General features: G+C 40.3%; 52 protein-coding genes, 1 other RNA gene and 1 riboswitch. Of the genes, 26 read left to right on the top strand and 27 right to left on the bottom strand.

The genetic code is table 11. From position 1 onward, the window contains the following. Window positions 1-128 precede the first annotated feature (128 nt). The 7 genes from FD44_RS02525 to FD44_RS02555 all read left to right on the top strand — a co-directional run bounded on the left by FD44_RS02525 (window position 129) and on the right by FD44_RS02555 (window position 7,599). A complete protein-coding gene (locus tag FD44_RS02525; protein ID WP_225423041.1) occupies window positions 129-1,772 on the top strand; it encodes a GW dipeptide domain-containing protein in 1,644 nt (547 codons plus the stop codon). A gap of 155 nt (window positions 1,773-1,927) precedes the next feature. Next, entirely contained in the window at window positions 1,928-2,836 is a 909-nt protein-coding gene (xerC, locus tag FD44_RS02530; protein ID WP_010619800.1) for a tyrosine recombinase XerC, read from the top strand. A gap of 18 nt (window positions 2,837-2,854) precedes the next feature. Next, window positions 2,855-3,415 carry an ATP-dependent protease subunit HslV gene (gene hslV, locus FD44_RS02535; protein WP_010619801.1) on the top strand — a complete coding sequence of 187 codons (561 nt, stop codon included), beginning with the start codon at window positions 2,855-2,857 and terminating at the stop codon, window positions 3,413-3,415. Continuing rightward, window positions 3,415-4,827, top strand: a complete 1,413-nt coding sequence (hslU, locus tag FD44_RS02540) for an ATP-dependent protease ATPase subunit HslU (RefSeq protein WP_010619802.1) — start codon at window positions 3,415-3,417, stop codon at window positions 4,825-4,827. The genes hslV and hslU overlap by 1 nt, the downstream gene beginning before the upstream one ends. Before the next feature lie 139 nt (window positions 4,828-4,966). Beyond that, window positions 4,967-5,419 carry an IS200/IS605 family transposase gene (gene tnpA, locus FD44_RS02545; protein ID WP_010619803.1) on the top strand — a complete coding sequence of 151 codons (453 nt, stop codon included), beginning with the start codon at window positions 4,967-4,969 and terminating at the stop codon, window positions 5,417-5,419. Next, window positions 5,400-6,539: an RNA-guided endonuclease TnpB family protein gene (locus tag FD44_RS02550; RefSeq protein ID WP_010619804.1), complete on the top strand. Its 1,140-nt coding sequence runs from the start codon at window positions 5,400-5,402 to the stop codon at window positions 6,537-6,539. Before tnpA ends, FD44_RS02550 begins: the two co-directional genes overlap by 20 nt. Window positions 6,540-6,720: 181 nt before the next feature. Then, window positions 6,721-7,599, top strand: a complete 879-nt coding sequence (locus FD44_RS02555) for an aldose 1-epimerase family protein (RefSeq protein ID WP_010619805.1) — start codon at window positions 6,721-6,723, stop codon at window positions 7,597-7,599. 20 nt (window positions 7,600-7,619) lie between these two features. Here FD44_RS02555 and FD44_RS02560 read toward each other — a convergent pair whose 3' ends face one another. Beyond that, on the bottom strand, window positions 7,620-8,015 hold the full coding sequence (locus FD44_RS02560; protein ID WP_010619806.1) for a winged helix-turn-helix transcriptional regulator: 396 nt from the start codon (window positions 8,013-8,015) through the stop codon (window positions 7,620-7,622). Between the two features lie 117 nt (window positions 8,016-8,132). On the opposite strand from FD44_RS02560, the gene FD44_RS02565 reads away from it, so the two are divergent. After that, on the top strand, window positions 8,133-8,891 hold the full coding sequence (locus FD44_RS02565) for an SDR family NAD(P)-dependent oxidoreductase (RefSeq protein ID WP_010619807.1): 759 nt from the start codon (window positions 8,133-8,135) through the stop codon (window positions 8,889-8,891). 82 nt (window positions 8,892-8,973) lie between these two features. Here FD44_RS02565 and plsY read toward each other — a convergent pair whose 3' ends face one another. After that, window positions 8,974-9,588 carry a glycerol-3-phosphate 1-O-acyltransferase PlsY gene (gene plsY / locus FD44_RS02570; protein WP_010619808.1) on the bottom strand — a complete coding sequence of 205 codons (615 nt, stop codon included), beginning with the start codon at window positions 9,586-9,588 and terminating at the stop codon, window positions 8,974-8,976. A 183-nt stretch (window positions 9,589-9,771) separates the two neighbouring features. On the opposite strand from plsY, the gene parE reads away from it, so the two are divergent. The 9 genes from parE (at window position 9,772) to FD44_RS02615 (ending at window position 19,290) form a co-directional block, all read left to right on the top strand. Beyond that, window positions 9,772-11,733, top strand: coding sequence for a DNA topoisomerase IV subunit B (parE, locus tag FD44_RS02575; protein WP_010619809.1), 1,962 nt, complete (start codon window positions 9,772-9,774; stop codon window positions 11,731-11,733). A gap of 75 nt (window positions 11,734-11,808) precedes the next feature. Continuing rightward, the gene (gene parC, locus FD44_RS02580) at window positions 11,809-14,226 is read left to right on the top strand and encodes a DNA topoisomerase IV subunit A (protein ID WP_413052691.1); all 2,418 of its coding nucleotides are present in this window, start codon (window positions 11,809-11,811) and stop codon (window positions 14,224-14,226) included. 121 nt (window positions 14,227-14,347) lie between these two features. Then, a complete protein-coding gene (locus FD44_RS02585) occupies window positions 14,348-15,304 on the top strand; it encodes a LysR family transcriptional regulator (protein ID WP_010619811.1) in 957 nt (318 codons plus the stop codon). A gap of 21 nt (window positions 15,305-15,325) precedes the next feature. Continuing rightward, a complete protein-coding gene (locus FD44_RS02590) occupies window positions 15,326-16,255 on the top strand; it encodes a manganese-dependent inorganic pyrophosphatase (protein ID WP_010619812.1) in 930 nt (309 codons plus the stop codon). Window positions 16,256-16,324: 69 nt separating this feature from the next. Next, on the top strand, window positions 16,325-16,822 hold the full coding sequence (locus tag FD44_RS02595; RefSeq protein ID WP_010619813.1) for a phosphatidylglycerophosphatase A family protein: 498 nt from the start codon (window positions 16,325-16,327) through the stop codon (window positions 16,820-16,822). 70 nt (window positions 16,823-16,892) lie between these two features. Next, window positions 16,893-17,327 carry a peptide-methionine (R)-S-oxide reductase MsrB gene (msrB, locus tag FD44_RS02600; protein ID WP_010619814.1) on the top strand — a complete coding sequence of 145 codons (435 nt, stop codon included), beginning with the start codon at window positions 16,893-16,895 and terminating at the stop codon, window positions 17,325-17,327. An 18-nt stretch (window positions 17,328-17,345) separates the two neighbouring features. Further along, on the top strand, window positions 17,346-17,864 hold the full coding sequence (msrA, locus tag FD44_RS02605; protein ID WP_010619815.1) for a peptide-methionine (S)-S-oxide reductase MsrA: 519 nt from the start codon (window positions 17,346-17,348) through the stop codon (window positions 17,862-17,864). 65 nt (window positions 17,865-17,929) lie between these two features. Continuing rightward, complete coding sequence (scrK, locus tag FD44_RS02610; RefSeq protein ID WP_010619816.1) at window positions 17,930-18,799, top strand: fructokinase ScrK; 870 nt, start codon at window positions 17,930-17,932, stop codon at window positions 18,797-18,799. An 80-nt stretch (window positions 18,800-18,879) separates the two neighbouring features. Then, window positions 18,880-19,290 (top strand): hypothetical protein, encoded by a 411-nt coding sequence (locus FD44_RS02615; RefSeq protein WP_010619817.1) that lies wholly within the window; start codon window positions 18,880-18,882, stop codon window positions 19,288-19,290. Window positions 19,291-19,568: 278 nt separating this feature from the next. On the opposite strand, the gene FD44_RS02620 is transcribed toward FD44_RS02615, so the two are convergent. From FD44_RS02620 to FD44_RS02640, 5 genes are all read right to left on the bottom strand, one after another. Further along, window positions 19,569-20,540 carry an ABC transporter ATP-binding protein gene (locus tag FD44_RS02620; RefSeq protein ID WP_010619818.1) on the bottom strand — a complete coding sequence of 324 codons (972 nt, stop codon included), beginning with the start codon at window positions 20,538-20,540 and terminating at the stop codon, window positions 19,569-19,571. Between the two features lies 1 nt (window position 20,541). Further along, window positions 20,542-22,071 carry an ABC transporter permease/substrate-binding protein gene (locus tag FD44_RS02625; RefSeq protein ID WP_010619819.1) on the bottom strand — a complete coding sequence of 510 codons (1,530 nt, stop codon included), beginning with the start codon at window positions 22,069-22,071 and terminating at the stop codon, window positions 20,542-20,544. Window positions 22,072-22,201: 130 nt separating this feature from the next. Next, window positions 22,202-22,723, bottom strand: a complete 522-nt coding sequence (locus FD44_RS02630) for a folate family ECF transporter S component (protein WP_010619820.1) — start codon at window positions 22,721-22,723, stop codon at window positions 22,202-22,204. A 32-nt stretch (window positions 22,724-22,755) separates the two neighbouring features. Further along, window positions 22,756-22,851: riboswitch (THF riboswitch) on the bottom strand. 50 nt (window positions 22,852-22,901) lie between these two features. Then, window positions 22,902-23,768 (bottom strand): DegV family protein, encoded by an 867-nt coding sequence (locus FD44_RS02635; protein ID WP_010619821.1) that lies wholly within the window; start codon window positions 23,766-23,768, stop codon window positions 22,902-22,904. 102 nt (window positions 23,769-23,870) lie between these two features. Further along, complete coding sequence (locus FD44_RS02640; RefSeq protein ID WP_010619822.1) at window positions 23,871-24,320, bottom strand: MarR family winged helix-turn-helix transcriptional regulator; 450 nt, start codon at window positions 24,318-24,320, stop codon at window positions 23,871-23,873. 166 nt (window positions 24,321-24,486) lie between these two features. On the opposite strand from FD44_RS02640, the gene FD44_RS02645 reads away from it, so the two are divergent. Beyond that, window positions 24,487-26,193 (top strand): NFACT RNA binding domain-containing protein, encoded by a 1,707-nt coding sequence (locus FD44_RS02645; RefSeq protein ID WP_010619823.1) that lies wholly within the window; start codon window positions 24,487-24,489, stop codon window positions 26,191-26,193. An 83-nt stretch (window positions 26,194-26,276) separates the two neighbouring features. Here the strand turns inward: FD44_RS02645 and FD44_RS02650 are convergent, their stop codons facing one another. The 7 genes from FD44_RS02650 to FD44_RS02680 form a co-directional block, all read right to left on the bottom strand. Next, a complete protein-coding gene (locus tag FD44_RS02650) occupies window positions 26,277-28,814 on the bottom strand; it encodes an ATP-binding protein (protein WP_010619824.1) in 2,538 nt (845 codons plus the stop codon). 3 nt (window positions 28,815-28,817) lie between these two features. Continuing rightward, the gene (locus FD44_RS02655) at window positions 28,818-29,891 is read right to left on the bottom strand and encodes a carbamoyl phosphate synthase small subunit (protein ID WP_010619825.1); all 1,074 of its coding nucleotides are present in this window, start codon (window positions 29,889-29,891) and stop codon (window positions 28,818-28,820) included. Window positions 29,892-29,919: 28 nt separating this feature from the next. Beyond that, entirely contained in the window at window positions 29,920-30,456 is a 537-nt protein-coding gene (pyrR, locus tag FD44_RS02660) for a bifunctional pyr operon transcriptional regulator/uracil phosphoribosyltransferase PyrR (RefSeq protein ID WP_010619826.1), read from the bottom strand. A 110-nt stretch (window positions 30,457-30,566) separates the two neighbouring features. Next, a complete protein-coding gene (locus FD44_RS02665; RefSeq protein ID WP_010619827.1) occupies window positions 30,567-31,487 on the bottom strand; it encodes an RluA family pseudouridine synthase in 921 nt (306 codons plus the stop codon). Then, a complete protein-coding gene (gene lspA, locus FD44_RS02670; RefSeq protein ID WP_029327539.1) occupies window positions 31,484-31,939 on the bottom strand; it encodes a signal peptidase II in 456 nt (151 codons plus the stop codon). Before lspA ends, FD44_RS02665 begins: the two co-directional genes overlap by 4 nt. 21 nt (window positions 31,940-31,960) lie before the next feature. Next, entirely contained in the window at window positions 31,961-33,622 is a 1,662-nt protein-coding gene (locus FD44_RS02675; RefSeq protein WP_010619829.1) for a formate--tetrahydrofolate ligase, read from the bottom strand. Then, the gene (locus tag FD44_RS02680; protein WP_010619830.1) at window positions 33,623-34,030 is read right to left on the bottom strand and encodes an EbsA family protein; all 408 of its coding nucleotides are present in this window, start codon (window positions 34,028-34,030) and stop codon (window positions 33,623-33,625) included. 30 nt (window positions 34,031-34,060) lie between these two features. On the opposite strand from FD44_RS02680, the gene FD44_RS02685 reads away from it, so the two are divergent. Next, entirely contained in the window at window positions 34,061-34,474 is a 414-nt protein-coding gene (locus FD44_RS02685) for a ribonuclease HI family protein (protein WP_010619831.1), read from the top strand. Here FD44_RS02685 and FD44_RS02690 read toward each other — a convergent pair. From FD44_RS02690 to FD44_RS02715, 7 genes are all read right to left on the bottom strand, one after another. After that, complete coding sequence (locus FD44_RS02690; RefSeq protein WP_010619832.1) at window positions 34,471-35,589, bottom strand: NAD(P)/FAD-dependent oxidoreductase; 1,119 nt, start codon at window positions 35,587-35,589, stop codon at window positions 34,471-34,473. The two genes, FD44_RS02685 and FD44_RS02690, sit on opposite strands and share 4 nt — an antisense overlap. Before the next feature lie 252 nt (window positions 35,590-35,841). Then, window positions 35,842-36,441 carry a nitroreductase family protein gene (locus tag FD44_RS02695; RefSeq protein ID WP_010619833.1) on the bottom strand — a complete coding sequence of 200 codons (600 nt, stop codon included), beginning with the start codon at window positions 36,439-36,441 and terminating at the stop codon, window positions 35,842-35,844. A 103-nt stretch (window positions 36,442-36,544) separates the two neighbouring features. Next, complete coding sequence (locus FD44_RS02700; protein ID WP_010619834.1) at window positions 36,545-37,015, bottom strand: 8-oxo-dGTP diphosphatase; 471 nt, start codon at window positions 37,013-37,015, stop codon at window positions 36,545-36,547. Window positions 37,016-37,084: 69 nt separating this feature from the next. Continuing rightward, entirely contained in the window at window positions 37,085-38,218 is a 1,134-nt protein-coding gene (locus FD44_RS02705; protein ID WP_010619835.1) for a THUMP domain-containing class I SAM-dependent RNA methyltransferase, read from the bottom strand. Between the two features lie 91 nt (window positions 38,219-38,309). Beyond that, window positions 38,310-38,684, bottom strand: an RNA gene (gene rnpB, locus FD44_RS10300) — RNase P RNA component class B. A 16-nt stretch (window positions 38,685-38,700) separates the two neighbouring features. Then, the gene (gpsB, locus tag FD44_RS02710) at window positions 38,701-39,048 is read right to left on the bottom strand and encodes a cell division regulator GpsB (protein ID WP_010619836.1); all 348 of its coding nucleotides are present in this window, start codon (window positions 39,046-39,048) and stop codon (window positions 38,701-38,703) included. 53 nt (window positions 39,049-39,101) lie between these two features. Continuing rightward, window positions 39,102-39,671 carry an SLOG family protein gene (locus FD44_RS02715; protein WP_010619837.1) on the bottom strand — a complete coding sequence of 190 codons (570 nt, stop codon included), beginning with the start codon at window positions 39,669-39,671 and terminating at the stop codon, window positions 39,102-39,104. 157 nt (window positions 39,672-39,828) lie between these two features. Here FD44_RS02715 and recU point away from each other — a divergent pair, with 157 nt between their 5' ends. Further along, the gene (gene recU / locus FD44_RS02720; RefSeq protein ID WP_010619838.1) at window positions 39,829-40,449 is read left to right on the top strand and encodes a Holliday junction resolvase RecU; all 621 of its coding nucleotides are present in this window, start codon (window positions 39,829-39,831) and stop codon (window positions 40,447-40,449) included. Window positions 40,450-40,467: 18 nt separating this feature from the next. Further along, window positions 40,468-42,765: a PBP1A family penicillin-binding protein gene (locus tag FD44_RS02725; RefSeq protein WP_010619839.1), complete on the top strand. Its 2,298-nt coding sequence runs from the start codon at window positions 40,468-40,470 to the stop codon at window positions 42,763-42,765. A 42-nt stretch (window positions 42,766-42,807) separates the two neighbouring features. On the opposite strand, the gene FD44_RS02730 is transcribed toward FD44_RS02725, so the two are convergent. Genes FD44_RS02730 through FD44_RS02750 form a run of 5 tightly spaced genes read right to left on the bottom strand, consistent with a single transcriptional unit; the run spans window position 42,808 to window position 49,421 of the window. Continuing rightward, window positions 42,808-43,512: a DnaD domain protein gene (locus FD44_RS02730; RefSeq protein WP_010619840.1), complete on the bottom strand. Its 705-nt coding sequence runs from the start codon at window positions 43,510-43,512 to the stop codon at window positions 42,808-42,810. A 29-nt stretch (window positions 43,513-43,541) separates the two neighbouring features. Continuing rightward, window positions 43,542-44,837, bottom strand: a complete 1,296-nt coding sequence (gene asnS, locus FD44_RS02735) for an asparagine--tRNA ligase (protein ID WP_010619841.1) — start codon at window positions 44,835-44,837, stop codon at window positions 43,542-43,544. Next, window positions 44,824-46,044: a pyridoxal phosphate-dependent aminotransferase gene (locus tag FD44_RS02740; RefSeq protein WP_010619842.1), complete on the bottom strand. Its 1,221-nt coding sequence runs from the start codon at window positions 46,042-46,044 to the stop codon at window positions 44,824-44,826. The genes asnS and FD44_RS02740 overlap by 14 nt, the downstream gene beginning before the upstream one ends. Window positions 46,045-46,055: 11 nt before the next feature. Next, window positions 46,056-46,550 (bottom strand): cell wall elongation regulator TseB-like domain-containing protein, encoded by a 495-nt coding sequence (locus FD44_RS02745; protein ID WP_029327540.1) that lies wholly within the window; start codon window positions 46,548-46,550, stop codon window positions 46,056-46,058. Between the two features lie 18 nt (window positions 46,551-46,568). Further along, window positions 46,569-49,421: a helicase C-terminal domain-containing protein gene (locus tag FD44_RS02750; RefSeq protein WP_010619844.1), complete on the bottom strand. Its 2,853-nt coding sequence runs from the start codon at window positions 49,419-49,421 to the stop codon at window positions 46,569-46,571. A gap of 237 nt (window positions 49,422-49,658) precedes the next feature. On the opposite strand from FD44_RS02750, the gene mvk reads away from it, so the two are divergent. From mvk to fni, 4 genes are read left to right on the top strand one after another with little or no spacing between them, the layout of a single operon-like run. Continuing rightward, window positions 49,659-50,609: a mevalonate kinase gene (mvk, locus tag FD44_RS02755; RefSeq protein WP_029327541.1), complete on the top strand. Its 951-nt coding sequence runs from the start codon at window positions 49,659-49,661 to the stop codon at window positions 50,607-50,609. After that, window positions 50,606-51,574, top strand: a complete 969-nt coding sequence (gene mvaD / locus FD44_RS02760) for a diphosphomevalonate decarboxylase (protein ID WP_010619846.1) — start codon at window positions 50,606-50,608, stop codon at window positions 51,572-51,574. Before mvk ends, mvaD begins: the two co-directional genes overlap by 4 nt. Window positions 51,575-51,593: 19 nt before the next feature. After that, window positions 51,594-52,664 (top strand): phosphomevalonate kinase, encoded by a 1,071-nt coding sequence (locus FD44_RS02765; RefSeq protein WP_010619847.1) that lies wholly within the window; start codon window positions 51,594-51,596, stop codon window positions 52,662-52,664. A 10-nt stretch (window positions 52,665-52,674) separates the two neighbouring features. Next, window positions 52,675-53,715, top strand: a complete 1,041-nt coding sequence (fni, locus tag FD44_RS02770) for a type 2 isopentenyl-diphosphate Delta-isomerase (protein WP_010619848.1) — start codon at window positions 52,675-52,677, stop codon at window positions 53,713-53,715. A 43-nt stretch (window positions 53,716-53,758) separates the two neighbouring features. On the opposite strand, the gene FD44_RS02775 is transcribed toward fni, so the two are convergent. Further along, a complete protein-coding gene (locus FD44_RS02775; RefSeq protein WP_010619849.1) occupies window positions 53,759-55,108 on the bottom strand; it encodes an RsmB/NOP family class I SAM-dependent RNA methyltransferase in 1,350 nt (449 codons plus the stop codon). A 103-nt stretch (window positions 55,109-55,211) separates the two neighbouring features. Here FD44_RS02775 and FD44_RS02780 point away from each other — a divergent pair, with 103 nt between their 5' ends. Next, window positions 55,212-56,033, top strand: coding sequence for a Cof-type HAD-IIB family hydrolase (locus FD44_RS02780; RefSeq protein ID WP_029327542.1), 822 nt, complete (start codon window positions 55,212-55,214; stop codon window positions 56,031-56,033). Window positions 56,034-56,108: the final 75 nt, after the last annotated feature.

Genomic DNA, 56,108 nt, shown 5'->3' on the forward strand with positions numbered 1-56,108 from the left:
TCAAATATTGACTTCAATCCATTAATTTATGAAGAACACTTTCGAACATCCATTCGAAAGTGTTCTTTTTATGGAAAATTACTTAATTTATATGAAAATTATGTTTTTTTTGAGAATTTATCTAATGTATGAGCATATACAGCAATATATACTTGTACTTTCATATATACTTAACTTGGGGATTAGATACGGCAACAATAGGGGCAAATATTCTGAAGGAGAATTCAGCTATGTCAAAATTCAATAGTTATTTATTGACAGTTTTATTAAGTTTGGCAACTGCTTTTATATGTATTCAAAGCTTTGGACCAGTTCAAATTAAAAAAATTGAAGCAGCTAGTTCAGCAACTGTTAATGCGGTTCAGCAAGGTATGATTGGAAATGATAAAACTGATAATACACCTATTTTGCAAAAAATTGTCAAAAATTCTGGATCTAAGGTGCCATTAACAATTAACATTCCAAAGGGAACTTACCTGTTCACAAATGCTCAAATGGAAGCGGTTAAATTAAGGTCAGATTTAACATTCAATTTTGAAAATGGCGCAACTTTTAAAGTGAGTGGGGGTAATCATATTATATTTGTGTATCCTAGCACTAAAAAAGGATACTCTGGTGGTATTAAAAATATAAAGTGGAATAACGCAACATTCAAAGGGGGAGATGTTTCAGCAAGAGAACAAAGTTATTTTGTGCAAAGTGTGCATCATGCTACGGCAGTAAATTTCAATAATGCTACTTTTTACAATTGTCAACCACGTGAAGGGCATTTGCTTGATTTAACGGGTAGTCATGATATTTACATTACTAATTCTACATTCGAGGGATTCAATCCAAGTTCTGGAGCTGAATACAAAGAAGCTATACAAGTTGATTACTCAAATGAACAAGCTATGGCATATAATATTTCTGGAGATCAATATGATAATCTTCCTTCATATGATGTTCATGTTACGAATAGTAAGTTTCTACCAATCACCAATTCAAATGGGGGAATAAAATTTTATGCACCCAATCCCATTGGTGAACATGCTATTTATACCAATCCGTATGCTGGCATGATTCATGATGTTTACTTTAAGGGAAATTATGTTCAAGACACCGTTCCACTAAAGGAAAATCAAGGATCCAATTTGCAATTTTTATCAGTTTCCAATTTATACATCGAGAACAATACTTTTGAGAACAATTCTGCTAAAAGTTCCGATAATTATTTCAGGCTGTATAATACTCAGTCTAATGCCGTTATGAATAATTTGAATATTAAAAATAATAAATTTATTAATGTGAATCCGAAAAAGCGTTACATTTATGTTCCAAAAATTGGTAATACTGGGGCCATCAAAAAAGTATCCATTACTGGTAATACAATTAGATCTTCTAAAACCAGCATCCCATTTGTACAGTCAAATTTTGGTACGACTGGAATGACCATCAAAAATAATCTCTTTAGTACTTCGTCAGCCGCGCAGGTAAAAACTTCAAAAAAGAAAAAGCAGACGAATAAGTACGAAAAATACTATTCCGTTAAATCTTCAACCACCGCTCGCTTCAAAAAGAATGCAAAGAAACACTATACTTTATATACGCATATTAAAGGCCATAAGAACTGGAAATATGCATCAAAAAAGTTGAAGAATTCTAAGACGAAGAAGGTTTATGTTGATAAGCGTGCAAAAGCAAGTAGCGGCAAGTGGTACAGAATACGATTTGATTCAAAATCATCAAGTCAACGCTATTGGATTAGGACGGGTGCACTAACCCTTAAATGAGCTATTAGTTTAGCTACTAATTTTAAAAACGGTTATTATTAGCGTAATGACCGTTTTAATTTGGCTTAAATTATTGAAAAAATTTTGATACATCGTTTGAATTTTAGCACTTACTTTGATAGAGTGACAGTGTTGCATAAAGAGGGTGAACCTGTTTGGAAAAAGAAGTTGACTTATTTAAGGCTTATTTGGTGGATGAACGCCAATATTCAGATGAAACGGTGAAGGCTTATTTATCCGACATCAAGGAGTTTTGTGAATTTCTATCTGAGACCGGTGATTTCACTTCATTTGATAAGGTGGAAACGCTGGATGTTCAGGTGTTCTTGAGCCACCTGTATGATTTACACGACGCAAGAACCTCCATCATTCGGAAAGTTTCCAGTCTACGTTCCTTTTACAACTTCATGACCCGTGAGGAATTGGTTCACGATAATCCGTTTGAGTACGTGTCGATTAAAAAGCATTCGAAGCCATTACCGCGATTTTTCTATGAAAAAGAAATGACAGAGCTGTTTGTGGCTGCCAAAAATGGCGATAATGGAGTCCTGGGACTACGAGATTCTGCGGTTCTAGAAACGCTTTACGGCACGGGGATTCGGGTGAGTGAGTGTGCTAATTTAACGTTAGCGGATGTTGATTTTAACGTTAAAATGATGTTGATTCATGGGAAGGGTAAGAAGGAACGGTATATTCCGTTTGGTCAGTACGACAAGAATGCGTTGGAGACTTACCTGTCCGGCTGTCGGGACGTGTTGATGCAGAAGTACCATAAAGAGCACGACTTTGTGTTCGTGAATCACTATGGCGATCCCATCACGACGACCGGGATTGAGTACATTTTGAACCAAATCATCAAACGAAGCAGTTTGACGGCGGATATTCATCCCCATATGCTGCGACACACGTTTGCCACCCATTTGCTCAACCGGGGCGCTGACCTGCGGACCGTCCAAGAGCTGCTGGGTCACAGTAGTCTGTCAACGACGCAGATTTACACGCACGTCACTCGTGAACATTTACAACAGGATTACCGGAAATACTTTCCAAGAGCTAATAAATAACAAAATGGAGATGCTATCATGCCAGTAAAATTTGAAGCAACAACCATCGTTGCCGTTCGTCACCATGGTCAAAACGCCATGGCTGGCGATGGCCAAGTTACAATGGGTGAAAAAGTCATTATGAAGGGAACCGCGAAAAAGGTCCGTCGAATCTATGATGGTAAGGTCATCGTTGGGTTCGCCGGTAGCGTTGCTGACGCCTTTAATTTGGAAGAAAAATTTGAAAATCGACTATCCGAATACAGTGGTAACCTGGAACGGGCAGCGGTTGAATTGGCCCAGGACTGGCGCAAAGACGCCAGTTTACAAAAACTAGAGGCACTATTAATTGTCATGGACAAGAAGGATATGCTTTTGGTATCCGGATCCGGAGAGGTCATTGCCCCCGATGACGATATTTTAGCAATCGGTTCTGGTGGTAACTTTGCATTGGCAGCGGCAACCGCTATGCATCACCACTCACCAGAAATGTCAGCTAAGGAAATCGCCGAAAATGCCATTGATATTGCCGGTAGTATTGATATCTTTACGAACCACAATATCATTTCTGAAGACTTTGAAGACCAGGAGGAAAAGTAATGGAAAACGTTGATAAAACCCCAAAGCAGATTGTGGAATTATTGAACCAATTTGTGATTGGCCAAAATGAAGCCAAAAAGGCGATTGCGGTCGCATTGTGCAACCGTTACCGTCGCATGCAACTTCCTGAAGCGATGCAAGAGGAAATCACGCCTAAAAACATGCTAATGATTGGACCGACTGGTGTTGGTAAGACAGAGTTGGCTCGTCGCTTAGCAAAGATCGTTTCTGCACCATTTGTTAAAGTTGAAGCGACTAAATTTACGGAAGTCGGCTACGTCGGTGGCGATGTGGAGTCGATGGTCCGGAACCTGGTTGACGTTTCCGTCACCATGGAAAAGGACGTGCAGTATGCAAATGTGCGGGCAGATGCCGTGCGCGAAGCCGATAAGCGGTTGGTTAAGCTGATCGCCCCTGGTAAGAAGAAGGAAAAAAAGAATAATGACATGCAAAACATGATGAGCATGTTGACGAGTTTGCAAAACGGCAAGACACCTGAGATGCCTGAGGAAGAAACCGAAACGGTGACGGACGAGATCCGCAACGAGCGGTTATCGATTGCCGACCAATTGGCAAAGGGCATATTGGAAGAACGTGAAGTCACGGTTGAGATGGATGACCCTAACCAGGGTGCGGCCGGTAACAACGGCATGATGAATCAGATGGGAATTGATTTGAACCAAACCCTATCCCAAATGATGCCCAAGAAGCGGGTTAAGCGAACAATGCCGGTTCGTGAGGCACGTGAGGTCTTGGTCAAGGAAGAATCCGAAAAGCTGATTAATGAGGCTGATATCTATGCTGCCGCTATTAAACGAGCTCAAAATACCGGAATTATCTTCATTGATGAAATCGACAAAATTACCTCAAAATCACAACAAAACAGTGGCGAAGTCTCTCGTGAAGGGGTTCAACGTGATATTTTGCCAATCGTTGAAGGAACTAATGTGGAGACTAAGTACGGTTCTGTTAGCACGGATCATATCCTATTTATCGCATCAGGGGCATTTGCCGAGAGCAAGCCTAGCGATTTAATTGCCGAGTTGCAGGGACGTTTTCCAATCCGAGTGGAACTTGATAGTTTGACTAAGGACGACTTTGTCAAAATTTTGACGGAACCTAGCAACGCATTGGTAAAACAGTACATTGCACTAATCGGGACTGACAACATTAAGGTTACATTTACGATTGAGGCAATCGATCGAATTGCTGAATTGGCAACGGAATTGAACCGTGAGAACCAAAATATTGGTGCGCGTCGTTTGCACACCGTTTTGGAGAAGCTGTTGGAGGACATTCTGTACGAAGGTCCAGACATGCAAATGGGTGAGATTACGATTACCGAGAGCTACGTGAACGATAAAATTGGCAACATTGTGCAAAATAAGGATTTATCCCGTTACATTCTTTAAAAATAAAGAGGATTGGTATATGCCAATCCTCTTTTTGTTATGGAATGAGGAAACACGTTCTTTCAAGGACGTGATGAATCACTCTGGTTTTGAATCTAGCGTTTCTGATGGTTAGAAAAAAGTATGGTATAATGTATGTATGGAAGACAATAAAAGACTTACATATGGTAGAACTTCTGTATACAATTTGAATTACCATATTATCTGGGGAACAAAGTATAGAAATAAAATACTAAAGGGAAGTGTTGAAGAATCACTTAAAAGTATTCTCTATGAAATAGCTAAAGACTATGATTTCCACATAGACCACATGGAAGTAGGTAAAGATGACCATATACACTTGTTAGTTAGTGCGCCTCCTAAGATTTCAGTAACGAACATAGTCCGTTTGCTGAAAGGGATTAGTGCCAGAAAACTGTTTCAAGAACACCCAGAACTTAGTAATAGTTACTGGAAAAAGATTGGAAAGCATCTATGGTCTAGTAGTTACTTTGTAGAAAGCATAGGAGTTACTAATCAATATGCTGTCACCAAGTATATTGATGACCAAAGGAGAAAGGAGAAAAGCCTAAATGACTCTAAAAGCGATTAAAACCAGAATATACCCCAATGAAGTTCAAAAGCAGTTCATCATTGATAACTTTGGTTATTGTCGTAAGGTGTGGAATTTGTTACTTGATATGCAGAGCCAACGCCATGATAATGGCGGTTCTTATGTTAATGAGTTTGGCATGAACTACTTAATTAAACAGCTAAAAGCTGAAAATCCATACCTTAAGAAAGCGGAGTCTACTAGTCTGTTACATGTTAGTAGAGATTTAAATCATGGATTTCAAAAGTTGTTTAAAGAGCATAAGGGATATCCTAAATTTAAATCACGTAAGTATCCCAAACAGAGTTACCAATCAAATTCAGTTAATGGGAATATCCAAGTTATGGGTACTAATAAGATAAAACTACCAAAACTAGGTATCATGCGCTTTAGGTGCGGTAGAGAAATTACAGGAAAGATTAAGAATGTTACTATCCGCCTTTCAGCTACTGGAAAATATTACGCTATTTTGCTAGTAGATACTGAAATCGAGGAATTACCAAAGACCACCAATGCCGTAGGCATTGATATGGGTGTAGCGGATTTAATGATTACCAGTAATGGGGTTAAGTACCCCACTATTCGCTTTGATAAGATTCTAGGTAAAAAGAAACATTACTGGGAAAAGCGTTTAGCCCGTAGACGGGCTCTTGCGAAGCAAGAGATTGCCTGGGATAGACACAATAAAGTTCTAGAGCCTAGAGAGCTCTCAGATTTTAAGAACTATCAAAAGGCTAAAATCATGGTAGCTAAGTACTCTGAAAAGATAGCCAATCAACGCTCTAATTATCTCCATAACCTTAGTAAGTCTCTGGTAGAACAATATGATGTGATTAAAATAGAAGATTTGAAATCCAAAAATCTAATGAAAAATCACAAGTTATCTAGAGCTATTGCTAATCAGTCTTGGGGAGCTTTAAGAACTCAATTAGAGTACAAATGTGCTTGGTATGGGAAACAGTTAGTCACTGTTTCACCATATAAAACCTCTCAAATCTGCTCTAGTTGTGGTTATGATGATGGTAAACATACCCTGGATATTAGAGCGTGGACTTGTCCGAACTGCCATGCGGAGCATGACAGGGACGTTAACGCTGCTAAGAATATCCTAGTAGCTTAGCGCTTGAATAAACAAAAGACTAAGTGGGGCTGGAACAGCCCTTGGTTAATAGCTGTAACCTCTGCACGAAGTGCATTAGCTCTTAGTGTAAGTCAGCGGTGTTCCCAGAAGCTCGGTACTTTAGTGCCGAGTAGTTCACGTATTGTATAATGGGGAAAACGATGTTGAAGGGGGATTTAATTTGATTACGCTAAAAAATGACTTTTTAACCGTTCAGATTAATGAAAAGGGCGCTGAATTGACCAGCGTCATTGATAACGATGAACACTTCGAATATATGTGGCAAGGAAATAAGGAAACTTGGAATCGACATGCGCCAGTGTTATTTCCAATTGTTGGCCGTCTTCAGGATGATTCGTATGAAGATGAGAATCAACACTATCACATGACTCAGCATGGATTTGCGAGAGATTATGATTTTGTGGTTGAATCACAGACCGATTCAAAGGTCGTTCTAAGTCTGGCTGATTCCGCAGAAACGCGTAAAATTTACCCATTTGAGTTCAAATTAACGATGATGTTTGAACTCGATGATCACGCCTTGATGGTCTCAAATACGGTGGCAAATCAGTCAGCACGGGAACTTTTATTCTCAATTGGTAATCATCCCGGCTTTAACGTTCCAATGGCGAATTCAACGACCGATTTTGCTGACTATAACTTGATGTTCTCCCCCAAAAAAGTTTATAAAACCATTCCATTGGTGGGGCCGTTTAGCGATTTAACCAATCCAGGTGAACTTGAGCTAAAACGGCCACTACCTTTGACACACAACCTGTTTGAACATGACGCGCAAATTTTAAAATTGGATGGCGAGGAGACAACGGTAATGTTGAGTACCACGGCCAATGACCATGGGGTGGCGCTCACGGTGCAGAATGCACCCTATTTGGGCATTTGGTCCACCTATCCTACCGAGGGCGCCTTTGTTTGCATCGAGCCGTGGTGGGGCATTGCAGACACGGTAAACGCGAATGGCCAATTAGCACACAAAGCTGACATTAGGAAATTGGCGATTGGGCAGGAAGAGACCTTTACGTATCAGATTAGTTATTTTTAAAGACATCGTAATCGCGTCACCTAAATTATTGAACTTGGAAACTTAACGAAGCCTGAGTGATCGTAAGTTTGAAGCGTTACGGACTTGCCTTGTTTTTGCCATTCATTAACTTGATTTTCGCCCCAAAGTGACATTTCAATCAGTAATTTTCGTAATGATTTCCCGCTTTTTGTGAGTCGGTAATCGACTTTAGGCGGGTTCTGTTCATAATCGGTTCTCAAGATTAAACCATCATTCTCTAGTTCGCGTAATTGTTGAGTTAATACCTTGGGAGAAATTTCGGTAATATATCGTAACATCTGGCCGAATCGTTGTGGGCCTTGTCCCAAGAAACAAAGAATACTGGATTTCCATTTTCCATCAATAACGTCAAGTGTGACATCAACGCCAATTCGATAATTTTTCTTATTTGTCATTTTAAACCTCCAATAAAAGCTTACTTACCTAAAAGTGCGTACTTATAATATCGCTTTCATTATTATACGCTTTAGGTGGTTGTCTAGTAGCAATTATATTTTAGGAGGTCAAAGATAATGAGTAAAGTTGTGATAGTAACTGGCGGTACAAGCGGTATTGGTTATCAAACTGTTGCAAAATTTCTAAGGGAAGGCGCAACCGTTGTGATAGCTGGAATTGATAAACAAGAGAAAATTGATAACGCTGTTAAGAAACTTGCCGCCCTTGGAATAGTTGAATTTATTAAGTGCGACGTTTCTAATCGACAGGATTGTCAACATGTTATTGACGCAACTATCCAAAAGTATTGTCATTTAGATGTCTTGGCAAATGTTGCTGGAATAGTTGGCGCACGGAAGTCATTCACTGATATTTCGTTGGATGAAATCGAAAAAGTGATTAACGTCAATTTAATGGGGACAATCAACATGGGCCATTATGCTGCTAAAGAAATGACCAAGCAAAAATCTGGTGTGATCATTAATGTTGGTTCCATCGATGGCTTTTTAGCTAATCCTGAGAATGTTGCGTACCATGCTAGTAAGGGTGGCGTGAAAATGCTAACGGCAGCTGAAGGCCGGGAGCTTGGCGCTTACGGTATTCGCGTTGTTTCGGTTGCACCAGGTTGGGTTAGAACAGAGATGTTAGGCGATTTTGCGGCCGCGGCTGGAGGAAAGTTACACATGAAGGGTAGAATTTTGGAACCAGAAGAAATCGCTAATACGATTTATCTTGTTTCATTGCCAGAAGCCAGTGCTATTAATGGCACAACCGTTTTTGCAGATGATGGCTATACCGCATTTAAAGGGATAGACATAGAATCTAAAATAAAATAGAGATAGCATTTAAAATCTGTCTAAAAAATAAGGATTCAAAAGGGAATGTAAGACCCTTTTAAATCCTTATTTTGTTGTTAAATTATTTATTTGTCCTTCGTTTGTATCCTAAACCAAAATGAACCATATTTTCGGTGCCATTTTTGATGCGTTTGATATTAGGCGTATGGCGGTAATAGATGAAGATGGTTAAGACGAGCGCCAACACCGTCAAGTATGGATCATGCAACCAAAGACTGGCAACGGTCACGATACTGAAGGCAACCATGGATGCTAGACTGACCATACTTGTTAAGTAGATGAGGATAACCCAAAGGCCTGCTGCAAAGACGAAGAACCACGGGTTGTAGGCCAAAAGCATCCCCGCACTAGTTGCAACTGCTTTACCACCCTTGAATCGATCAAAGATGGAGAAGGTGTGACCGAGAATGGCGAAGATTCCAAAGAGGAGTGGATTGATTCCCTGTACGTGAAAGAACGTGGGTAAGAGGGTGGCAACCGTTCCCTTTGCGATATCCATGATCATGACGATGGATCCGGCAACGGGGCCTAAAACACGAAATGTATTGGTAGTACCGATGTTGCCAGACCCAGCCTTTCGAATATCAGTCTTGAAGAACAGCTTGCCAATCCAGACGCCGCTGGGGATTGCACCTAATAAATAAGCACAAATAAATAGTCCGATTATTTTTATCATGATTCCTCCGAAATTCGTAAACGAGATTATGCTTCATTTTAGCATTTTTGCCCGTGAGGTCCAATAGAAAATGGCCTAAACTAATTCAAGAACAAATGTTCGATAATCTTTTGAAAGCTCTTTCCAAAGCGTTTGAAATAAGTTATGATAATAAAGATTGAATAAGAAGGGGGTTTTTACGCGGTGGCAAAGAACAACGCAAAATACGATGATTCTTCTATTCAGATTCTAGAAGGATTAGAAGCCGTTCGTAAAAGGCCAGGAATGTACATTGGGTCGACTGATGGTCGGGGCCTGCACCATTTGGTTTACGAAATCGTTGATAACGCTGTCGATGAGGCGTTGGCAGGGTTTGGTGATGAGATTAACGTCACTATCCACAAGGATAACAGCATCACCGTCGTCGATCATGGTCGAGGTATGCCGGTTGGAATGCATTCTTCTGGTAAGCCGACACCAGAGGTTATTTTAACTGTGCTCCATGCTGGTGGTAAGTTTGGCCAAGGTGGTTATAAGACATCTGGTGGACTGCATGGTGTGGGATCAAGTGTTGTGAACGCACTGTCGAGCAGTTTGACGGTGACGATTGTGAGAGATGGCGTGAAGTATCGTCAAGAATTTGAAAATGGCGGTCATCCTAAGACAACCCTGGTTAAGCTTGGGAAAACGAAGGATCACACCGGTACAACTATTGATTTCAAGCCGGATTCCACAGTGTTTACGACAACGGTGTTTAATTTTGGCACACTTGAAGAACGGTTGAGAGAATCAGCCTTCTTACTCAAGGGCGTCAAGATTACGTTGACCGACGAGCGGGAAAATCAAGAACAAAGTGAAACCTATCATTTTGAAGATGGGATTAAAGAATTCGTTAGCTATTTGAACGAGGATAAGGATACACTTGGCGACGTCATGTACTTTGATGGTAGCCGCGAAGGTGTCGAAGTTGAAGTGGCTGCTCAGTACAATGATGGCTATTCGGAAACGTTATTGTCATTTGTTAATAACGTTCGAACGAAGGATGGCGGAACTCATGAGGCCGGAATGCGGTCAGCTTGGACGAAGGCGTTCAATGAATATGCCAGAAAAGTTGAATTGCTGAAGCCAAAGGACAAAAATTTGGAAGGTTCAGATGTTCGTGAAGGCTTATCTGCCGTCATTTCACTGAGAGTTCCAGAAGAAATCCTGCAGTTTGAGGGTCAGACGAAAGAAAAGCTGGGTACGCCGGAAGCTCGGGCCATTGTCGATAGCGTCATTAGTGAGCAATTGGGCTACTATTTGATGGAAAACGGTGAATTTGCGCAAATGCTAATTCACAAGTCTTTGCGTGCACGAACTGCGCGTGAAGCTGCTCGTAAGGCGCGAGATGAAAGCCGAACTGGCAAACGTCATAAGAAGCAAGAACGCCTCCTTTCTGGAAAGCTAACACCTGCTCAATCAAAGGATTCAACGAAGAACGAACTGTTCTTGGTCGAAGGAGATTCTGCCGGTGGTTCCGCTAAACAAGGGCGTAACCGGAAGTATCAAGCTATTTTGCCGTTACGTGGTAAGGTGCTGAATACTGAACGTGCTAAATTACCCGAAATCATGAAGAATGAAGAAATCAACACCATGATTTATACGATTGGTGCTGGCGTCGGTGCAGAATTTAACATTGATGATGCGAATTACAATAAAGTCATCATTATGACCGATGCGGATGACGATGGCGCTCATATCCAAATTTTGTTGTTAACGTTCTTCTACAAGTACATGCGACCAATGATTGATGCGGGTCGAATTTACATTGCCTTACCCCCACTTTATAAAATACAAAAGGGTGTTGGTAAGAAAGAAATTGAACGTTACGCTTGGACCGATGGTGAACTAGAAAAAGCGACCAAAGAAGTTGGAAAGGGCTACAAGCTGCAACGATTCAAGGGTCTTGGTGAAATGGATGCTGAACAATTATGGGAAACCACAATGGATCCAGATGACCGAACCCTTGTGAGAGTGAGAATTGACGATGCTGCTTTGGCAGAACGACGCGTCACCACTTTGATGGGTGATAAAGTTGAACCTCGACGAAAGTGGATTGAAGATAACGTTCAATTTACGCTTGAAGAAGAGGGTAGTCTTTTAGATACGACCGAAGATGATGGGTAACGGGAGAATTGGAAGGAGCGATTAACAGACTTGGCTGATGGACAGAAAATACAAGAATTAACCTTAGAGGATGTTATGGGCGACCGATTTGGCCGTTACTCTAAGTCAATTATTCAAGAACGGGCGCTACCGGATATTCGTGATGGCTTAAAACCCGTTCAGCGGCGAATTTTATTTGCCATGAATAAGGATGGTAACACCCATGACAAAGCCTTTCGTAAGTCTGCAAAGGCTGTCGGAAACATCATGGGTAACTTTCACCCTCATGGGGACAGTTCCATTTATGAGGCATTGACCCGAATGAGCCAGGACTGGAAAGTTCGGGAACCACTCGTGGAAATGCACGGAAACAACGGGTCAATGGATGGTGATCCAGCGGCCGCAATGCGGTATACCGAAGCGCGGTTGAGCAAGATTGCAAATGAATTACTAAAGGACATCGATAAAGAGACCGTTGATATGGTCTTGAATTTTGATGATACCGAATATGAACCAACCGTTCTCCCTGCAAAATTTCCGAACCTCCTTGTTAACGGAGCAACGGGAATTTCAGCTGGTTATGCCACAGATATTCCACCGCATAATTTGGGCGAAGTTGTTGATGCATTGATTTATTTATTGGCGCATCCGAACGCGGATTTGGATTCTTTGATGCAGTTTGTTAAGGGACCTGATTTTCCAACCGGTGCCATTATTCAGGGTGTCGACGAAATCAAAAAGGCTTATGAAACTGGAAAGGGTCGAATTGTGGTTCGATCACGGACGAGTATTGAATCCCTTCGTGGCAATAAGTCCGAGATTAAAGTCACTGAAATTCCGTATGAGGTTAACAAGGCCGTTCTTGTTAAGCGAATTGATGAAATTCGGTTGAACAAGAAAATTGAAGGAATTGCTGAAGTTCGTGACGAGTCTGATCGTGACGGCTTAACCATTGCGATTGAGCTAAAACGTGATGCAGACGCGCAAGGAATCCTTAATTACCTCTTTAAGAATACCGAGCTGCAGGTGACTTACCATTTCAACATGGTGGCGATTCATAATCAGCGACCAGAGCGCGTGTCTCTTAAAGTAGCGCTTTCCGCCTATTTAGATCATGAACGTGATGTCATCAAACGCCGAACCCAGTTTAACCTCAACAAGGCACTTGAACGGGTTCATATCGTTGAGGGATTAATTAAGGCGTTATCCATTTTAGATGACGTGATTAAAACCATTCGAGCAAGTCAAAATCGGAAAGATGCGCGGGATAATTTGGTTAAATCTTATGATTTTTCCGAAGCGCAAGCTGACGCAATTGTGGCGTTACAACTTTACCGTTTGACGAATACCGATGTGACTCAGTTGGAAGATGAAGCCGATTCATTGCATACTGCAATTATTGAATATCGTCAAATTTTGGGTGATTCAGCTCAATTAAATAAAGTTTTAAGAAAAGAACTAAAGGACGTTGCGAAGGAATACCGGAATCCGCGTAGAACCGAAATTCAAGATCAGATTGAAGAAATTAAGGTTGATACGAAGGTCATGGTGGCTGATGAAGAGGTTATTGTTCAAGTCAGTCATGATGGTTACTTGAAACGGACTGGCATTCGGTCCTACAAGGCGTCAGATGAAAGCGAAAATGGCTTGAAGGAGAACGATTTCCCAATCTTCCTGCAAAAGCTCAATACGCTAAATCACCTGTTCATGTTTACCAATAAGGGAAACCTGATTTATCGTCCGGTTTACGAAATTGCTGATGCCAAGTGGAAAGACACGGGTGAGCATATTTCGCAAACAATTGGGTTGGACAGCGATGAGGAAATTATTTCTACATTTGCGTTCAAGACGTTGAAGGAAACGGGTCACTTCTTGATTGCGACGAGTGATGGCTATATTAAGCAAACTGAATTTGCTGCGTTGACACCAGGAAGAACGTATAAGAAACGTGCAACCACATTTGAAAAAGCGAAATCAGAGGCAACTCGGATTGTGAATGTTATTTATATTCCAGTGGCATCTGATTCACAGGCACAAGATAATACAGTGTTGCTGATGTCTCGTTTAGGTCAAGGGTTGCAGTATCAGCTCGATGAGGTTCCTGTAAATGGAGCTCGAACGACTGGTGTTAAATCAATGGATCTACGTGGTGACGATGAAGTGGTTGACTTGCAGTTGGTTAATGAAGCTGACACGATTGCCATGGTTACGCAACGTGGCTCCTTTAAGAAGTTACCCGTCAAGGAAATTCCAGTGACGAGTCGCGCACGTAAGGGTGTCATGGTTCTTAGAGAATTGAAAACCAACTCTCACGAGATTGTCGACTTCATTAAATTGCCTATGAAGACGACACCGCTTGAAATTATTACAGCACGAAATCTCATTCATGACGTGTTGCCTGAGGATCATCCAAATGGTGGCCGTTACTCGAATGGGTCGTTTGTGATTGACGTTGATACTGAAGGTGTTCCAACGAGCATTCGGGCAAAGATTCTACCGCTAACTTTAAGTTAATTTAATATTTGTCTTGGTAATTCTTAAAAAACGCCATATTTGTTGCATTTTTATTTGTAAAAGTTATCATAAGATTGTACTAATGATTAAGAATGCAATGATGACTTTCAGGAGGATTGCCATGAAGACAAAGCAAGATAGTATCTTTTCGTCAAAGACGTTGACTTACTTCCTGCAGCTTGCAGAAACCATGAATTATACTCAGGCAGCACAAATTCTTGGAATCACGCAACCTGCGTTGACGCAACAAATTAAAAAGCTTGAAAAAACGGTTGGAGCAGAATTATTTTATTCTGTTGGGAAGAAGCTCAGATTAACCGATGCTGGTTATACCATGCTTGATGCAACCAAAAATATCTATGAAGTACTAAACAAGGCAACCGATGAGATTCAACAATCAACTAGTGCGACGCAAGGAAGCATTAGCATCGGAATTCTTGCCTCGACAGAGGATAGTGTTCTGGAAAACTTCGCGATTCAATCGTACCGAGAAAATCCCGATATCCGAATCAGTTTCCATATGTTGACTCGAAAAGAAATTTGGGACCGCCTTGAGAACAACAACATCGATTTGGCAGTCATGTATTTGCCTGACGATTCAATTAAGAATTGGAAACCTTATGAATCCAAAAAAATTGTAAGCGACGACTTACTGTTTGTCCATCACGATGAAGCACTTTCCAAACGTAAACGGATTAAGTATGCCGACACGCTGGATCGTCCATGGGTCATGTATCCAGTTAATTACTATTTGAATCAAACAATCAGAGAATCCTACAAGAACCAACTTGTGAACATTCCTGATTCAGTGGCAAACTTCACGACACCACGCCAGATATTGAAGTTCTCAGTGGAAACGAATACGTACACGACTTTACCTTCTTCATTCATGATTGGGCAAAAGAATTTGAAGAATACTTGGACCGCAAAATTCGATCCAAATATCCATTTCGACTTAGCCTTTGTCTTCAGAAAAGGGAAGGATAAAATTCCTCGCATTGGCCGTTTCTTAGCGCAATTCGATGAATACTTAAAGTCAGAGGACTACTTTAGTCGTCTAAAAAATCTAAATAATTAACAAATAAAGGGGAAAATTAACATGTCAAAGGAATTAGTTTTTGGTCACCAAAATCCAGATACAGACGCAATTGTTGCTGCAAAGGCTTTTGCATACTTGGAAACAAAATTAGGAAAGGATGTTGAAGCCGTTGCTTTAGGCGAACCTAATGCCGAAACGAGTTTTGTATTGAACTACTTTGACGAACCAACTCCTCGAATCGTAAAGGCTGCAAAGCCCGAGGTCGACAGTGTCATGTTAGTTGACCACAACGAACCTCAACAAAGTATAGCCGATCTGAAGGATGTTGCGGTGACTCACGTTGTTGACCATCACCGAATTGCAGACTTCAACACATCTGCACCTTTGTTCTATCGCGCAGAACCAGTTGGTTGTACCAGCACGATCTTGACAAAGATGTTTGATGAAAATAAGGTTGAAATCCCAGCCCAATTGGCAGGCTTGATGTTATCAGCTATCATTTCTGATACGTTGCTACTTCAATCACCTACAACCACTGAGGATGACAAGATTGCTGTTAAGGCTTTAGCCGAAATTGCAGACATTGATTACCAAACTTACGGCATCCAAATGCTTAAGGCTGGTACCGACCTTGATTCAAAATCTGATAAAGAGTTGATTGATGGTGACGCTAAGTCATTCACAATGGCTGGTAAATCAGTTAGAATTGGTCAGGTTAACACAGTTGACCTACAAGATGTCATTAGCCGTCAATCAGGAATTGAAGCCGCTATGACTGCTGAACGTGAGTCTGAGGGCTATGATTTGTTCATTACCTTAGCAACCAACATTTTGGACAGCAATTCTGAACTCTTCGTTTCAGGTGCACCAGTTGATGTTGTTGAGAAGGCATTTAACACTAAATTAGAGAATAATCGCGCTAGTTTACCTGGTGTCGTTTCTCGTAAGAAGCAAGTTGTTCCACCACTTCAAAACGCTTTTGAAAACTAATAACTAAATTCAAATCAAGGCCACCTGATATGGGTGGCTTTGTTGTATGTAGATTGGAGGATCACTTAAATGTACAACCTGAACTATAAATATCCTGATACGAAGGCCTATAACTTCGTGGTTAATCGCCTAGAAGAGCGCGGGATCTCCATTACAGATATCGCTGAAATTGCGCGTGAAACGCAAAAGAAATTCCACCCATCCATTCAATTAGATCAATACGTTAAAAAGACAATCGACGTTTTGCACAAACGTGAAATTTTGAATAACGCGATGGTCGGCCTTGAATTGGACCGGTTAGCAACCGAGAAGGAGCTAGCACAGCCACTACAAGACATCATTGCCAATGACACTTCTGTTTTTGGTGTTGATGAAGGTCTGGCGCTAAACATGGCCAACATTTACGGCACCATTGGCGTCACAAACTTTGGCTTTATTGATAAAGAAAAAACCGGTAAGATTGCGGAGCTCGATCATGATAAAGATCATATCAATACCTTTATTGATGACATCGTTGGGGCAATTGCAACGGCGGTGGCTGCAAAAATTGCGCATGAATACGCCTAATTGTTGCATTTAAAATTAATAATCGTAAAATGAATGACAACGATACTATTCTGGTCTAGGAGATGATTTTGTGACAGAGTCTAAAGATGATTTAAAGAACCGTTTGACGGAAAAACAGTTCGATGTCACGCAAAATGCTGCAACTGAACACCCATTTACGGGTAAGTACGATGACTTTTACGAAGATGGTATTTACGTCGACGTTGTCAGCGGTGAACCGTTGTTCAGTTCACAGGATAAGTATGATGCCGGTTGTGGCTGGCCTTCATTTACGAAAACCATCGATAAAGAAGCGACAAAATCCAACACGGATTCATCGCACGGTATGGTTCGCGAAGAGATCAGAAGCAAGAATGCTAACTCACATTTGGGCCATGTTTTCAATGATGGTCCAGTTGAAGAAGGCGGACACCGTTTCTGCATTAACTCTGCTGCATTAAAGTTTGTTCCAAAGGATAAGCTTTCAGCACAGGGATATGGCACCTACGAGAAGTTATTTAACTAAGTGATGGGAGCGATTTAAGTGGAAGAAACAGCAATTTTTGCGGGTGGATGTTTTTGGTGTATGGTTCAACCCTTTGAGGATCAACCTGGAATCGACAAAGTTTTGTCTGGCTATACGGGTGGCCATGTTGAAAATCCCACTTACGAACAAGTGAGTTCACATACGACTGGTCATACTGAAGCCGTTGAAATTAAATACGACCCAGAAGTTGTCTCATACAAGCAGTTAGTTGATTTATATTGGCAGCAGACCGATCCAACTGACGCAATGGGCCAGTTCCAAGATCGTGGTGATAATTACCGCCCCGTTATTTACGTTAAGGATGATGAGCAACGAAAAATCGCCGAAGCCTCTAAAAAAGAATTGGCTGCTAGTGAGCGGTTTACGGATCCAATTGTGACGCAGATTGAGGACGTTAAACCATTTTACGTTGCAGAAGAGGAACACCAACAATTTTATAAGAAGAACCCAGCACGATTAGCCCTTGAAGAAAAGGGTGGCAGGGAACAATTTATTCAAGAAAACTGGCAAAAATAATTTGCGTAAGACTACATTATTTTTAGATGTAGTCTTTTTATTTGTCGGAAATGAGGAGTGATCAAATGCAATTAGGTAGTATTGAAGCAGGAGGGACCAAGTTTGTTTGTGCGGTGGGGGACGGGGACCTAAAAGTTGAGCAACAGGTACAGTTCCCAACAACGACTCCCGAGGAAACTTTTGCCAAAACAATTGAATTTTTTAAGCAGTTTCCAGAAATAACGGCAATAAGTATTTCATCGTTCGGACCAATTGAAATCAGAAAAAGCGCTCCAAAGTACGGATACATAACGGATACGCCCAAAAAGAACTGGTCAAATGTTGATTTTCTGGGCGTCATGAAAGCTGCCTTAAACGTGCCAATTTACTGGACAACGGATGTTAATGGTTCCGCATTTGGTGAGTACCAACATGCCAAAAATAACGGAGAATCACTTGACTCATTGGTCTACTACACAATCGGCACGGGTGTTGGCGCCGGAGTTGTCCTAAATGGTGAGTTTCTAGGTGATTTAGGCCATCCAGAAATGGGACACGTCAGGTTAAAACGGCATCCAAATGACCTTGAATTTGCTGGTATCTGCCCATTTCATGGCGATTGTTTAGAGGGATTAGTTTCTGGTCCAACTTTTGAAGCTCGACTAGGTCGCAAGGGTGAAACGGTCGCAGAAAACGATCCAGTTTGGGATATTTTGGCTTATTACATTGCCCAGGCAGCCTTACAAGTGACGTTAATGATTCGTCCTGGTAAGATTGTGTTTGGTGGTGGCGTAACGTCAGAAACACTATTACAGCGGGTTCGCGAGCAATTCTCAAGCTTGATGAATGATTACTTGGCTGTTGGTGATCTTGACCAATACATCGTGATGCCGGAAATTGCCAATAACGGCTCAGCAACGGTTGGTAATTTTGCACTAGCAAAAAACCTAGCCTAAGTTGTGTTTGATGCCCGAATTGGATAGAATGAAAGTATATTATATAACATACTTAAACAACCGATTGGAGCAATCATCTAATGAATAGCAAAATTCGAATTTCCTCGATTATTACCATGCTGACGCTGTGCTTTGGCTCAATTTTGGAGGCGCTGCAACCACTTGGCAATAGCTCAATGACCATTGGTAACTACAGACTCTGGGTCACCGTTATCAGTTATATTGGCGTTTATGCAATTGTTTTATGGCTGGTTTCAAATAACGCCGTTGTCAAAATTATTCTGACGCTGATTAATATATTCGCTGCACTGATTGCCTTGACATTTGTAGCTAGCGGCGTGATGAATTATCATGGATTAGTTGCTGTATTACTGGTCATTGTAGGAATTGTTGGTGTGATTGCGGGCATTTACGCAGTGATCGTTAACAATCGATTTGCGAAGCCAGAGACAGATCAACCAGATGAATCATCAGATTCAAATCAATCATAAATATAAAAACAGATGACGTGCTCAAAAATAAAATGAGTGTCATCTGTTTTTTCTTAATTGTGTTAAATTAATGCTTAAAATAAATTTGAGGAAAAGACTGTCAAAATGGGATAAATTTAACTTCTCTTTGAGGCAATTATTCTAACACTACTTTGAATAATATATATTATGTAAACTAGAGAAAAGAGCAATCGTTACATCCATTTTCCCCGCCCCTTACTTTAAATTTAGTCCAAAAAAGCGCGAATATCGTAAAATATTCGCGCTTTTTCTGTATTTTATGACTGATGATCATTTAAAAACTTAATAATACTACTTTGGTTTAAATATCCCATTGTTTTATCGTTCAAAACGATTTCAATCTCATGACCTTTTGCTAATTCGGTTAAACCATTCCGTAAAGTATCATTTTCATTATATTTTACCGTTTCTTTATTGCCAGCATGCTGAACATAATATCCTAGCGTCCCAATTCGACCCAGATACGTTTCATAAACGTCTTTTGAGCCACTATTCGCAAATAACTCGGACACTAGTTCGTTTGCTGGATTCTGAGCGATATCTGTTGGTGAACCGACTTGCTGCAAAATACCATTGTCCATGACACCAATTCGATCTCCAAGTTTCATTGCCTCGTTCATATCATGTGTGACAAATACAATGGTTGTTTTAGTTTCTGTATGCATTTTCAATACGAGGTTTTGAAGTTGCGTTCTTGAAATTGGATCCAGCGCACTAAAGGCTTCATCCATCAAGACAACCTGTGGCTCACAAGCAAATGCTCGAAGAATTCCGATTCGTTGCTGTTCACCACCAGAAAGTTCACTTGGCATGCGATTAGCATATGTTTTTGGATCCAGGTCAACACTCGTTAACAGATTATTAACGAGATTAATACGGTCACTTTTAGATTTGAATTGATGTTGTAATTCTGGAATCAAGGCAATATTTTGAGCAACGGACATATTTGGAAATAAGGCAATTTGTTGAAGCACATAACCAATTTTCCAACGTAGCTTCAATATGTTGTATGACGCAAGTTCTTTATTATCAAATAGAATAGTGCCACCTGTTGGTTTTTCTAGCGAGTTTATCATTTTTAAAGTCGTTGTTTTACCGCTCCCAGATGGGCCAACGAGGACAAAAAGCTCTCCATTTTGAATGGTTAAATTTAAGTTGTTAACTGCAGTGTTTCCTGCAAACTCTTTTGAAACATGCTGAAATTCAACTAAGGTTTTATTGTTTTCCAAACTAATTGTCCCCCTTTACCAACTTGTTTTTGACTAGGTAGTTGTGTGCTACAACTGCTGCAGAACGGTGCTTAACACTCACTTCATAGTTCATATCTTGCATTTGAGTTTCCGTAATTTTGCCAGCCAATTTATTTAAGCTCTTTGCAAGCTTTGGATATGCCTTCATTGTTTTGGCGTTAATTAATGGTGCGCCTTGATAGGTTGGGAAAAGATTACGGTCATCATGTAAGGCAACCAAGTTAAACTGACGTAGTTGTGCGTCTGTCGTATAGCCATCGGTGACGTTAATCTTCCCCTGGTCAATTGCTTGATATCGTAAATCAGCATCCATTGAAATTTTCTTAAAATCGAGTCCGTAAACCTTTTTTAGGCCTTTATAGCCATCATTACGATCAATGAATTCCAAATCGAATCCACCGTGGAGTTTGTTTTCAATTTTAAGTAAGTCGGAAATGTTTTTTAAATGATATTGATTAGCAAACGACTGTTTAACAACGACAGCATAGGTATTATTATAGGCCATTGGTTTTAGATAGGTCATCTTGTACTGCTTCTTTAATTTCTGCTTAGCTAACTGATAGGTTTTAGCTGCTGAGGTTCCCTGCCCCTTTACACTTGTATGAACCAGGCTCTCTAAGACTGTCCCAGTGAATTCAGGATAAAGACTAATTTGATTACTTTTTAGAGCCGAAAACAGGAAACTTGTTTGACCAAAATTTTGTTTTAATTGAATTTTTGTATTGGGTGCATCTTGTTTGATTAGGTCTTTGTACATTTGAATTAAGATATCTGGTTCTGAGCCTAATTTACCTGCAATAGTAATTGTGGGCTTTGACGCTTCATATTTACTGTATCCGGTAGTGCCGCCAATGAGTGCAATGAAACAGACTATCAGAATCCCAATCGTCTTAGGCTTTAATTTCTGCATCAATTGGATTGCGAGGCTAAAGATAATGGCTAAGAATGCCGAGGCGAGCGCACCAATAAACGTTAACATCGGTTCATTTCGGTTTATCCCTAGAAGAATGTACGTTCCAAGGCCGCCAGCACCAATTAAGGCTGCTAAAGTAGCGGTACCGATGATTAGGACGGTCGCCGTTCTAATTCCGGAAATGATCACGGGCATTGCAATCGGTAGCTCGACTCGAACTAATTTTTGCCATCTCGACATACCAAAAGCATCCGCTGCTTCCTCTAATGAAGGGTCAATTCCATTCAAGCCGACGTAGGTGTTTTGAAAGATTGGCAACAACGCATAAACAACTAAAGCAATGATTGCTGGCACATTCCCAATTCCGACGACGGGAATTAAAAGCCCTAATAAAGCTAAGGAAGGAATCGTTTGTAGGATTCCTGCTATTTGAAGCAGAACGTTAGCCATTTTTCGGTGACGAATTGCGTAGATTGCGAGTGGAATCGCGATCAACATTGCAATAATTAATGAGATTGCTGAAATTTCAATATGCTGAATTAAGGCTGACAGCAAACCAGACCTGTTTTTTAAAAACGTTTGAAGCAGTGCATTCATGGACTCCTATCTCCCTCATCTCATAAATTCGTTGGGTCTATCATACCATTTATCATATTTAGCTAAGAAGTATTAGCTTAGCCATTTAAAAAAACTCACGTTAGAAATCTACACGTGAGTTTAACCAATATTATAATCTTCGTCCTAAAGTCCGAATGGTTGTATTTTTAAGAATAATATAGATAATGAAAATTTGAATTGGCGCTGAAACTAACTCTTTTAACCCTCTTGCGGGAAGTAATGCCCAAAATGGCGTTTTATACATCAGCGTTAGCCATAAGGTATTTAACACTAAATTGACAATGACCGAAATTAACACTTGAGCAATGATTACTTTAACAAGTGATACCCTTTGGTCATACAAGAATACGCCATAAATGAAGGCGCCTAGTATAGCCGAAATCGTGAAGCCCACAAAGTACGGCGATCCCATTATTAGGGTACCAACAATGTCGGTTAATGCTGACGCCACGCTTGCCCAAATGGGTCCAACCCAAACTGCCATTAAAACGGTTGCGATGAACGTAAAACTAAATCTAAAGAACGTCGTTGGACTAAAGCTAAAACGACCTAAAATAAGTTGTAACGCCATCAAAACACCCAGAATTGCTGTCCTAAGCGTACTGAGTCTATAGAATCCTAATGTTTTCATATCGACATCTCCAGTGGGAGTTGCCACGGTGAGGCGGCGAATGCGGAACTAATATCGCAAGCTAGGCTTTTCGTCCGACGTTCACATTCCGTTCCATCGGCACTTTACGCATTAGTTCCTACTCCAATTATTTTGACACAAATAAAATGATAGCATAAACAAAATAAAAGCAACATGATTACGCCTTGGTAAAATCCTTTAGCCAGGCCAATGCCAAGGCTTTTTCCCCTAAATGAGTTCCAATTACGGGGCCAAAGTAACTAAAATCAACCGTCATATCCGGATACTTTGCTTGAATTGTATCACGCCAAGTTTTTCCGGCTGCTTCATCATTGGCATGAATGACTAATGCACGAAGCGGATAGTCAACTTTTTGTTGTGCTTCCTCAAATAGGGTTTCAACGCGAGCTAGTGCTTTTTTCCGAGACCTAACCTTTTCAAACGCCACGATTTCATGGGTTTGATCATCAAAAGTTAAGAGCGGTTTGATCTTTAAAACACTCCCAATAAAAGCTGACGCGTTTGAGAGGCGTCCACCTCGGACTAAGTTTTGAAGATCATCAACAATAAATAATTCGTCCATTGAATCACGGATATCATCCAGGTGAGTTAAAATTTCATCAACATCTTTTCCTTGTTCAGCCATCTTTGACGCTTCAATAGCAAGATAGCCCATCAATTTAACGGTGATTTGAGAATCATAAGGAATAACCTTAATATTTTCAATCGTTGGTGCAATATTTTTTAATTGATTCACAAATCCAGAGATGGTACTTGCTAAATGAATACTGATGACGGCATCATAGCCCTCATCTGCAAGCTTATTATATAAGGTAATCATTTCACCAAGCGGCGGTTGAGAGGTGCTTGGAAATGATTGAGTCGTTCTCAGTCTTTCATAAAAATCAGAGGTTGAAATATCAACGCCTTCATCAATTGATCGACCGTCCATGATGACTGGGATAGGAACCACATGAATGTGATACCTATCAACCTCATCCTTTGAGAGATAACTTGTACTGTCAGTTACCACTGCAATTTTCATCTAAACACCTGCTTTATTATTATCATCGGTTGTAAAATTAAAAAAACTTTGCAATAGCAATATACTATCGCAAAGTAGTGACTCTTACAAATAAAAGCCGAATTAATTTTTTAATTTAAATGATTTTTCTAATGAATCATCTATTCTGTCAACACTCTTAACCAATCGATTGAGTAGAATTTGCAGTAACTGCTGTTCCTCATCGGACCAATGCTCAAAGATAAGTGTATTTAAATCTTTAACGTTTGCTTCAATTTGCGCTTTTGCATCTTCACCCTTTTTTGTGATGGTGTAAATAAGCTGACGGTGGTCTTTACCAGTCGCCTCTTTTACCAACATTTCCTTGGTTACTAAGTTTTTTAATTGACGACTTAGAGTAGAAGTATCGAGATCCATGATGCCAGATAAAATTTCTTGGGTGTTCTGATCAACCGTTACGTTATTCAATAATTCCCACTCTGAAATTGTTAAATTTTCACCCTTTGTAAGCTGCATTAATTGCTGTTTATGTATTCTTGCAGTCTTTCGTAATAGATTTAAGCTATTTTCCATCATACCATCTCCAATCATCATTTGTATTATACATCAATTGAATTGTATTGAACATCTATTTAACTTTATTTGCGATTTAAGTAGCTATTCTTTATGTGGCCGGCTATTTTCTGTATACTTAAGGTTGTATGTCTCCATAAATTTGTATTTGAAAGATGTGATATTTTTGAGTTTTGATGGATCCTTTACCCACTCAATGGCTATTGAGTTAAATACGCAACTGCAATCAGCTCGAGTTTCAAAAATTAGCCAACCCTATCCAAACGAAGTGGTCTTAACTTTTCGGAATAATAGAAAAAATCTGCCATTACTTTTATCAGCTAATCCAACCTATGCGCGAGCTCAGATTTCTGAGATTCCATATGCGAATCCAGAGAAGCCAACCAACTTTACGATGATGCTTCGTAAGTACCTTGGCGGTGCAGTTCTCCAGTCAGTGTCTCAACTAGAGAACGACCGAGTTCTAAACTTTGCCTTTTCAAGCCGTAATGAACTAGGTGATACGATTCAGCTATCCTTGATCATTGAAATAATGGCCCGTCATAGTAACGTCATTTTAATTGATCAATCGACAATGACCGTGCTTGATGCAATTAAACATGTTGGTTCCGATCAAAATCGTTATCGAACACTTTTACCAGGAAGTACTTACATTAACCCACCGGCTCAGAATTTGAGAAATCCGTTTGAATTTGATACTCACGATTTAATTGAGTTACTAAAAGCGTTCCCTAATGAAGATGTCTTGGGGGCGGAATTGCAAAAACGTTATCAAGGACTAGGCAAAGATACTGCCTCTGCACTAGCAAAACAGTTACACCAACCGGGAGATTCAACTGATCTTTTTAAAGAATTCTTTGACCAGTTTAATAACCCAATCCCTACCCTTTCGCTTCTTGCCAATAACAAGACAATGTTTTCCGCTTTTCCCTATGTTGAATCTGAATCAAATAATAGCTTCGACTCATTGAGTAAACTTTTGGATTTTTACTTCCAAGATCGAGTTGAACGAGATCGGGTTCAGCAACAGGGAAGCACCTTAATCCATGTGGTTCGTAATGAACTAAAGAAGAATAAAAACAAGGTTAAAAAACTTAAGCGAACCCTAGTTGAAACTGAATCAGCAGATGAGTTCCGCGTTAAGGGGGAAATCTTAACAACCTACCTGAATAAGGTAACACGAGGTATGAAAGAAATCACACTCCCTAATTTTTACGAGGAAGAAAAGCCACTGAAGATTTCGCTATCTAACCAGATTTCTCCTTCTCAAAATGCCCAGAAATACTTCAAAAAATATAATAAGCTACAAAATGCTGTTACATTTGTGAATGAGCAACTGAAGGAAACTAATGAAGAAATTGATTATTTAGAGAGCGTCATGTCTCAGATTGAATTAGCTAAGCCAAGCGACCTCGTTGAAATTCGACTAGAACTTCAAGAAGGCGGTTATCTGAGGAACCATGAGCACGATAACAAGAAAAAACAGAAGAAGCACAAAATTGCAAAACCTGACCAGTTTACCGCTTCAGATGGCACTTCAATCGAGGTCGGAAAAAACAATTTACAAAATGATCAGTTAACGCTTAAAACAGCCAAAAAAACCGATATATGGCTTCACGTTAAGAATATTCCAGGATCTCATGTTATTATTCATGATCCAGCGCCAAGCGAGGAAACGTTAATGGAAGCTGCAAATTTAGCAGCTTATTTCTCAAAGGGACGCCAATCAAGTACCGTTCCAGTTGACTATATCCAAGTTAAAAAGATTCGGAAACCTAATGGTGCTAAACCGGGCTTCGTCGTTTATGAGGGTCAAAAAACAGTCTTTGTCACTCCGGATGAGGCACTTGTCTCAAAACTTGAAACTAACTAATCTATAAATTAAGAAGCGCAAGAGATAAACTATTTCATTTATCTCTTGCGCTTCTTTTAATTTTCTAAATTTAACGAATCAACTTACTTATTTTTCTGTTCTGTATTGCTTAATTCTTGACGCGCAATTTCATCCGTTGATCCAAATGCAATTTCTGCACCCACTTGTTGTTGGGAACTACCCGCTTGGTTCTTAACCCTTAGTTGATTAAATGGGTAATTAAATTGCATTAAGACAACTCGATCTGGATGCAAATTTAGTTTAAATGTCGCCAGTGAGTCCGGAGATAATAAGCCAAGTTTTTGTTGTACCAGAATTCTAATCCAATTAACGCCAGTTACCTTGTTCAGGAAGGCAATTTCTGTCAATCTAGCAGGCCGAATTCCGGTAAACTTAACTTGGTCCTGACTCTGTAGAAAGAGTACCTGTACAAGTCCCCTTAAGTTGCGCTTTTTCGCTTCCGCAACGGCTTGAGTAATAATCAAGTTCTGCTCATCTTCGCTTAAGGTTGGTGGCGTTTTAAAACCTGATACTTGGTCTAACTGATTTGAGTGATCGCCACTCAATAATCTGACTAGTTCAATTGGTGTAACTTCATCATCCGTGACAAACAGACTTAATTCTAAATTAGCTTGTTCAGATAGTTCAACGCCTGCTTCTTGATCCGGTGGTAAGACCACAACAGGTAACCGCCGTTTTTTGAGTTCTCTTGTTAGATAATGGCGATTTCCTGGAATAAAAATGACCTCTGGATGTTCCAGCTCAATAATGTTTAAAAGATCTCCTAATTGAATGGGATCGACGTACTGTTTGTCGCTAAGCTGTGGAATTAGTGACAGCGCATTGGGATTTGTATTAATAATGATGGTTTTATAGTCTGCTTTGCGAAGCTGATTTAAGAGACTGACGGTGAAGTAGTCTGCCGAAGTATTGGGTCCGAGTTGGTTACCACCCCGACCAACAACGAGCGCCGATTTAGCCTCAAGCTTTTTTGACTCATTTTCGGTCTCAAACGTACTGTAATAAATGGTCGATACCTTATCAAATTCACCAGCAGTTGGTTCGACCGCTTTGTATGTCGGTAGAATTTGACTCTCTTTCGCAAACGTTCTTATTGCATCAATCGATACTTGCCACATTCCTGCAATCATACCATCACCAAATCCGAAATACTTTGCCTTTTCCAATGTTTTAGCATCCATTGGATTTGCAATTGTCTCGGTTTCGATTTTTATTAAATGCTTAATTTTATAGAAATAAAAAGGATCTATCTTGGTTAATTCAGAAAGCTCGTCCACTTGATAGTGGCGGCGCAGCGCTTCTACCAATGCAAAAATTTGCGTAGAACGAGCGTGAATAAGCTGATCAATTAACTCGTTATCATTTAGCTTGATTTGGGGCAAAACGTCCTTAGGGCTCAGTTGAGAAGATCTGAGCGCCTTCAGCATTGCTTCTTCAGTACTCCGACCAATTCCAATGGTTGACCCCACTGATTTCATGACTGTGTTTAAATGATCATCTGCACTTGGTACATCTTCAAATGGCCAAAGTGGAAACTTTGCAACAACGTGATCAACAGTTGGTTCCATGAGTGCTATTTGTTTGGCATAATTATCGGGTAGTTTTATTTCTGCCAACTGTAATTCAGTGGCTAAGTTAGCAATCACGTGTGCTAATGGATAACCCGTGGCCTTTGCAGCAAGTGAGACACTTCGATCGAAGTATGGACTTATTTTGGTCACATAATAACTATGGGTCTCACTATTCAATGCAAATTGGGTGTGAAGCACACCAGTAATTTTAAGTGCTTGAATAATTGACAGGGTTGCGTCCCTCAAAGTTTGAAATTCACGGTCCGTCAATGTTTGTGTTGGGACGAACATAATTGAATCGCCGGAATGAATTCCAATTGGATCCATGTTTTCAATCCCGCTAATCAAGAGTTTCGTGCCACTCTTATCACGAATAGCTACCATTTCAATTTCTTTATTACCCACAACGCTTTGTTCAATCACGCATTGATGAATTCTTGACTGTTCAAAACCACTTTCTAACGCGCTATCTAATTGATCCTCATTTTCACAAAGCTGCCGGTTGGCGTCTCCCCATGGAGAAACGGACTTTATAATAACCGGATAGCCGATATCACGAAGGACATCAAATGCATCATCAAAATCTTTGACGACTTGAGAGCGAATGACAGGCTGATTAATTTGAGTTAAAAACTGTTGAGTCAGTGCTGGATTACTAATCTGTTGAAGCGCAAGTGGCGGCATGCCCAGAATTCGAACCTCATTTTCTCCAAGAACACCCGTTTCAAGCAATTCTTGGGTTACTCGAATTGCTAAAAGCCCGCCAATTGTTGGAAGTATTGCATCCGGCTGTTCTTTTTCGATAATATTTCTCGCATTATCAACAGTGACTGACTGAATGAACATGTTACTTGGTTGAACCGACTCCAAAGAAATAGAGTACGGATTATTGTCGAGTAGAAGCGTTTTAATGCCGAGTCGTTGGAAGGTCTGAATTGTTTGATAAATAACGCCATCGAGTTCAGTTTCGTGGCCAATGTCAGTATGTCCGCCGCCAATTATTAAGACTTTGTGTATTTGATTGACCATCGCTTACTCCTCTCGAGTACTCATTATTTCTGTAAATTCATCAAAAATATCTAATGAATCATCAGGACCAGGCGCAGCATCTGGGAAAAACTGCACAGAAAAAGCCGGGAAATCCCGATGTCGTAATCCCTGGACGGTGCCATTAATTAAATCTACATACGTGATGATTAATTTTTCTCGGTCAACCGATTTTGCATCAATTGCGTACCCTTGTCCCTGAGCCGCAAAGATAATTTGGTTGGTAATAATTTGTCTAATTGGATGATTTGCACCATGGTGCTCGGAAAGCATTGGCGTAACAGTTGCATTATTAGCTAGCGCAAATAATTCGTGCCCCAAGCCAATCGCAAACAGCGGCACCTTAGATTGAATTTCCCGAATCATATCCAGAACAGTTTCAGGCAAGTCAAACGGTGATCCAGGGCCAGTAGACAGAATGACACCATCCGGATCCAAATTGGTGATTGATTCAGCGGTGGCAGACCAAGGAAGAACAGTAACGTTACAATCCCGTTTAGAAAGTTGCCGCAAAATACCATTTTTGAGGCCGAAATCAATCACAACCACATTGCTACCAGTATTGGGATTAGGATATGGTTTCGGTGTTGAAACTTGCGCAACCTGCTGATTCGTTAAAACAGTCGCGTGTAATTGATCAAATGCATGATCGTCGTCCACATCAACGATACTTCCCTTAATAGTTCCGGTTTTTCGGAGTTTTCGAATGATGTAACGGGTATCGATGCCACTAATTCCAGGAATATTATTTTGTTTCAAAAATTGATCTAGCGAAAGTCTTCGTTGCCGATTTTTAGAAATGCTGGCTAAATCCCTAACGACCATGCCTTTTGCAGTTGGCAAAATAGACTCATAGCTGTCATGATTGATGCCAGTACTACCAATGGTTGGCTGAGAAAAAACGATAATTTGATTATGATAAATTTGATCGGTCACAATTTCTTGATAACCGGTCATACTCGTATTAAAAACAACTTGGCCAGTTGTCGTAGCACTAGATCCAAAGCCTTCACCTTTAAAAGAAGATCCATCTTCAAGTATTAAGTATCGTTCAGCCATTTAATTCACTCCTAAATACCGCAATCGCTTATTTATGTAAAATTTCGACCGCGTCACGCCCGTCAATTTCTTCAACGGAAACTCTAATTCTTTCTTTTTGGGAACTTGGGATATTTTTGCCCACAAAGTCGGCACGAATTGGAAGTTCTCGATGACCACGATCAACTAAAACTGCTAAATTAATGCTTTCAGGTCGTCCCATGTCAATAATTGCACTTAAGGCAGCGCGAATTGTGCGACCCGTGTAAAGAACATCATCAACTAAAATGACTTTTTTACCAGCAACTGGGAATGTAACGCTTCCGGCAGTGACCGTTGGATCATTTTCTTTACCATCGTGTTCAATATCATCACGATACATTGTGACGTCTAATTCGCCAACTGGAACTTCTGATCCTTCAAGCTGTTGAAGTCTGCTCGCGATTCGTTGTGCCAGGTAAACACCGCGAGTCTTAATTCCCAAAATGACTAAATCATCAATGCCCTTATTGTGCTCGATGATTTCATAGGTAATCCTGGTTAATGCTCGTTGCATTGCCATTGCGTCTACGACTACTTTAGCCATTCTAATTTCCTCCTAAATAATATTATGGTTGTAATTTAGAGATACATCGCTCAAAAAATGATTAATCCGTCGTCGGATTTATTAAAGCATATTAAACTCCCCCAACAAAGTCAACGTTGGCTGGTACTTTTGGTCTGTTTTCTAAGCTTATCAATCATTTTCTGAAATTCATCAGGTAATGGTGCCGTAAAAAGGAGCTCCTTACCAGAAACTGGATGACGGAAGCCAAGTTCTCTAGCATGCAAATATTGACCAGTTCCTGCCAAGGTTTTCTTCGGGCCGTATAGCGGATCTCCCGCCAAAGGGTGCCCGATTGATTTCATGTGTACCCGAATTTGATGGGTTCTACCAGTTTCAAGACGACACGCGACCAAAGTATAGTTTAGGTAGCGTTCCAGAACTCGGTAATGGGTAATAGCGACTCGACCACCCTGGACGATTCCCATTTTTTTCCGATCCTTAAGGGAACGGGCAATGGGCGCATTAATAGTCCCCTCATCGTTTTTAACAATACCATGCACAAGTGCAACGTATTCCCGCTTGTTGGTCTTAGCTTTTAGCTGTGCGGCAAGTGATTGGTGTGCGTGATCATTTTTGGCAACCATTAAAAGCCCAGTTGTATCCTTATCAATTCGGTGAACGATTCCTGGACGAAAAGTTCCGTTAATTGTTGATAATGGGCTATGGTACAGTAATGCGTTTACGAGTGTATGGTTAGGGTGACCAGCAGATGGATGAACGACCATTCCAGCTGGTTTATTAACGACAATTACGTCGTCATCCTCATAAACAATGTCCAAAGGAATGTCCTCTGGTTCGACGCCAGATGCGACTGGCTCAGCTCGGTCAATTTCAATTTTATCCCCATTTTGAACGAGGTATTTTGGCTTCTCATTTCCCCCATTAACGCGAACGTGATTTTCTTCAATTGCCAATTTAACTTGGGATCGAGTCCAATCCGCGAAATGATCACTGATTACTTTATCTAATCGACCGGATTCAATGGTGATGGTAAATTGTTCAGTTTTCATTTAGATTTCTTCATTCTTTCTTCTAACAGCATAAATAGCAGTAGTAAGATTACGCCAACCGTCAAACATGAATCCGCAAAATTAAATATAGGAAAATTGATAAAATCAAGTTGAAACATATCTACAACGTAGCCTAAACGGATTCGATCTATAAAATTACCAATTGTTCCTGCAATGAGTAATGAAATGCTTAAACAATATGGCCAATAGTTTCTAAAGTACCAAAAGTAATAGATCATCACTAACAACGCGATAATCGTAATGATTGTGAATAGCCATTGTTGACCGCTCAAAATACTCCAAGCTGCCCCATTGTTTCGGAGATAAGTGATTGACAGAAATCCGGGAATCACTGTTTTAACGCCGCCAAGAAACAAACTAGCAACAACTGCATGTTTAATGACCTGATCGATAATAATTAATAAAATTGCAAGTAAACTAAAAAGGATAATCATGTTTTTCTCCAGAGTCGTTTAGAATAAACCAGTTATTTTTCCGGTTTTGTCGATGTCCATGTTAAGTGCTGCAGGTTTTTTTGGCAAACCTGGCATTGTTAATATCTTACCAGTCAGAGCAACAATGAACCCTGCCCCTAGTTTGGGAACAAACTCGCGAACGTGAATACTAAAGTCTGATGGCGCACCTAATTTCTTGGCATCATCGGTAAATGAATACTGAGTCTTAGCCATGCAAATCGGTAACTTATCCCAGCCACGTTCCTTGAACCTTCTCAATTGATTTTTGGCCTTTGTTGATAATTCAACCTTGCGACCACCGTATATCTTTGTCACAATTTGGGTCATCTCAGTTTCCAACGTATCGGTTTCTGAGTAAAGGGGTCTGAATTCCGTTTCAGTGTCACAAGCTTTAACAACCGCCTCTGCTAGCTCTGTTGCCCCAGCACCACCATTTGCCCAAACCGTGGTGTCATAAGCTTCTACACCAAATTTGGTTTCAACGATTTGCTTTAAAGCTGAGACCTCGGCGTCCGTATCCGAACTAAACCGGTTAATCGCAACGATGACTGGCACATTGTACTGTTTCATATTTTGGACATGGCGTTGTAAATTAATGCTACCCTGCTCCAACGCAGCCAGATTTTCAGTGCCTAAATCAGCCAATTTAATTCCAGCATTATATTTTAGTGCCCGAATTGTTGCGACAATCACAATTGCATTCGGCGTTTTACCGAGTTTTGGTGTCTTAATATCGAGAAATTTTTCAGCACCTAAATCTGCTCCAAATCCAGCCTCAGTTACCGCATAATTGGCCAACTTGAGGGCAGCTTGAGTTGCAAGAATCGAATTACAGCCATGAGCAATATTAGCAAATGGTCCCCCATGGATAATTGCTGGGGTGTGTTCCATTGTTTGAACGAGGTTAGGCTTGATTGCGTCCTTTAGTAAAAGGGTAATCGCACCGCCAACCTTTAAGTCTGCAACTGTAATTGGCTTTTTATCATAAGTATAGCCAAGCAAAATTTTATTAACGCGCACTTTTAAATCCATTAAATCGGTGCTTAAACACAGAACGGCCATCAGTTCACTAGCAACTGTAATATCAAAGCTCGTTTCTCGTGGTACGCCACTAGTTCGACCGCCAAGTCCGATGACGACATTTCTAAGAGCCCGATCATTGATGTCTAATACGCGGTTCCATTCGATGGTTCTTGGATCGATATTTAAGTCGTTGCCTTGTTGTAAATGGTTATCAATTAAAGCCGCAAGCGTGTTGTGGGCTTCAGTAAGTGCGTGCATGTCCCCTGTAAAATGGAGGTTAATATCCTCCATTGGAATTACTTGGGCCATACCACCACCCGTTGCGCCACCCTTCATTCCCATAACGGGTCCGAGGGATGGTTCACGTAAGGCAACTGCAGTTTTTTTGCCAATTCGGTTTAAAGCATCACCAAGTCCAACGGTCACCGTTGACTTCCCTTCTCCTGCTGGAGTGGGATTGATTGACGTAACCAAGATTAGCTTATGGTCTCCAATTTTACCTTTGATTGGTAGCTTAAGCTTTGCTTTGTTATCACCATATTGTTCTATCTCAGATGACCCTAATCCTAATTTTTCAGCAACCTGAGTAATCGGTAATCCGGTGCTTGATTGTGCAATTTCGATGTCTGTTTTCAATTACATTACCTCCGATTCGTTGTTACTATTCCTAATAATCATTTCAAGCTCAATCACAGAGTTCGGTGGTAAAATAAAATTGTAAATTTTACCTTTGGCAACAAAACCAAGTCTCCTCTTTGTGGTTGTGACGTTCGATATTTGTGCAAATTTGATTTTTTGACCTCTTTGGTTAATTAATTTCTTGATAATTAAGGTATCGGCTTGAATCACAATATTTCTAAAGTGAATTTCAGCCCAACACGTGAAAGCAAAAACAAGAAAGAAAGCTAACGTAATCCACTGAAAATGGGTAATTTCTAACCAAAAAATAGCCCCAAGTAAAAAAATAATGACTGTCCAACTCCAATTAATAATGCTAACAAGTGGACTTGGTTGATATAAAAATCGGCGCTCTTGAGTTACCATATATATTAAATCCTTTCGTGGAGGAATCGCATGATTACATTATACACTGATGCCGCAACTAATCCTAAAACTAACGTAAGTGCTTGCGGAATTTTAATCATTCAAAATGGGAAACAGATTCAATTAAAATTTGACCTACCAAATAGTGATAATCATAAAGCAGAATTTCATGCGGCAATATTGGCATTTCAACTTCTTTTACGTGATTATGTCACTGCAGAAGCTGCAAAAAAAATGACCGTCCGCTTTTTTACGGACAGTCAGATTTTAGCTGATAGCATTCAGAAAAAATACGCAAAGCATTATCAAAATCTTGTTGATCAGTTGCTAGAACTTCAGGATCAATTTCAACTAGTCCTCTCAATGTGGGTTCCCGAAAAACAAAACCGAGGTGCCCATCAGCTAGCGATGCAAGGCCTGCATCATGCTGAATCGAAAAATTAAAGTCGCTTCAAATAAATATCTAACTCTTTTTCGTAATTTGACCAGTCTGGTTCGCCGCCAAAAATGATTGAACCGGCAAGTAATTTGCCAATAATGGGTCCCGTTGTGAGACCAGATGAACCAAGTCCCCCTGCCACTAAAACTTTTCTGAAGAACGGCACGGGTCCAAAGAATGGTGCAAAATCGCTAGAATAACCACGCGTCCCCACGCGCATTCCAGTTATCTTATCAATCGTTAGCTCTGGAACCATTGCTTTGGCACTGGCAAACAGATCTTTTTTTGCTTCTGAGGTTTGCTCTAGGTTAAATCCATTTTCATCTTCGTGGGTGGCGCCAACGATTAACGAACCATTACCAAATGGAATAAAGTCGCGCTCGCCCTCCGGCATCAGCACTGGCATCACTTGATGGTCTTCATAGTTCTTAACACTCAGCTCAATTAATTGGCCCTTTTGTGGTCTAATATCTGCTTCAATTCCCAAAGGCTCTAGTGTTTGCTTCAACCAGCCGCCAGTTGCCACGATGACTCGATCAAATTTCACGGTTCCGCGAGCAGTGACAATATTGCCATCAGAATTTAGGCTGACTTTTTCGTTTTTAACTTTCAAATTCTTTGTTTGCGCAATTTTTAAAAGTGATTCTGTGTATTGTGCGCCATCAATTCTAGCGCCACCAGAGACTAATATCCCAGGATGCGGTTGGTGTAATAATGGAATCATTTGGCTCACTTCTTCTGAAGTCAGCTGAGAAACGGTCCCCATTTGAGGGGCATCCTGTCTTCTATTTTGAGCCAATTGATACAGGGACTCTAAATCAGCATCATTACTCCGCGTGATAATTGTGCCGGTTTGCTGGTAAACGGCGTTACTTAAATTTGCTTCTCGTGCAAGCTGTGGTAATAGATCAGCTCCGGCTTTTGCCAATTCGTACCACCGCTTATTTCGTCTTTTAGAGAGCCATGGTGAAATAATTCCGGCTGCAGCCTTAGTAGCTTGACCAGTACCATCATCATATAAAGTTACTTCTTGCTGTGTGTTTCCGGGTAGCTTACTTAAATAATAGGCAACGGTTGCGCCTACCATTCCACCACCAACAATTGCTACTTTTTGCGTCATAGTTTGTAACCTCCTGATTAATAACCCTATGACTTTATAGTATCACAATCAGAAAAACAAAAAGGAGCTGGGACAAAACAAATGTTTTGTCCCAGCTCCTATGTTATTTTCGAATATTCTTGCTTAGTCGGGTTCCAAAAGGCTGCTTTCTCCGCCTAGCTACGATCAACAAACAATCCCAAGTACAGGATTATTCGTTAATCTAGGCTATGCTCAAAAGCAAACCGCCTTTTGTCTCACCCTTAATTTTAATTATTTAAACACTTTAAACTGCTCTGACTCTGGCATAAATTCCTTTTCGTTTACAGAACCTTCAATTGAACCAAAGTCCAATTGGCCACGTAAACGCCAGTTATCAGGAATGTTGAAAGCTTCTTTAACAAGATCATCGATAATTGGATTGTAATGTTGAAGATTAGCGCCGAGGTCCATTTCAGCTAAGGTTTCCCATACTGAATAGATGGCGATTCCTTGGCCTTGTTCTGACCAATCGTAAAAGTTATCGGCATAAAGTGGGAAATTCTTTTCAAGATCTGCAACAACGTCAGTGTCGGTGAAGAACATTACTGTCGCAAATGAAGCTTTAAATGAGTTAATTTTTTGGAGTGTCTTTTGGTAAGCTTCTTCGGTTGGCACTTCAGACTTAAGGCGTTTTGCAACGATGTCCCAAAGTTTATCGTTACTCTCTCCGAAAAGTGTCACAGCTCTAACAGTTTGGCTATGAAATGCTGTTGGTGCTTGTTGAATCGCCTTTTGAATAACTGATACCAATTCATCTGGAGACTGCTTGACATTTTTACCAAGTGAATAGATTGAACGACGCTTTTCTTGTAAGTCATAAAACTTGCTCATATTATAATTCCACCTTAAAAATTAGTATTTGGTGCGCCGGTGCGCTACCGATTACTAAAATAATACCAACTTACTTTTGGTAAGTAAAGGAAAAAGTCCTAAATTAGTTAATTTCTGAAATTTTTCCGTTCATTTGGTCAGATGTCGCTGAAGTCGTTTGCTCATTTAGAAATATTTTAAGAAATTGGGGAATACTTTCTGCGGTATTCTCTGCCGTCAATTCATTGAGGGACTTCCAACTATTAACACCCTCGTCACCATTTTGAACTAAGGTACCAGAAAAATCAGACGTGTGGTATAAAAAACAGATTTTCCGGGTTAATTCCTTGTCATCAAACCATTCGACAGTCCCACACAAGGATAACGAATGAACGGTGAGCCCCGTTTCTTCTCGTACTTCGCGAACCATTGCGTGGTATAAGTCTTCCTTAACCTCCACGTGACCACCAGGAAAAGTTAACCCGCGGCGCCAGGAAACATCGGTTTTGTCTTGGACAAGAACTTGTTTCGTGTTTGGATCAGTAATTAAACACATGTTGACTAGCTCAACTGACTGACTTCTTGGATATTTCATCGTTTGACCTCCTCAATAATCGTTATTATAGCAAAAAAATCAGACCAATTTACTGGTCTGATTTTTAAGTTATTTTCTAATTTTATGGCCCCAGAACTGGAAATAATCCGTTCTTAGCGCACCATTATAAAGTTTACGTTTCTTAGTTGCGCGGTCGCCATAGAATTGTTCGAAGTCTAAGTCAGCCGTAATAATGTATTTAGACCAGCTTGTTAACGGCTTAAATACTTTACCCATTTGACGGTACATAAGTTCAACGCTTTCCTTGTCCTTCATTCGTTCACCATATGGTGGATTAGAAATCATGACCCCGTTGATTTTATCAGTCGTAAAATCTTGAACTGCGAGTTGTTTAAAGTCGATATCGTGTAAGACGCCGGCTGCATTAGCATTAACCTTAGCAACATCAATCATCGAACCATCAATATCGGAAGCAAAAATATCAAGATCAATATCATGATTTTCAGCTTGTCGCGCTTCTTCACGCAGCTTCTCACTAATCTTTTGATAGTCTTGATGCCAACCTTCGCATACAAATGAGCGATTAATACCAGGTGCAATATTATGCCCAATTAAAGCAGCTTCAATTGGAATAGTACCAGAACCACAAGTTGGGTCTGCAAATGGCATATCAGGATACCAATTGGTTATCTTAATTAAGGCTGCAGCCATATTTTCTTTCATGGGAGCAGTACCCTTTGCTTCACGGTAGCCACGTTTGAACAGACTATCACCCGTTGTATCAAGGGTAACCATAACCTGATCATCTCTGATTGCCACTTCTACTGGGAACATTGCCCCAGTTTCAGGCAAACGTGTCCGTCGATGATAGACGGCACTCAACTTGTTTACAATGGCTTTTTTTGAGATAGATTGAATATCAGGGACACTATGAAGCTTAGAATTCTTTGATCGGGCATTAACCGGGAATTCTGCATCCATTGGCATGAAATGATCCCAGTTTATTTCAGTAACCTTATTGAAAAGGTCCTCAAAAGTCGTTGCCCTAAATTCAGCAATGATAATTTTGATTCGGTCAGCCGTTCGCAACCAGAGATTGGCCTTAATAATATCTTCCATGGTACCGTCAAACTTGATTCGACCATTCTCGACCTGAGTCTGAAAACCAAGATACTTTAACTCACGTCCTGCAATTGCCTCAATTCCACTTGCCGTGGCAGCATAAAGATGAAACTTTTCCATAACGAGTCCTCCTATTCTTGAATATTATTTTATAAGAAATTAAAGTCATAAAAAAAGTGGGAGCAAGCTCCCACTACCTGAAGGTGTAAACCTCTGTAAGCCATGTTTTGTGCCTTAATCAAAATTCAGGAATTTCAATCAGGCGGTAATCATCTATCTCGAGAGTATAAACTCTCCCCCCACATTTCGTTCATTTCCATATGTGAAGCGCCCCTACCGTAGTTTGGGTTGCCCGCTCGTGGGGTTTACCGCGTTCCACCGCTGCTGTTTCCAACACCGTCATCGTCGCTGTGGCACTTTCAAAAATACTCAAGCATAGTCAGAGACCTTAGCTCTTTCTTTTGCCGTAATCTTTACAGATTCCCCGGCTTATTTTTTCACCGAGCACGAACACTACAAGCATCGCAGCTTGTGCGAGCATGGACTTTCCTCAGCCGACATAAGCCGACCGCAATTACCCGAAGTTTACACCTAATTTAATATTACAAACGATGTGATTCATTTGCATTATTATCTAATTGAGAACCAAAAACGTGTCGTTCCAAATTGGATAGACGCTTAAGAATATCCATATTTGAAATGTTTGATGCTGGTTGTGAGTTTGGTTGAGGTATTGAACCACCAACAGATAACTGCTTAGTTAGTTCATCAACCTTTGCCAGTAGACGCTGATTTTCGTCGGATAGTCGTTGATTTTCTTTGCTATATCCTTCGTAATCTTTAATAACTGTGTCTAAAAAGCTATCGACGTCTGCGGGATCATACCCACGCATCTTCTGACGGAACTCCTTTTGCAAAATATCTTTAGGAGTAAAATTAATATTTTCCATTACAAGCTACACCTCATTATTTTCAACACCAACGTTTACTATGTTAGCAGATTTTATCCAGGTTGAAAACCATTATTTGAATTTTCTTCAAATTCGTTGGCTTTTTCCTGCAACCAATCAAAATCTAGCATCTCTAAATCGTACGGTTGGCGATCCATATATTTTTGAATTGCCTGATAATCATACTCAGGCTTTCCTTCTTTCTCTATATCATATACTAATCCAGCTAATTCGGTATGGCTTAACATGAAAGTTTGATAATTTCTTAATTGTTGTGGACTTTCATATGGTGCTGCACTGACAGTCTCAACAAAGTCTGCCTTCAATTTAATTTGTGCAAGTTTTGCTTGATTATTTTCATTCCAATTTGACCCAAAGTCTTTGAATGGTAACATCATTGCAATTTTGAATTCCGGGTACTGCTCTTTTAGGTCCGCACCAGCTTCGATGACCCATTGTTCAATTCCAAGCTGTCCACCCGTAATTAACCAAGTAACACCCGTCTCAATTTTTTCAATCAGGTAGTTTTTTAATGCATATTGAATGACCTTTAATTTTGGATCTTCATTTCCGAAAACCCCTAGTTCGTAGCTTCTATAACCAGTTAGCCAAAGCCTACTCATCAAGATGTCTCCTTCCTTAATAATATTTATAAATTTCGCAACGTTTATTTAAGCTTCCACTTGGTATAATAACATTAATTATGTAGCTAGCTGTATAATGTCCGTGGTATGATATATCGTGTATTATCGCTTCTTTATTTGAAAGGTGATGCTTCATTTGGCAATTCGATATCCAAACGGTAAACAATTTCGTCAACCGACTGAAACTGCTTCAAAACTGAAGTCAGCTTCGGCTAAGACCAGCTTTAGTGATCGTGGTATGACACTTGAGCAGGAACTCAATCAGAGCAACGCCTACTATTTGAACCACGATGTTGCGGTTATTCATAAAAAGCCCACACCCATTCAGATTGTGAATGTGGATTATCCTAAACGAAGTGCGGCAGTCATTAAGGAAGCTTACTTCAAACAAGCTTCCACGACAGATTACAACGGTGTCTATAGAGGAAACTACATCGATTTTGATGCAAAAGAAACGCAAAATGCAACGTCTTTTCCGTTACACAATTTCCACGAACATCAGGTGGAACATATGCGTCAGTGCATTAAACATGGTGGAATCTGTTTTGCTATTATTAAATTCGTAAAATTAGACCAGATTTTTCTTTTTAAAGCCACCGATTTATTTTCCTATTGGGACAATATGGATGCAACTAAGGGGCGCAAATCAATTCCACTCGCTGATATTCAGAAAAACGGCATTTTAATTCAGTACCACATTCAACCTTTGATTCCGTATTTGGAAGCCGTTGATCAACTGATTGATTTGAGACGTTAACTAAGAAGGGGAAACTTTATGTCAACAAACAATTCAAAACAGCCAACTCGTATGAGTCGCAATAGCGGACAACGCTTTAGTTCAAAACCAAAGCATGGCTGGCAATTATTTCGAAAAATTATGTACCTTGTTTTTGCTGCCCTATTCGTCGTGATTTTAGCTGGTATAGGACTATTCTTTTTTTATGCGCAAAGCGCGCCAGAGGTTAGTCATGATCAACTTGCTAGTGATACATCAACAAGAATTTATGATTCCTCTGGCTCTCTCGTTTCGAAACTTGGTGCGCAGGATCGCGATTACGTCAAAAACAAGAATATTCCTGGCACGTTGAAACAAGCTGTCGTTTCTATTGAAGATAAGCGATTCTACAAACACCATGGTGTCGACCCAACCAGAATTATGGGTGCGGCAGTTGCTGATTTAACTGGTAATTCTCTTGGCCTCCAAGGTGGAAGTACCTTAACCCAGCAACTCGTCAAGCTATCAGTATTTTCGACTGCTGCATCAGACCGAACGCTAAAACGAAAGGCGCAAGAAGCCTGGTTAGCAATTCAAGTTGAACGTAACTACTCAAAAGCTAAGATTCTAGAATTTTACATTAATAAAGTTTACATGGGTAATGGTGTGTATGGGATGCAAACGGCGGCGAAATATTATTATGGTAAGACATTGAGCAATCTGACTCTGCCACAATTAGCACTATTAGCCGGGATGCCGCAATCACCTACTTCATACGACCCAGTTAAATATCCTAAATATGCGACACAACGAAGAAATACTGTTTTAACGGCGATGGTTTCTAACAACGTCATTACTTCACAACAAGCAGCTCAAGCAAAAGCAACTAACGTTTCGTCTGGTCTTGTTACGTCGCATACAACGACCTCTTCCAGTCTTTCTAAAAACTCGAAAGTGATCGATTCTTATTTAAAAACTGTTTATAGTGAATTGAAAAAACGAGGTTACAACACGAACACTGGTGGCCTCAAGGTTTACACGAACCTCAATTTAAAAACCCAAAAGCATTTATATAACACCGTTAATAACGACTCAACCGTTGCCTTCCCAAGTAACAAATTTCAAGTTGGCGCAACGATGGTTAATTCGAAAAATGGTAAAGTGGTCGCAATGCTAGGTGGTCGAAAAGTGGGAAATGTCTCATTTGGTCTAAACCGAGCCGTTCAAACTGATCGCTCAAGTGGATCGACGATGAAACCGCTCATGGATTATGGCCCTGCTATTGAATATTTGAATTATCCAACTTATCAACCCGTTCAAGATACCGCCTACACTTATGCAGGTACCAACAAGCAACTATACGACTTTGACAATAAGTATCAAGGAACAATCACCATGCGCAAAGCATTGGTTGAATCTCGGAATATTCCTGCCGTTCGAACGCTTGAAGCGGTTGGAATTTCGAAAGCAACTAAGTTCCTTGGCGGGTTAGGAATGACCTTCAAGGATCAGCTGACCCTGCAAAACGGGATTGGCGCTTATATTTCCTCTGAGCAAGAAGCTGCCGCCTACGCTGCTTTTGCAAATGGTGGTGTCTATCATAAGCCATACCTCATTAGTAAGGTTACGACGTCGGATGGGAAGTCTAAAACGTACAGTAGTAAAGGTAAACGCGCAATGACCAAGGCAACTGCCTTTATGATTACCGATATGCTTAAAGGCGTTATGACAAATGCCAGTAGCTCTGGTACAGCAGCTAATATTTCAGGCCTTTACCAAGCTGGTAAAACTGGAACAACCGCGTACCCTTCTAACTATTCAAGCACAGTGCCAAGTGACGCAGCGATGGATTCTTGGTTTACTGGATACACGAAGAACTATTCCCTTTCAGTTTGGACAGGTTATGATCGTCAGTTTAAAACAGGTCACTACATTCCTGAGTCTGAAACGAAAATTGCCCAACTTATTTATAAGAGTGAAATGACTTACGCACAACAAAATAAGTCCAATACCAATTGGACTGCCCCAAGCGATGTCGTTGGTGTTACCAAAAATGGGACCCAGGAATATTATGTTTCTGGACATCCTGGAACAAGTGCGATTGCTGATTCAGGCACGACAAATCAGTATAGCAGTAGTAATAACACTAGCTCCTCTCGTTATAGTAGTAATAGTCAAACGACTGGGACTTCCGAAAGTGAAAGCAGTACTGAAAGTTCTACCGACAATGAATCAAGTACGTCGACTGAACAAGAACCAGGTGGATCTGGTAATGGGACAGGTTCAAATGACACAAGTAGCGCAAATAGTACCAGTAATGCAACAAGTACTGAAAATAGTCCAACAACGACTAATTAGAACAGCAAAAGGCCTGAATTCAATTGAATTCAGGCCTTTTTGTTAGTCATTTTTATCTTGATCAGTAATATTAAAGATTGGAATTTTAGGTTGATTGATTGATTTTTTCTCTTTTGGATTAGAGGCCACGGTATGCGAAGTCCGATATCTTTGAGCTTCAGCCGGTGTTTGAATATGCTTCTTTTCCCAGTTTATTAGAATTCGATCAATATACTTAAAATTATAAACTTGATTTAAAACGGCTTCTTTTAGTGCTAAGGAAATGAGATCCGGTTGATAGTGATCTTCATCGAGCCATTTGCCAATCGTTTCTAGTTCGATTGGTGAAAGGGTCCGACCAAATTCAGTTTCAATTTGGGTAAACAACTGTTTTCTAGAACTATCCTTCGTTTGTTTCACTGTCACTTCTTCAGCTTGTTTAACTGCAACAGCCAACTTTTTGTACAATAGAGAGAAGTCATAAACATCATGCGTTAAGGAGTCTTCCCCTTTTACACTATTTATTTCCAAAAGTTTCTTTGCGATTAGTTCGTGAAGAAGTTGATAGATGGATTGTTCTGATTCGCCCATATTTTTGGCAATTTGATTGATATCAGGAAAATCATGACCTCTATCCATATATGACTTCACTTGAATAAACATCAAAAATTCTTGGTTGGTCATGCCCACTTGCTGATAATGAGAAATCAGCAAGTTGTTAATGACTGTCTCTCCAGCGTGTATATATGATTCAAAAAAATCAGCCATTTTTCCACCTCAATTGTTGCAACTTAATTTTACGGATAAATACGGTTCAATAATCTTGGGAATGGAATAGCCTCTCGAACGTGATCTTCACCCGTAATCCAAGTAATAGCTCGTTCAAGACCTAAACCAAATCCAGAGTGAGGGACACTTCCGTACTTTCTTAAGTCAAGGTACCAACTATATTCCTTGGTATCCAAACCAGCTTTTTCAATTTCCTTATAAAGGTAGTCATAATCGGTTGCCCGTTCTGAGCCACCAATTATTTCACCATAACCTTCAGGTGCCAATAAATCAGCACAGATGACAACATCATCACGAGTTGGATGTGGCTTCATGTAGAATGGTTTAATTGATTTAGGATAGTTAATCACAAAAACGGGTTTATTAAAGTGGTCGGCCAAGAAAGTTTCCTCTGGTGAACCAAAATCGACACCCCAATCAACATCAAAGTCATTTTCCTTCAAGAGATCAATCGCTTCATCATAGCTAATTCTTGGATATGGAAGTTGCGTATATTTCTTTAACGTTTCCATATCCCGTCCAAGGGTTTGTAAAGCACCCTCACAGTGATCTAGCACGTTTTGAACTAGGAATGCAATATACTTTTCTTGGACTTCTAGACTCTGTTCTTGGTGCATAAAGGCCATCTCAGGTTCAATCATCCAAAATTCAATCAAATGGCGACGGGTTTTGGATTTTTCTGCTCTAAAAGTTGGTCCAAATGAAAAGACCTTGTCAAACGCCATTGCCCCAGCCTCTTCGTAAAGTTGTCCAGACTGTGACAGGTAAGCATCATGGTCAAAATACTCCGTATGGAATAAATCAGTCGTGCCTTCAGGTGCACTACCAGTAAGAATTGGTGCATCGATTTTAGTGAAGCCTTCAGCATTAAAAAATTCATAGGTTGCTCGAATCACTTCATTTCTGATTATCATGACGGCATGAGGTTTACTAGACCTTAACCACAAATGACGATGATCCATTAGGAAGTCCACTCCATGCTCTTTGGGGGTGATTGGATAGTCAGCACTTTCACCGATGACCTCAATCGTTTCAACTTCAATTTCGTACCCGAATTTTGATCTTGAATCTTCGTGAATGACACCAGTAATTTGCATACTTGTTTCTTGTTTTAATTCTTTAGCCAAAAGGAAAGTTTCTTCAGAAACGGCAGCTTTAACAACGACCCCTTGAAAAAATTCTGTTCCATCTCGTAGCTGTAGAAACGCAATTTTTCCACTTGAACGCTTGTTAGTAAGCCAAACCCCAATTTTCACTTTTTCATCAACGTGGTTTTTGGCATCAATGATATTAATTTGTTTCATTTGATAATTTTCCTCCAATATTAGACCGTTTGCTGTTTGTTTCAACAAACGACTTTATTCGCTTCATTGCTTCTTCAAGCTGATCAACGCTGAGTGCATAGCTCAATCGAATATGTCCAGGCACACCAAACGCCTTACCATCAACCACTGCAACGTGTGCATCAGTTAATAATCCAGAGACAAATGCTTCACTGGATAGTCCGGTTAATTTGAGAGCCCCTTCAATATTCGGAAATAAGTAAAAGGCACCATGTGGTTTTACTGGCAAATCAAAGCCGGGAATCTCAATCAGCTTGGGATAAATGAGATTCAATCTGGTCTCAAATTCTTGGCGCATTAATTCAGCTGCCTTAGCCCCCTGGGTAAACGCTGCTACGGACGCATATTGACTCACTGTAGCTGGATTCCCGGTAGCGTGAGAGACAAAAGCCGTAATCGATTTAATTAGTTGTGGATCTCCGAGGACGATGCCAATTCGCCAGCCGGTCATTGAATAGGTTTTCGAGACGCCGTTTATAATAACCGTATTCTCTTTAATCCGACTTCCCAAGTTTCCCATCGAAGTAAACTGATTACCATTATAAACAAGTTCGCCATATATTTCGTCAGAAATAATCATTAAATCATGGTCAACGGACCAATTTCCCAGTTTGATTAAATCATCTTTATGATAAATCTCGCCCGTTGGATTCTGAGGACTATTCAGCAAAATTAACTTTGTTTTTGCGGTTAAGTGTTGTTCAAAATTATCAACGGCCAATTTCCCTGAGTCTGGAACTGGCACTAAAATGGGAACTCCCCCAGCTAATTTAATTTGTTCTGAATAGCTCACCCAGTAGGGATTTGGCAGTAAAACTTCATCACCGGGGTTAAGCAGCGCTTGAAAAGTTGCATAGAGGGCCATTTTCGCGCCCGTCGTCACTGCAATATTTTCAACTTCATATTCCAAATTAAAAGCGGCTTGGTAGTGATTCTTAATCGCAACTTTAAGTGGTTCAAGACCGCTTGCAGCCGTATAAAAGCTGGCTTTTCCATTTTGAATTGACTCGATTGCCGCCTCTTGAATACTATTTGGAGTCTGAAAATCAGGTTCTCCGATTCCCATATTGATGACGTCAACACCACTTGCCCGTAAGCTTTTAGCAAGGGACAAGGTTTTCATTGTTGCGGAAGGCTTGATGTTCTTAATTCGTTCTGACAATTGCATGCGAGGACCTCCTATATGTTAACAATTTTCTGTAAAACTTTTCCATTCGAGAATTGAATGGTCTCGTAGCAGAGCTTTCCCTGTTGGCTTAAGTAAGTAACCACCCAAGCTGGTTTTTCATTGAAAATACTAATTGATGCTCGAAGAACTTTTTTAGGATTGCGATTTTGCCAAACTCTTTGAAGAACCTGATTACGGGTCAGGCCATTCTTTTGTTTAAGAACTCTTAGGTTACCGCCCTTTTTAGGAACAACAACGTACACCGCTTGATTTTGCTTATTGGTACCGTCAACCGTGTAGTAGGTCTTATGCAAATTGGTCCAATATACTTGTGAATATGACTTTAACCCAGCGTATTTCTGGGAAAGGCTGATTGCCTGTCGTTGAGCCCGAGAATTTGGCGCGGTCGCACGATTTAAAATAAACAAACCACTTAAAATCAAAACGATAATAACGACCAGTACAATAATGATCGGTCGTCGATAGCTTGATCGCGGTTTTTTCATGACTTCTCTTCGCAATTTTTATTCCTCACTTCGCGGATTATCTTTTTCGACATCATGTTGCTTATAAAATAATGCCATTTCTTCACAAATTTGTGCAACTTTCATATTAAAAACTGGTAAATCTTCAGGAACAGCACCCAACATGGCCTGTCCATATTTACGCTGATTAATTCGACTGTCAAGAATGACGGTGACTCCTGTATCAGCTCTCGTCCGAATTAAGCGGCCAATGCCCTGCTTCAATTTGAGCGTGGCTTTCGGCAATGCATAACTATAGAACGGGCTTTTCCCCTGATCCTTTAACAAATTATACATCGCCTTGGTCATTGGACGATCAGGCGACTCAAATGGGAGCCTGGTCACAATCAACAACTCTAACTGAGAGCTAGGAAAATCTAACCCTTCCCAAAAGCTGGAAGCTCCTAAAATGATGGCATTATCGCTTGAGGATTTAAAGCGTTTAATGATTTTTTCTCGACTCCCCGTAATCCCCTGCGCCATAATAGTCCGTTTAGACAGCTTTTCTTTTGCTCGGAGACCACCATAAACTTTCTTGATTGTCTCCAAAGAATTGAAAAGAACCAGTGTTTGTTTGTCAGAGGAAGCGAGTAACTTTGTGATTGCGTATATTAAATAGGATTCATAATGCTCGCTGGTTGTCGAACTCGGGTCTGGCGAGTCAGTCGCGATATAAAGTTGACTTTGTTCACTGAAGTCAAAAGTCGATTTGATTCGGCGACTCTTGGTTTCATCACGTTTGACATCAAGTTCGTCATAAATAAAGGGCGAATTTCTAGAGGACATTAGCGACGCCCCCGTTAATAGAACCGGCTGAAAATGAGCATAAATTTCAGACGATAAGTAATGATGGGTTGTCAGTAGATTACTGATTAAATTCAAACTACTAACGTCCCCAATATGGTTGACCCGCACCCAAAAAGCCCGGTACTGATGACGATCCATGACCTGTTCTTGGAACGAAAATAGTTGCTCAAATTGTTCTAGCAGGTCAATTACCGTTCGCTCAAATTTAGAAATTAATAATTTGTCAGACATTAACCAGCGGTTCTTGTTTAAATTATACTGATTTAAAATCGTGTCAGTTAAGTTTCGCAGTAATTTATTAAATTTTTTATATCTTAACAGCTGGTTACTTTGATTCGCAAAAAAGTTGGCCAATAATTCTGGCTTCATCTCAATTTCGATGAAATCGTTTGACTTGAGTTGATGCTTAGTTCCAATAAATTCATGGTAGATGGCCGCCCCAAACATTTGTAATTCTGATTCAGTTCGGGTTAATTGCCCGTACAACTTTTCTAACGAATAGAAAGCCAATGAGTCCTCTTCAAAGAGACCGAGTAAATCTCGGCCATGACTATTGGAAATAGCTGTCTGCAACCGGCGCATATCCTTTTGCAAAGTGCTAAAAGTAAGGGATTGGCGTTCCTTATTTAAAACGTTCTCAGTCAAATGCTGTGCTTCATCGATAACTAAATAAGGATTTTGGAGTTGTTTGCCAAGCTCGGTTCCGTGTTCAGCCAAGTAAGCGTGATTTGTAATAATGAAATTAGCCTTAGTGAGCTGATTATTCCGTCTTCGTAAAAAATCATCCTCATAAAAGTGGGTTGTCGTCTTTTCAAACGTAAACCCTAAATGGGTAATCTGATCAAGGAACGGAACCTGGTCCGTTGCTAAATGAAGTTCATCCAAATCACCGGTCGTTGTCATTGTTAGCCATACAAGCATTTTCATTTTGACGAGCTGCGATTGCGGTGAACTATCCACTACTGATAAGCTAGCGGCAAATTTATCTAAATCAATGTAGTGCTGACTTCCCTTTAGAACAAGCGCAGAACTTCTAAAAGGCAGTACCTGATTAAGTGCTGGAATTGTCTGGTGCAAAAGCTGATCCTGTAAAACGGTTGTTGCAGTACTAATGACCACTTGGTGTTTTTGCTGAGCGAGATAGGCCATTGGCAATGCGTAACCTAAGCTTTTTCCAATTCCGGTTGGTGCTTCCACCAACAAATTTTTAGGAATGGGTTCTACTGCATAATTCTGGTAAATCAAATTCATCATTCGCGCTTGCTCTGGTCGCCATTCAAGTGAGTTTTGATAGAGGCGCTTTTTTTGCTTTTGAGTTTTAGGATAGGTTAATTTGGGTGTCAGATCATTGAGGTCATTATCGGGTTTAAACGTGCGAAGGGCTAATCCATTTTTGACGTATAGATAGTCCGGCAAGGCACTCAAGTGATGGTTAACATAAGCAATTGCCTTTTCAAAAAGGTTGCCTGTTTGTCTCGTTAAAATTGGTTGGATCTTATTAATCTGCTTAAGCGTTGTTAGCGGAATTTCGGCCATCCGTTCCAATAGGAATATAAATAGATTAGCAGTTGCCTCCGCGTCACTATCAGCTGAATGTGGATTGTGATGTGAAATATTAAAAAGATGACTTAAATCCTGCAATCGGTAACTCGTGGCCGTTGGTAGTAAAATTTGGCTAAGTTGAACCGTATCTACGGCCGGAATATCAAGCGGTGGGAATCCCACTCGTTCAAACTCCCTATTAATAAATGGGAAATCAAAATTGACGTTATGAGCGACAAAAGTCGTTCCCGTCAATAAGCCATAAACCACTTCTGCAACGTCATCAAAAATGGGCGCCTTCGCTACCCGTTTGTTCGTAATACCGGTCAAACGGACAATTGGATCCGGAATCGACATTTCTGGATTAATATCCGTTGAAAAATGATTAATTATTTTATTATTTTTGACAAAGACGCATCCAATTTGGATGATTCGACCGCCTTCTGTTAGGCTTGTACCAGTTGTTTCTAAATCGACAACTGCATACGTCGTTTCTGTATCCATTTAAACCCACCAAATTCTTTATATAATTAATACGATACCTTACATTCTTCTTAACATAATACTACAAAACACAATGATTAATCCATGTTCCGTTGACATGACCATTAGAATCTAAAGTTTTAGTGTTGAATTGCTTCATTACAACAGCGAAATATAGCCTTTTTTTTAGAGTTAGAGTATGATATAGACTGGATTTTATATCGGATAATAAGCAATATAGATAGAAAGCGAGCGATAATCTTGGAAAATGCGACTGGAATAAGTCATGCAAAAATCATTTTAATTGGCGACCATAGTGTCGTTTATAACCAACCTGCTATCGCACTACCCCTACCCGCAATCAAAACGACGGTTTCAATTGCTAAGCGAGCTAACCATCAGCAATTGTTCAGCAGTCGTTATTTTTCGGGTTCAATCTCTGAAATGCCACTCGATTTAACCGGCAACGCGACCCTAATTAAAGCATTATTGGAACGATTTAACGCGCAAGACACTGGCTTTGAACTTAACATTGAAAGTGACTTGCCTGCTGAACGTGGTATGGGTTCCTCTGCAGCTGCAGCAGTTGCCATCACAAGAGCAATCTATCACTTTTTTGATCATTCTTTAAGTAAGAAACAATTAATTGATGATGCAAATATCGCGGAACACATTACTCATGGTAATCCCAGCGGAATTGATGTTGCAACAACTAGTTCACGAAATCCAGTCTGGTTCTTGCATAATCAAGGAAGTTCTGAGCTCAACTTAAATTTATCTGGGGCACTCGTTGTTGCGGATACAGGAATTCAAGGTCAAACTAGTGAGGCCGTTAACTTAGTAGCAGAGGCCCGCAGAACTGACTTTGATCAGACTAATGCTTATATTGAAAAGCTTGGTCGGTTAACCACGTTTGCTCGAATTGCTATTGAAGATAATAATTTGATTTCTCTTGGTGATTCGCTAAATGAGGCGCAACGTCTGTTGGTAAAGCTAAACGTGAGTCATCCAAAAATTGATCAACTGGTCAAGGTTGCTCTAAATAACGGTGCCCTTGGTGCCAAATTGACTGGTGGCGGTATGGGTGGCTGCATGATTTGCTTAGCCGACTCTGTTTCATCTGCCGTTAACTTACAATCGGTTTTATCAAATGCTGGTGCAATTAATACTTGGATTCAGCCATTTAGAAGTGAGGAACTAATCAAATGACAACTGCCAGAGCACATACGAATATTGCGCTAATTAAATACTGGGGAAAACTTGACGAAGCCTTAATTATTCCTCAAAATAGTAGTTTGTCACTAACGTTGGATCATTTTTATACTGACACAACGGTTACGTTTGACGAAAATTTAACGGCAGATAGTTTCTATCTCGATAAAAAGCTTGTCCCTCGTCAAAGAACGAGCAGGACTACTCACGTATTGGATATTGTTCGAGCACAATCAGGAGAAAAGCGATTTGCGTTAGTAAAATCAACTAATCACGTACCGACTTCTGCCGGATTGGCCTCTTCTGCATCCGGGTTTGCAGCATTAGCGGCAGCAGCCACTAAGGCAGCAGGACTTAATCTTGATGGAAAATCACTTTCACGGATTGCCCGTCGCGGATCAGGTTCCGCAACTAGGTCAATTTTTGGTGGCTTTGTGGAGTGGCATCAAGGCCATTCCGATGAGACATCCTATGCAGAACCGATTCAAGAAGTGATTGATTGGGATATTTGTATGCTAACGGTCATCGTTGAAAAAAAGCGAAAAAAGATTAGTAGTCGAGCTGGCATGAATTCTTCCGTCAGAACCTCCCCGTATTATGATTCGTGGCTTTCAAGCACGGGTAAAGATTTAACGGAAATCAAACAAGCAATCAGCAATAAAGATTTAGTTCAACTTGGTGAAATTAGCGAACGAAACGCAATGAAAATGCATGCGCTGACGCTTAGCGCTTCTCCAAGTTTTACGTACTTTAATGGTGACTCAATTAAGATTATGGATTACGTCCACTCGTTGAGAGCAAAAGGAATTCCTTGCTACTATACAATGGATGCAGGACCAAACGTCAAAATTATTTGTCGTCAATCAGATGTTCCGCGGATTATATCCGAGCTGTCACCTGATTTTTCGAGTGACCAATTAATCCTAGCTAAACCAGGATCGGGCGTTACATATTTAGACTAACTTGAAAGGACTCAAACTCATGATTTCTGTAAAAGCACCAGGTAAACTTTATATTGCTGGTGAATACGCTGTTGTTGAAACTGGGCTTCCCGCAATTATTGTTGCCTTAAATCAATTTGTGAAGGTTTCAGTTTCAAAAGCGGAAAAATTTGGGAGTATTGTTTCTAAACAATACCAAGAAAACTCAATCTACTGGACTCGGGAAAATGATCGGATGGTCTTTGATGATCGTGATAATCCCTTTCATTACATTCTTTCGGCCATTAAAATTACTGAGGAATATGCAAAAAAATTAAATAAACCACTTGGCCTGTATCATTTGAAAATAAATAGCGAACTAGACAGTGCTGATGGAAAAAAATATGGGTTAGGTTCCTCCGCAGCGGTCACTGTTGCAACGATTAACGCACTTTGTCAGTTCTATAAATTGCCAATTGATAAGGATAAATTATTCAAACTTGCTGCTATTGCCCATTTTGAGATTCAGGGGAATGGCTCTTTGGGTGATATTGCCGCCAGCGTTTACGGTGGTTGGATTGCGTATCATTCATTTGACCGAGACTGGTTAAAATTGGCAAGAAAGAATTACGACTTACCTAAACTTTTATCAGAAAAATGGCCAAGTTTGAATATCGAAATTTTGACCCCACCTGAAAATATGAAACTAATGATTGGCTGGACCGGTTCACCCGCTTCTACTTCACAATTAGTGGATAAAGTCGCACTTGCTAAGGCAAAAGAAGGCATGGACTACCAGCAATTTTTGAATGATAGCAAGAATTGTCTTCAAAGCATGATTGAGGGCTTCAAAAAAGGTAGTTTAGCCGTCATTACAAAACAATTGTCTGAAAATCGACGAATCTTGGACAATCTATCGAAATTGAGCGGCGTTGCAATTGAAACAGCCAATCTGAAGAAGCTTTGTGACATTGCCGTCAACCACGGTGGCGCCGCAAAGAGCTCTGGTGCTGGTGGCGGGGATTGTGGTATCGTCTTGATTGATAAAGCAAAACAAACGGAAAAGTTGGTTGAAGAATGGGTTCAAAACCAGATTGAGCCCTTAAACTTCAACGTGCATACGCTTAGTTAGGAGTGATTTTTTGACTTCAGTTCAATCTCACCGTAAGGACGAACACGTTTCCCTTTCTGAAAAATTTCAACATTTAACGGAACCAAATGATTTTGATCAGATTCAACTCATTCATCAATCAATGCCAGCAATTGCGCTTAACGATGTTGATATTTCAAGCACAATTGCTGGATTACCAGTCGTTACCCCCTTCTTTATTGAAGCAATGACGGGTGGGAGCGAACATACCGGCCAATTAAATGCCCAGCTTGCCCAGATTTCGAAAGATTTAAACCTGGCAATGGCAAGTGGATCACAAGGCGTTGCAATTAAGGATTCTAGCTTGGCGGCAACCTTCTCTATTATTCGTCAAACCAATCCTGATGGAATTCTTCTTTCTAACATTGGTGCTAGTCAGACCGTTGAAGATGCAAAACAAGCCATTGAAATGATTGAGGCCGACGCGATTCAAGTGCACGTCAATCCCGCTCAAGAGTTAATTATGCCTGAGGGTGACCGCGATTTCACAGGTTGGATGACCAACATTGCTAGTTTAGTGACAGATCTTTCGAAACCTGTCATTGTGAAGGAAGTTGGCTTTGGAATGAGTCAGGAAACTATTTCTCATTTGATCAAAGCCGGCGTTCGTCACTTTGATTTAAGTGGTAAAGGTGGCACAAATTTCGCTCAGATTGAAAATTTTAGGCGAAAAGAAAAAGACCTCAGCTACTTACAAGATTGGGGCCTTTCCACCGTTCAATCATTACTGGAGTCTCAGAGCTTTCAACCCCAAGCAGCATTTACCGCCAGTGGCGGGATTAGAACCCCACTCGATATTGTTAAGGCGATTGCGCTTGGTGCAACCTCCGTTGGTGTCGCTGGTGCGATTATGCACTCCCTAATTTCAGATGGTATTGATGACACAGAGAAGTTATTGAGTAGCTGGGTTATTGATATTAAACGAATTATGGTGCTTCTGGGCGTTAAGACCATTCCGGAGTTGAGGAATCTTAAACCAATTATTTCCTTGGAATTAATGAATTATGTCAATCAAAGAAATTTAGACTACTGAAAAAGACAATCATCTGATTGTCTTTTTTTATTGGTCTATAAAATTAAATTGCAAATCGAAGTCCCTTTGGAAAGTAATTTTTAACCGTCTCACCGACTAATTTTCCAAAGCTGACAGATTGATTCTCGCAGACTAATAGTACCCAGCCCTTGTACTTCTCTGCATTTTCAACCTTTATTGTGTCACCATGAACAATTTTTGCCCACTGCTCTTTGTCAATTTCAATACAATGACTAAAACTCTCTTTGTTCAGTGTGAGCGCTAATGCATAGCTTGGTTCAAAACGATTCTTCTTAAAAACGCCAAATTGAAGTCCGGGACGTTTGACCTTTAAATGATTCAAATCAGGTGTTTCAGAATTCAAAACGTAGACCTGATCGCCAAACGTAATAAAGTCACTTTGGGGACAGCCAGGAAGATATTCTGAAATGAAATCGTTCAAGTAGCCACGCTGCTCTTTCGTTAACGAGTCACGTTGCTTCTTCACTTCTTTATTTGGAAAAATGGCTTCCGTAAGGTGTAGTTTTGCAATAAAATGACCCTCACCCGCTACTTTATGGGGGAATAATCTAGCCGTTTTTTTCAACTCTTCATTCCCATTCGCCCATTCAGGACGGCCGTCTTCGACTCCTGCTGGTTTATCGATTGAAACGACCTCAAATTGGGGATAGGTTTCGAGCAACCAAGCAATCATTTGCTCATCTTCCTCAGGCGCAAATGTACACGTCGAATAAACAAGATTTCCACCAGGCTTAATCGCTTTAACGGCTTCTTTCAAAATCGTTCGTTGTCGATCAGCACATTTGATCGGATATTCTTCCGACCAATAAGAAATGGCATCGGGATCTTTCCTAAACATACCTTCTCCGGAACAAGGGGCATCCACCAGCACAACGTCGAAGAAGTTTGGAAATGATGTCGCAATTGATTCAGGCGTTTCGTTTAAAATCAAAGCGTTTTTAATGCCAAATCTCTCAACATTTTCAACCAGAACTTTTGCGCGCTTACCCATAATTTCATTGGTAACTAGTAACCCTTCCTGCTGCATGAAACTGGCTAAATGGGTCGTTTTACCACCAGGCGCTGCGCACAAATCTAAAACAGTTTGCCCTGGTTTTGGTGCGGCAACCTCGCCCACCATCATTGCGCTTGGTTCCTGGCTATAAACGGCTCCAGATTGATGGTTGAGTGATTTTCCTTTCACATTTCCGTAATACCCCCACTTACTAAACGGGGTTGGGTGCGTTAAATCTAAATCAGTTGGTAACTGGTTCTTTAAGGGATTAACTCGAAAGCCATGGTTAACGGGATTATTAAAACTGGCCAAAAATTCATCGAATTCATCACCCAACAATTTTTGATACTTATTTATAAAAGCTTCAGGTAAATTCACGATTACGACTCCTTTAAAATAATATTTGATACGTGCATTCGGCTTAATCATGTGATAGATTATGAGAGTTATGTAAATTAATTTAGTGAGGTAAAGTCATTTGATAGATAGAAAATTAGTAACGATTGATTTAGATGGAACAACGCTTAATAATCAGTCGAAGCTCTCCACTAAAACCAAAAAAGTCATCAAGGCCGCTTCGAAGGCCGGACACATCGTTAGCATTGTCACTGGCAGACCCAATCGCCTATCAACGCCAATTTACGATGCATTAGAGTTAGAGTCACCCATGATAAATTTCAATGGTAGTCTGGGATTTAATCCCCACCAAAAATGGTCAGAAGAATATCAATTTACGATTAATCGTGATATTGTCCTTGATTTATTAAAGAATTATCAACGCTTTGATATCAACCTAATTGCAGCGGAAGGCAAGAATTTATTTCTTGCTCAGCAGCAACAGCCAACCGAGCTCAACTTTTTTCCTTCCGTTTTACAGGCAAACGAGGAATTAAACAGTCGATCATTGAGTCAGGACCCTACTAGTTTAACGATTCAAGCCTCAGAAAACAAGCTTCAATCCTTATCAATTTATATTGAAGAGAAATACGGACTGATGGTAGATGTCAATGCTTGGGGCGGTCCCCATAACGTCATTGAAGTTGGCCATAAGGGAATTCAAAAGGCCACGGGCGTTGAAAAAATTGCCCACTACTTCCAAATTAAGCGCCAGAATATCATTGCGTTTGGTGATGAAAGTAATGATAATGCGATGATTGACTATGCTGGCTGGGGCGTTGCCATGAATAACGCAAACAGTCATCTTAAATCTATCGCTAACGATGTAACGCGATTGGATAATGAAAATGATGGCTTGGCTGATTACTTATCCGATTATCTGCAGTTGGATGCAGCAAATTTTTAATTAATTCAAAAATGAAAAGAGGCTGAGGCGCAAGAACGCGCTTCAGCCTCTTTTTTTGGTTCTATACTTTTTCCT

This window comes from Secundilactobacillus malefermentans DSM 5705 = KCTC 3548, assembly GCF_001436395.1.
In the GTDB taxonomy this organism is placed as follows: Bacteria; Bacillota; Bacilli; order Lactobacillales; family Lactobacillaceae; genus Secundilactobacillus; species Secundilactobacillus malefermentans.

Bases quoted from the DNA above. Each gene is read 5' to 3' on its own strand.
- FD44_RS02525 (WP_225423041.1), top strand. From the start codon at position 129: ATGAGCATATACAGCAATATATACTTGTACTTTCATATATACTTAACT.
- hslV (WP_010619801.1), top strand. From the start codon at position 2,855: ATGCCAGTAAAATTTGAAGCAACAACCATCGTTGCCGTTCGTCACCAT.
- hslU (WP_010619802.1), top strand. From the start codon at position 3,415: ATGGAAAACGTTGATAAAACCCCAAAGCAGATTGTGGAATTATTGAAC.
- tnpA (WP_010619803.1), top strand. From the start codon at position 4,967: ATGGAAGACAATAAAAGACTTACATATGGTAGAACTTCTGTATACAAT.
- FD44_RS02550 (WP_010619804.1), top strand. From the start codon at position 5,400: ATGACTCTAAAAGCGATTAAAACCAGAATATACCCCAATGAAGTTCAA.
- FD44_RS02560 (WP_010619806.1), bottom strand. From the start codon at position 8,015: ATGACAAATAAGAAAAATTATCGAATTGGCGTTGATGTCACACTTGAC.
- FD44_RS02565 (WP_010619807.1), top strand. From the start codon at position 8,133: ATGAGTAAAGTTGTGATAGTAACTGGCGGTACAAGCGGTATTGGTTAT.
- plsY (WP_010619808.1), bottom strand. From the start codon at position 9,588: ATGATAAAAATAATCGGACTATTTATTTGTGCTTATTTATTAGGTGCA.
- parC (WP_413052691.1), top strand. From the start codon at position 11,809: ATGGGCGACCGATTTGGCCGTTACTCTAAGTCAATTATTCAAGAACGG.
- FD44_RS02585 (WP_010619811.1), top strand. From the start codon at position 14,348: ATGAAGACAAAGCAAGATAGTATCTTTTCGTCAAAGACGTTGACTTAC.
- FD44_RS02590 (WP_010619812.1), top strand. From the start codon at position 15,326: ATGTCAAAGGAATTAGTTTTTGGTCACCAAAATCCAGATACAGACGCA.
- FD44_RS02595 (WP_010619813.1), top strand. From the start codon at position 16,325: ATGTACAACCTGAACTATAAATATCCTGATACGAAGGCCTATAACTTC.
- scrK (WP_010619816.1), top strand. From the start codon at position 17,930: ATGCAATTAGGTAGTATTGAAGCAGGAGGGACCAAGTTTGTTTGTGCG.
- FD44_RS02615 (WP_010619817.1), top strand. From the start codon at position 18,880: ATGAATAGCAAAATTCGAATTTCCTCGATTATTACCATGCTGACGCTG.
- FD44_RS02625 (WP_010619819.1), bottom strand. From the start codon at position 22,071: ATGAATGCACTGCTTCAAACGTTTTTAAAAAACAGGTCTGGTTTGCTG.
- FD44_RS02630 (WP_010619820.1), bottom strand. From the start codon at position 22,723: ATGAAAACATTAGGATTCTATAGACTCAGTACGCTTAGGACAGCAATT.
- FD44_RS02635 (WP_010619821.1), bottom strand. From the start codon at position 23,768: ATGAAAATTGCAGTGGTAACTGACAGTACAAGTTATCTCTCAAAGGAT.
- FD44_RS02640 (WP_010619822.1), bottom strand. From the start codon at position 24,320: ATGGAAAATAGCTTAAATCTATTACGAAAGACTGCAAGAATACATAAA.
- FD44_RS02650 (WP_010619824.1), bottom strand. From the start codon at position 28,814: ATGGTCAATCAAATACACAAAGTCTTAATAATTGGCGGCGGACATACT.
- FD44_RS02655 (WP_010619825.1), bottom strand. From the start codon at position 29,891: ATGGCTGAACGATACTTAATACTTGAAGATGGATCTTCTTTTAAAGGT.
- pyrR (WP_010619826.1), bottom strand. From the start codon at position 30,456: ATGGCTAAAGTAGTCGTAGACGCAATGGCAATGCAACGAGCATTAACC.
- FD44_RS02665 (WP_010619827.1), bottom strand. From the start codon at position 31,487: ATGAAAACTGAACAATTTACCATCACCATTGAATCCGGTCGATTAGAT.
- FD44_RS02680 (WP_010619830.1), bottom strand. From the start codon at position 34,030: ATGGTAACTCAAGAGCGCCGATTTTTATATCAACCAAGTCCACTTGTT.
- FD44_RS02685 (WP_010619831.1), top strand. From the start codon at position 34,061: ATGATTACATTATACACTGATGCCGCAACTAATCCTAAAACTAACGTA.
- FD44_RS02690 (WP_010619832.1), bottom strand. From the start codon at position 35,589: ATGACGCAAAAAGTAGCAATTGTTGGTGGTGGAATGGTAGGCGCAACC.
- FD44_RS02695 (WP_010619833.1), bottom strand. From the start codon at position 36,441: ATGAGCAAGTTTTATGACTTACAAGAAAAGCGTCGTTCAATCTATTCA.
- FD44_RS02700 (WP_010619834.1), bottom strand. From the start codon at position 37,015: ATGAAATATCCAAGAAGTCAGTCAGTTGAGCTAGTCAACATGTGTTTA.
- FD44_RS02705 (WP_010619835.1), bottom strand. From the start codon at position 38,218: ATGGAAAAGTTTCATCTTTATGCTGCCACGGCAAGTGGAATTGAGGCA.
- gpsB (WP_010619836.1), bottom strand. From the start codon at position 39,048: ATGGAAAATATTAATTTTACTCCTAAAGATATTTTGCAAAAGGAGTTC.
- FD44_RS02715 (WP_010619837.1), bottom strand. From the start codon at position 39,671: ATGAGTAGGCTTTGGCTAACTGGTTATAGAAGCTACGAACTAGGGGTT.
- FD44_RS02725 (WP_010619839.1), top strand. From the start codon at position 40,468: ATGTCAACAAACAATTCAAAACAGCCAACTCGTATGAGTCGCAATAGC.
- FD44_RS02730 (WP_010619840.1), bottom strand. From the start codon at position 43,512: ATGGCTGATTTTTTTGAATCATATATACACGCTGGAGAGACAGTCATT.
- asnS (WP_010619841.1), bottom strand. From the start codon at position 44,837: ATGAAACAAATTAATATCATTGATGCCAAAAACCACGTTGATGAAAAA.
- FD44_RS02740 (WP_010619842.1), bottom strand. From the start codon at position 46,044: ATGCAATTGTCAGAACGAATTAAGAACATCAAGCCTTCCGCAACAATG.
- FD44_RS02745 (WP_029327540.1), bottom strand. From the start codon at position 46,550: ATGAAAAAACCGCGATCAAGCTATCGACGACCGATCATTATTGTACTG.
- FD44_RS02750 (WP_010619844.1), bottom strand. From the start codon at position 49,421: ATGGATACAGAAACGACGTATGCAGTTGTCGATTTAGAAACAACTGGT.
- mvaD (WP_010619846.1), top strand. From the start codon at position 50,606: ATGACAACTGCCAGAGCACATACGAATATTGCGCTAATTAAATACTGG.
- FD44_RS02765 (WP_010619847.1), top strand. From the start codon at position 51,594: ATGATTTCTGTAAAAGCACCAGGTAAACTTTATATTGCTGGTGAATAC.